This window comes from Pseudoalteromonas sp. AOP31-A2-14, from assembly GCF_052378035.1.
Lineage (GTDB): Bacteria > Pseudomonadota > Gammaproteobacteria > Enterobacterales > Alteromonadaceae > Pseudoalteromonas.
The window spans coordinates 2958700-3016370 of the sequence record NZ_JBQSXI010000001.1; the positions used below are offsets into that span (position 1 = coordinate 2958700).

The following is a 57671-nucleotide window of genomic DNA, read 5'->3' on the forward strand; positions in this document are numbered from 1 at the left end:
CAATGATGCAGTACTACGACAATTTTGCATACCTAGAAAATGATCGCGCTGTCATCCTAATGCCAAATCAACAAACCAGCTATTGGCGCTATAACAAACAAACCAAAATACAAGAAAAAAATGAACAGCTAAACGTTGATCAAACGTTGGCTGAAAAAGCACTAGCTCATGTGTTATTTAGCAACTTAGCTTACACCGAGCAGCTTTATCGTTTAGCTGATAAAAGTAGTGATAAGGAATAACTATGAAAATTGCTTTTAAAAGATTTTGTATTTCGTCTTGGCAAGTAAGTTACAGCCAATTTGTTTGCTTAGTTTCAATGTATATCGTTATCGCATTTAATGGCTTGTTTTTATACAATACTTTTATGGCTGCAACACAGTCAGGGCATATAAATTGGCTTTTTATCGCGTCGGTCCCTTTATTGCTTTTCTCATTGACTGTTTTAGTTTTAAGTTGGTTGTCCTTAATTACTTTTGTTAAAGCTATACTTCTATTTAGTGTTTTAGTTTGCTCATTGTTGTTTTATTCAACACTTAATTATGGCGTTATTTTTGACAAGAGCATGTTACAAAATATTGTTGAAACAAATTCAGGTGAAGCATTTTCATACTTGAACTTTCAGCTTGTGTTATTTATTTTTTTATTGGGGATTGTACCTACTTACTTATTTTCCAAGTTCACAATTATTGGGAGTTTTAGAGTTCGTTTAAAAAGTTTTACGAAGCTAAATCTATCAGCTTTGCTCTGTTGTGCCTTAATCGCTGTACCCTTTTATAAAGAGTACGCTTCTGTTGGCCGCAACAACCGACAGCTAACAAGTTATATCACCCCGTTTGCATTCTATACAGCAAGTTATAAATACCTGAGGGATAATTACTTTTATCCACCACTACCTTTCAAGGTACTCGATAACTTGCCCACTTTAAAAAATAAAACGAGCACCTCGCTAACTGTAATGGTTGTCGGGGAAACAGCTCGGGCGGCTAACTTTTCACTACAAGGCTATAGTAGAGCAACGAATACTTATACTCCCAAGTTAGGCGTAAAGTATTTTAGTGATGTTTCATCGTGTGGAACGGCAACGGCTATTTCAGTCCCCTGTATGTTTTCACGACTGAACCGCAAAGAATATGATTCTCGGCTTGCTAGTAGTCAAGAAAATGCTCTAGACATTATTCAGCGTAGTGGTGTTGAAGTAACATGGATTGATAATAACAGCAGCTGTAAAGGAGTGTGTGCTCGCATCAAATCAGACAACATTGAGCCGAATAAAGAACATCCGTTATGTGATGGTCATTACTGTTTTGATGAAATATTAGTTACGAAACTAGCAGACAAGATAGCGACTAGTAACGCTAAACATAAATTGGTTGTTCTACATATGATAGGTTCACATGGACCAACTTATTATCGTCGTTATCCTGAACACGAAAGTTTGTTTAAACCTGATTGCTCTCGAAGCGATATTCAGAACTGTAGTACAACTGAACTAACAAACACATATGATAATACTATCGCATACACAGATAAGGTGTTAAGCCAGTTGATAAAAGTATTACAAGCAAGTAACGAAACAAAGAAGTCACTCCTATATGTGTCAGATCACGGTGAGTCACTTGGTGAGAAAGGTTTATACCTTCACGGGTTTCCATATGCATTAGCACCAAGCGAGCAAACCCATATTCCAATGATTTTTTGGAGTAATAAACTCGCTAACTCTAAATTTAATCATTGTATTGAGTTACAACGCTCAAAAGTATTTTCACACGACAATATTTTTGACACTTTACTTGGCTTAACTCAAGTAAGCAGCAGTCAATACCAACCTGAATACGATATTTTTAACGCCTGTAAGGCCCTAAGTCTATAAAGAGAGTTTCCAATGCAATTTGATAGTGCAAATAAGCCGTCAGGTATTAATCGAGTAGTTTTAGCTTTTAAAAATTCACAGCGTGCATTTAAATGGCTTGCTAAAAATGAAGCTGCTTTTAAACAAGAGCTTTTTTTACTCGCTTTATCGCTAATTATTATTTCGATTTGGCAGATAGGTATTTACGAAAAGGTCATGCTACTAATCTCTGTTTTATTTGTGATATTCGCAGAGGTTGTTAATACAGCAATAGAAGCAACAATAGACAGAGTTGGCTTAGAGATTCATCCATTGTCAGGTCTCGCTAAAGATTTAGGCTCCGCAGCAGTATTAATTGCGCTATTGATAAGTTCATTCGTCTGGATTTCTGTATTTATAAGCTATATTGGTTATTTTTAAAATTTATCCAATCTCAATGATCGCTTATCGCTCATTTGCGACCGTCGCCTAAACTCGTTTTGGGGCAGAAACGAGTTTGGATTTCCCAGCTTTCACTAGACACCGGCTTATAATCTTAAAGTACAAAACGGAAGTAGACTTCCGATTTCAAACCTACATTGCCATATTTCGGAAGTAAACTTCCGCTTCTAGGGCTTCAAAGGTAGCTATCGGAAATATACTTCTGTTTTTTGATAGCGTTGTTAACCTAGATAGCTATATGAGCTACTTTTCAGGGTCTTACTTGAGCGATAACCAGTCATTGAGATTAGCTAAATATAAGAGTTAACTAATTCGTCAAACTACTCTTTGCGCATATATTCATGAAAATGAGCGACGCGCGCAAATTGGTTCATTTAACTTTACCTAAAAATTTTAGAAAACTTAGTGATAGTAATGCTTTAGGTTATTTGTTAAAACTATATAAAGTAGATAATGAGCGTTCAGTCGGAAGAAATATGCGCGATGAGCGCACTATTAAATTATTAAGCGGTAATCGATCAACGAGGTTCTGATCATTGAAACGAGAGGCATTGGAAAAATATCAGGTATTTATCTACCTGACCGGAATCCTTATAGGATTACTGGTCGGGGTGAAATTTCCTGAACAGTCAGAGATTCTAGAGTGGGCTTTGTGGCCTTTGCTAGGCATGCTTCTGTATACGACTTTTACTCAGGTTCCTCTAGGGCATCTGCGAGAAGCATTCTCTGACTCCCGCTTTATGCTGGCAGCGGTGATTGGTAATTTCGTTGTTCTCCCGTTAATTGTGTGGGGGTTAATGTCCGTTGGGCCTAACTTGCCTGCGGTCAAGTTAGGCATACTCTTGGTGTTATTGGTCCCGTGTACTGACTGGTTTATCACCTTCACACACTTGGGTGGGGGGGATACAAAGCGGGCCATTGCCTTTTCGCCAGTTAGTCTTTTGCTTCAGCTAATTCTCCTGCCAGTTTATATATGGCTTTTCCTTGGTTCGGAAATAACAACCAGCGTGATGCAGCGAGAGCTAGTTCTGGCCTTCTTCGGACTTATCGTCCTCCCCTTGGCGGCGGCATTTGCAACCGAAAAATGGGCTGAAAAACGAGAGGGCAGAGAAACTATTCTGAATGCTTTTGGCTGGCTTCCCGTTCCGCTACTGGCATTGGTTGTGTTTTCTATAGCAGCGGCACAAGTCAATGTAGTCATTGATTCATTGGGCATACTCCCAAGCTTGTTTGCAGTGTTTTCTGCATTTCTTCTGATAGCTGGGGTTTTATCTTTAGTGCTTTCAAAAATATTTTCATTGCCAACAAATCAAGGCAGAGTTCTTGCCTTCAGTTTAGGTAGCAGGAATTCATTTGTGGTTCTTCCCCTAGCACTCTCTCTGCCTTCATCCTTTGAGCTTACGGTTGTAGTTATCGTATTTCAGTCATTGGTTGAGCTATTTGGGATGGCCGCTTACATATGGTGGGTTCCAAAAAAATTATATCCTTCAGTGTAATGGTCTAATGAAACTGGACAGGTTTATAGCGTAAAATGAGCTAAACCCAAAAGGTATCACTATGACCAGAAAATCAAAAGTAACACTCAGTGCACAACAAAAACTTGAATATGCCAAATTAATGGTAGAAGAAGGTTATACCAATAAGCAAATTGAAGAGATGTCTGGCGCAGGAAAGTCAGCAGTATCACGTTGGAAGCAACAATATCTATCTGAGCTAGATGGTAAGAGCCCGGGAAATGTACAAGCACTCACACCAGAACAGCAACGTATTCAATTGCTAGAGAAGCAGCTACAGCGAGCTTTAAGGGATAATGATATATTAAAAAAAGCCACCGCTTTCTTCATTCGCGACAATCAAAATTTAAAGTAATTAAAGCGTTGAAGAAAGCGACCCCAAGCTATACGGTATCTGAGTTGTGTCGTGCTTTAGAAGTCAGTACAAGTAGTTATTACTATGCGCCCGTCGCGCCAAATAAGTCAGAGCAGGCACTGCTGGAGTTAATTAAATCTATCGCTGACGATTCTGGTTATACGTATGGTAGACGCAGAGTGAACGTTGAACTGAATGCGTTAAATCATACGATTGGAATATATAAAACAGCGGCACTGATGAAAAAGTTGAATATAAAAGCCATCAGGCCGAAGAAAAAACATTACTACCCTAACTCAGGTGATGAACATAAGTACGCACAGAACCTCTTAAAACGAGAGTTTAACCCTGATTCACATAACACGCATTGGGTCGGTGATATTACCTATATCAGGAACCATCAAGGGTGGAGCTACTTGGCCTGTGTGTTAGACTTATCAACGAGGGAAGTTGTAGGGTATGCCTTATCAACAAGCCCAAATGCTGAATTGGCTATAGCAGCATTGAATAATGCTATTAAGCGTCAACAGCCGGTTCTTAATCAACTGATGTTTCATTCCGATCAGGGGTGTCAGTATTCTGCGGCCTCGTTTAGAGCTCGGTTATCACAACTAACTATAACGCAAAGTATGAGTCGTCGAGGTAATTGTTGGGATAATGCAGTAATGGAGCGATTTTTTAGAAGTTTAAAAACAGAGCGACTGAATCGCCTGTCATTTATAAATCATCATTCAGTTATAAGTGAGGTGGACAATTATATTCAGTTTTACAATTACAAACGTAGGCATTCTACGCTTAATTATATGACGCCACATCAGAAATATAATGAATTAAAAAATGCCGCTTAGAATCTCTACAGAATTTGTTGACCATTACAAAGCTATATGAATGCGGTGGCGCTTAACAAAGCCAAGCACAGCGACAGCTTTTCCGTTGCGGCTTCGCCTCCACTACAAAGCTGCGCGTGTTGGCGGCGTTAAATTCCAAAGGAAAATCAGGTGCAGCACGATACTGAGAAATATAGACGGATTTTTGAAGGGATGTCTCCCGAAGAAATTGAGGAGATGAATCGCCTGAATGATGAGGAACATCAAAGGCAAGCTGAGGCGTTCAGAACCGGCTATGAAAAAGATATTTGCTATCTCTGTAACAAACCTTTTAAGACCATTAGCAAAAGCAACCCTTGCTTACACTGGCTATTACGGCAATGTAAATTTAAGAAAAAAGACTTTCCAAAAGTTTACGAAAAATACGGCTATGGGAATATAGCTGCGTATATTCGATGGTGTGCGAACCAAGATCGTTTTCTTTCGAATATCAATGACCTTGAAGGCGAGAAGTCAGATAGAAAAGTTTTATCCTATACAGTTAAATGGAAAAATGTTGAATGGACGTTTGACTGCTCCAAAAATGACTTTCAAGGTCATCAAGGAACATCCATTGATTATCCTCATTACCACTTTCAAATGAGAATTGATGGTAGACAATTCATCAACTTCAACGATTTTCATGTTCCATTCACTGATCACGACCTTTTTATATTGAAAAATAGTATGGAGCAAGGTGACTGGTTCAAACAGAATTTCGGGGCAATTGGTTCAGGTATGCAGGATGCTGTAAGTGTCGAGCTAGAAGATATACTTGAGCATACTATTCGTTCAGATAATGAAGACGAGGCTACTTATCATTTTTCAACAATGATTGATGCAAGTGAAAACCCTATTTCTGGTGAAGAAATATACGAAATACAAAAAGAAGCTGAACGAACAGGTAAATCTTTCGCTTTTGTAGCGCAGAAGCGGTTAAAGGAGCGAGCAAAGGTACAAACGGTTATCAGCCCTGCAGATTCGATTCCGGACATTGCCTCTAGAACCGAGCACAAGAGAAGATGAAATTTAACAAACGCATGTTGTCGGATTGCTTTTCCGCTGCGCAACAAACCAGCCGCAAATGCGGGCGTTATCAATGTCCGCATCACGCCCTGAGGCACTCAACAAGCTTTTTCTACCACTAAAAGAGGAGAACCTTTCTCTTTTAGTGCTTTTAAATATTTTGATTCATCATAAGCTTTTCCTGTTTTCCAGCACCTTAATAGACCTTAGGCTAGTACAGCTTACTTTAGTATTGCGAATTTACGACCTGTGAGCATATGTTCAGGATCTAATGCATTAGGGTTGTAAGATGAGCTTTTAATTACTTCATAAATAACAATATCTTTAGCATCTTGTTCAAAAGGGTTTTTTAACTCCAGTGACTCTTTGTCATTAAAAAAGTCGAACTTTTCATAAGCAGTAATAAAATGTTTATTTTCAAGATACTCGTTACAACTCAATGCTAATTTTAAAGCCTCCAACAGTAGATGTTTAAGAGCTCGATTCTCACCTCGACATGCAGCAAACAACGCTATTGTGGTATTTTTACTTTCAAGCTTAGGAGGCTCATCAAATGGCATTTTCTTCGCTAGGCCCATTAAATATTGGCGAAAGTACTTAATGTCGTTCTTTAAGCTAAAGTATTCAAGTTTTCTTTTTCTAACTAAGCGAGAAGCCCATTGAGGTTCTTCAGCTATTTTTGCAGCCCAAGGCATACCAACCAGTACTATTGGCACTTTGGATTCTTCACTAATAAACTTTAACCCATTTGCGATTTGCTGGCGTTCTTGTACGCTTTTAAACTCTATTAACTCCTGAAACTCATTAATGATGAGTAACTCAACTTGAGCTTTAATTAAGCTTTCTACAAGTTTTTTAGTTAGGTCTGTTTTGTAGCCTCGCTTTTTAATTTGGCTACTTCCAAATAGCTCCAGATCTGCCAGCATTTGGATTAAAGTTGCATCTAAGCCTTTCCCCCTAGATATACGACTTATTAAGACTGGCATAGTATTTCGGCTATAATTCTGTGTAGCTAGAACTCTTTTTTTGTAGTGATTAATGGTATGGCTTTTTCCTACGCCTGTATCACCAATTAATAGCATACACTGCTGGTCTGACTGAAATATACGGTTTAATCTCAGCTCATCAAAGTCATTAAAAATTGTTTTGATTTGAGAGTGCATAACAATGCAATCGCTAAAGTTGCGCAACTGTTCGATCTGCAATTCTGTTAAGGCATTCATTCAAATGCCTCTAAGTCATCATCCCAATCATCAAAAATATCGTTACTTATATTTTTTTGTACAGGGGCTGCACTTTCTTCAGAAACCTTAATAGTGCCCGTTCCTGTATTGCTTACATCAGCTATTTGAGCTTGCTTTTTGACAGTTGTAATTTTTGCTTTAGTTTTTGATTCAATGAAAGCTTCTTGCTCTTGTCTTACTCGCTCATGAATAGCCATGCGTGCTTTAGCTAAACCCAAACTATCTTTAGACTCCCGAATGATTTCCCTGTTAATTTTTTTTATTGTTTTATGTTCATAGATACTTAACCCGTCCGTATAGCCGGTAGGGTCTGTACACGGTACTTCAAGGTAACTTTCCAGCTCTTCTAAATAAACATAAATTTTTGAAATGTCATCTGGATCTACTTTAATGATTTTTTTTACGCTTTCTTTTGTTTGCGGGTAATGCTTACGGTAATCAGCTAAGGCCGTAGAGTCATACATTAGTTCTTGATATTTGATACCATTTCTCGATAATGTTCTTGAGTCTGATATTCGCATTAACATTGAAAAACGCGTTTCCTCCTCTTCATTCATAGTCAATGGGGGATAAACATCAAATCCTTGTTGCCATCGCTTAATTGGGATACGAGTTTCACGTGAATTACTATCTTGATGGTATACATCTACAATCCAGCGGTGAAACTCTTCTACAAAAGTTGAAAAGCGCATAATTGCATCTTTTTCGGGTTTATATTCTTCTTTTTCTAATATGTTTGAAAATGTTTTACCTGGAACTTCAGGTAAGAAATATTGATTCATCACTCCAAAAAAGCGCTCTATAAATGGTTTGAGCCAAGGCTTGCGTACAGGGTTATATTGAATATTTATTCCTGTTGATTGACAAGCATGCTCTAAATTTTTAGACCAAAACTCAGCACCATTATCTACTACTAAGTTTTCAAACTTACCAAAGCAAGGCCAATTATTTTGTAGTTGTATATTCAGAGCATCAAGTGATTTTGGATTAATTGCGTGAGTAATAGCCTTCGCTGCAGATACATACGAAGGAGATTTATAACTTAGATGAAAACCAAGAACACAGCCACTAAATACATCAATAAGTAATGTTAGATAAGGCCTTCCTATGGGGATAAGTAACTCATCATCAAGTAGAATTAAATCAAGTGGTGTATGATCAATCTCTACACGCTCTAATATTCTTGTAGGAGGTACATGAGCAGCACAGTAAGCAAACCATTGGTCTGCCTTAAACTTTCCGTGTCTGGCTACAGCGACCGCGTATGGGGGGATTGCTTTGATTCTTTTATTAAAAGCAGTGTAAGACATAATTGGAATCTTGCCTTCAACAATATTCTCATTTTCAATAATAATTAGGTCTTTATAGTACTGGTATGCTGTTGCAATAGTAGGTCTTTTAGCATCTAAAAATCGTTCTAAAGCTTTATCAAAAAACTTATCATCCCCTTCGATACGCTTGGTTCTGTTTCCCATTTTATGATTTTTATCAGCTAGAGAGGCAATATTCCCGTTACTGTCGATGTATTTTTTACGCCAACGAGCAACAGTCCGCCAATTTGGCCGAATTTCCTCACTCCCTTTAAAAAGTTCATCTAAAATAGGATCTAAATTTCTTTGGGTCCAGCCACGTGAAAGTTTTTTATCTATAGAGCTTATTAGCTTATACCTTTCTAGCGCTTGGCTTTTCAAATCATCTGTAAAGGTATCCAGATCACGCCTGATTAAGTTAGCATCATCTAATTTAACATATTGTGTAGGTGTTTGTGGTTTGAGTGGCGCTACTGATTCATCAAATTCATCGAAAAAATCTGTCATGGTGTAACCCATAATGTTGGGTTATTAGTTAAATCATCACAGCCTAGGTCAGCTTCAATCAACCCTTTATGCATGAGCCCAAATAAAAAGGATCGTGTTTCACCTATTGGTAAACCGACCTGAGAGCTTATATCATTTAGCTTGATTGCTCCAGATTTATGAATAAAACTAAGTAGCTCGTTTTGAATACCACTAACACCATAAATACCGGAATAACGGTGTAATAGTTTTAAGTTACTTAATATTGGATCTACCCTAATTTGCCTATCAGTTACTAGAACAAGGTCAATTCCCATTTTTAATGATGCATCTCGTCTAGCAGCAAATTTTGCTCTAAATAGTGGGGAAGCAATTTTAGAATAAGGTTTATATTCGTGGTATTTTTGGGTTTTATTCGTATACGAAATCAGTGCATCAGGTGTGTAAGGTAAGCTTTTACCCATAAACTCATATTTAAAGCCTTCAGGCTGACTCCCAAAACTCTCTATCAAGTCGTTATATTCATGATGAAAACATGCATCAAACTCTAATGTACTTTCACACATGATTACACTACAGACTTTAGTGCTTGCAAATTTGAATACATTTTTATTAGGAGAAGGCTTTCTTAAGTTGCGTATATACATGAGTAATATAACTATTTTTTATTTGCATTGTACACATACCATACAAATAAAAAACAGTTATGTCACACTATGATTTAAAATAAAAATAACCAATTGATATTAAAGAGGTTAATTTTTTATCTCTATTTACATAAGAGATTTTATGTCAAAGTATGGTTTAATTATGTCAAGCTATGGTTGTATTATGTCAAACTATGGTTTCAGCGACAACATTAAGCTAATTCAAGACACGACTAAAAAGTTATTTTTAGACCATCGCCGCTTTAACATACACATCAAAACGGTTCTTTTTGGTTTTAATTTGCATGCTGGGGGCTTGCTCATTTAAAAATGGTGCATAATCAGGACGCTTTACGACTACGCGCTTACTAGCAAGAGGATATGCAAAGGCCAGTAAATCATCGGCATCACTGTCACCACCCACCAAGTCTTGAAACACACGCATTTCTTTTTTAACCAGTGCCGATTTTTCGCGATGAGGGAACATCGGGTCTAGGTAAACTACCTCAGGCATACTTTCGCACTGGGCAAGTAAGGTATGGCTTGAACCAAATACTAGGCTCATAGATTCTTTCATCCAAGAGCCAATTTCAGCGTCGCTATAAGCACGCTGTAAACCATCGTAAAGTAACGCAGCAACGACTGGGTGGCGCTCATGCAGAATCACTTTACAGCCTAACGATGCAAGTACAAAACCATCCCTACCCAGCCCAGCTGTGGCATCAAGTACTACCGGCGTTGCGCCTTTATTTAAACCTACAGCTTTAGCTATCGATTGCCCTTTACCACCACCAAACTTACGCCTGTGAGCAGCAGCCCCGGTTACAAAATCAACGGTAATAGCGCCCAACTTTGGCTCGTCGCTTTTGCGTAAACTTAAGCCTAGGTCGTCATAATGAAGTGAAAAGCCAGATGTTTTTTCCGCCCACTGTTCAAGCCCAAAACGTTTTTCTATTTCGTTAAGATAAGGACGTATTTCTTTAAAAGGACTATGAATAACCAAAATAAACTCCGACGATAAACACTCATCGAGTATATCAAGATCACGATGACACTAAAATAACTCAATGCCGGTTTGCAAAGTAATATCGTAGGTGTGTTCTAGTTAGCTGTTTCACACTTACCTACTAAATTGCCAAAAATTAGTGGGCTCTGATTTGTATAACAGAAAGTTGGCCTCTAGGTGAAAACCAAAACGGTATACATAAACGGCAACGATTAGTCGTTGCTGTATCTTTAACTTTTTATAACTAATTTTAGCCTATTCAAATTTGCTAGTTTCACCAATCAAATAAAAAAGCGCCAATTTGGCGCTTTTAATGTAATCATTAACTTTAATTACGCGGCAATACCGCTGTGTTTTAGTAAGGCATCCACTTTCGGTTCACGACCTCGGAAGTTTTTAAACAGTTCCATGGGCTCTTCGCTGCCACCTTTTTCTAAAATGTGTTGCATAAAAGCTTTGCCTGTTTCTGGATTGAAAATACCCTCTTCTTCAAACTTAGAGAACGCATCTGCCGAAAGCACTTCAGCCCATTTATACGAATAATAACCAGCGCTATATCCACCGGCAAAAATATGGCTAAAACCATGCTGAAAGCGGTTAAAGTCAGGTGTTTTAACAACCGATGTTTTAGTGCGTACCGCATCTAATGTCGCTTGAATTTGGCATGCTTCATCTTTTTTATATTCGCTATGAATTTTAAAATCAAACAGTGAAAACTCAAGCTGACGCAGCATTTGCATGCCTGAGTTATAATTTTTAGCCGCCAATAACTTATCAAGTAATTCCTTCGGTAATGGTTCACCCGTTTCAAAGTGCCCAGAAATAAAGCTCAACGCCTCTTCTTCATAACACCAGTTTTCTAAAAACTGACTTGGTAGCTCTACTGCATCCCACGCAACACCATTAATACCGGCAACAGGCGCTGCATCTACTTGGGTAAGCATGTGATGAATACCATGGCCAAACTCATGGAATAACGTCGTTACTTCGTTATGTGTAAACAGTGCTGGTTTATCGCCCACGGCTTTATTAAAGTTACAAACAAGGTAAGCAACCGGCGTTTGTAACTCACCGCTGGCACGCACTTTACGGCCCATGCAATCATCCATCCAAGCTCCACCACGTTTATGATCGCGAGCATATAAGTCTAAATAAAAGCGACCACGTAAGGTGTTGTTATTATCGTAAATTTCAAAAAAGCGCACGTCCTTATGATAAGTATCAATATTGCTTTGCTCTTTTACGTTGATACCAAATAAGCGGCTAACCGTTTCAAATAAACCGCTTAGTACTTTATCTGCGGGGAAATAAGGGCGTAGCACTTCGTCTGAAATAGCATACTTTTCTTGCTTAAGTTTTTCGCCATAATAAGCATAATCCCACGCAGCAAGTTCATCCATGTTGTGCTTATCTTTAGCATAAGCTTGAAGTTCGGCCAACTCTTGCTCAGCCTGTGGCTTAGATTTAGCGGCTAAATCTTCTAAAAATGAGAATACTTGCTGAGGTGATTCAGCCATTTTTGTCGCTAACGACTTTTCTGCATAGCTTGAAAAACCGAGTAACTCGGCAATTTCATGACGCAGCGCTAGCTCTTCGCTCATAATCTCTGAGTTATCAAACTCACCGGCGTTAGGGCCTTTATCAGAAGCGCGCGTAACAAATGCTGTGTAGGTTTGCTCGCGTAGTTCGCGATTATCGGCATACATCATTATCGGTAGGTAAGACGGAAAATCTAAAGTAAATACAAAGCCATCTAACTCTTTACTTTTAGCTGTATCAGCAGCTAGTGCTTTAGCTGATTCAGGTAAGCCTGCCAATTCACTTTCATCGGTAATATGCTTGTGCCAAGCAAGCGTGGCATCCATTACGTTATTACCAAATTTTGAAGCAAGCTCAGATAAACGAGCGCTTATCTCACCATAACGCTTTTGCTGCGTAGGCTCTAGGGCAATACCCGATAATTCAAAGTCGCGCAGCGCATTAGTAATGCTTTTTTGTTGTACGGTGGTTAACGTTTTAAATTCATCACTTTTATAAAGTGTATTGTAAGCGTCGTATAAACCTTGGTGCTGACCAACAAATGTTGAGTATTCAGAGATAAGCGGTAAGCACTGCTCATAGGCTTCACGTAGCTCGTCGCTATTTACCACTGAGTTCATGTGTGAAACCGGTGAAAATAATCGCGATAATTTATCGTCAACTTCTTCAAGTGGTAACACAAGGTCTTGCCAAGTGTAAGATTGCTTAGCAAGTACTTCGTCAATTTTTGTACGGCAATCAGCAATGCCCGCTTTTAACGCTGGTACTACATGCTCAGGCTTTATTTTTGAAAACGGCGGCAAGCCTTCTAAACCAATTAATGGGTTATTTACTGAGTCGGTCATTATTGCTCTCAAATTTATGCGAATATGATTTTAAAGTTGGGGCGAATTGATGAAATACAAGGGGCTTCTCAGCGGTCTTGCTTATGTTATTATCAAGAAAATACCTTTAAATAAACTTAAGGACAGAAAATGGCTCAGCATTTTGATTATATTGCAATTGGCGGTGGTAGTGGCGGTATAGGTTCAGCTAATCGTGCTGCAATGCGTGGCGCTAACGTTGCACTTATTGAAGCAAAGCATATGGGCGGCACCTGCGTTAATGTTGGTTGCGTACCAAAAAAAGTTATGTGGCATGGCGCCCAAGTAGCTGAAGCAATTAATCTTTACGCTCCTGATTACGGTTTTAACGTTGAGGTTAAAGACTTTAATTGGGGCAAACTTGTCGAAAGTCGTGAAGCGTATATCAGCCGTATTCATAAAGGCTATGACAATGGCCTTGCTAAAAATGGCGTGACGGTTATTAAAGGCTTTGCAAAGTTTATTGACAGCAAAACAGTCGAAGTTGACGGCGAACAATACACCGCCGATCATATTTTAGTCGCTGTAGGTGGTCGCCCGACTATTCCAAACTTACCAGGTGCAGAGCACGGTATTGATTCAAATGGTTTCTTTGAGTTAAAAGAGCAACCGAAGCGGGTTGCAGTTGTTGGCGCAGGTTATATTGCGGTTGAGATTGCCGGTGTACTACATAGCCTTGGCACAGAAACACATTTATTTGTTCGAAAAAATAAACCTCTGCGTACTTTTGACCCATACATTATCGACTCCCTTGTCGATATAATGGCTAAAGAAGGCCCAACTCTGCATACCGAGTGCTCACCTAAAGAAGTAATTAAAGAAAGTGATGGCAGTTTAACCATTCACTTTGAAAACGGTTATAGCCAAAACGTTGACCAAGTTATTTGGGCAATTGGCCGCACACCAACCACTGATAAAATTAATCTTGCTGCAGCAGGCGTTGAAGTTAACGAGGCAGGTTATGTCAAAGTTGATGAATATCAAAACACCACGGCTAAAAACGTTTATGCAGTGGGTGATATTATCGAAGACGGTATTGAGCTAACCCCAGTTGCGATTAAAGCGGGTCGTACTTTATCAGAGCGCTTATTTAATAAAGACTTACCTGATAATTTAAAAATGGATTATAACCTGGTGCCTACCGTGGTATTTAGTCACCCGCCTATTGGTACAATTGGCTTAACCGAACAAGAAGCAATTTCGCAGTACGGTAAAGAGAACGTCAAGGTGTATAAATCAAGCTTTGCAGCTATGTACACTGCCGTTACACAGCATCGCCAAGCATGTAACATGATGCTCGTGTGTACAGGTGATGAGGAAAAAGTGGTGGGCTTACACGGCCTTGGTTTTACTGTTGATGAAATGATTCAGGGTTTTGCTGTTGCCATGAGAATGGGCGCGACTAAAGCTGATTTTGACTCAACTGTTGCCTTGCACCCAACAGGCGCAGAAGAATTTGTTACCATGACATAATAACGTTATTTCTTGATCGTCATAAAACCTTGTTGCGTAAGCCTCAAGGTTTTTTATTTTCTGCACTCACTTTCTGCGATGCGCCTTTAAAACCTTTCTGTTATCTGCTGCGAGATTTTGTGGATCCGCGGTGCAAATATGAATGAAATAATCCCAGCAGCTGGCCATGCTAATAACCAAGCTGATAGCCAGTGCCCAGTAAAGTTTTTCACCAAGCCAATATTTATATAAGTAACCCATGCTGACATAAATAGGGTAAGAATAAATGACATTAAAATGGCAAAAATAATACGATGCTTCATAAAAATATAACCTTAAAAATAAAATAAGATCTGCAGCTTAATGCGTTTCATTTTTGGCTTATATAGGTATTATAAAGAATCCTATTTGCATATATGTAAACCCAATGCTTGATAATTTAAAATTATTTGTTTGCGCCGCACAGCAACTTAGTTTAAGTAAAGCGGCACTAAAACTTAATATGACTATTGCCACGGTTTCAAGGCGTATTCATGAACTAGAACGACAGCTTGGTTGTGAACTATTTCATCGTTCAAATAAGGGGCTTACACTCACCCCATACGGGGTTTCTTATTACGAACAGTGTGCGCCTTATATTCATGAACTTGAGTTACGATTAGAAAATTTAGACTGCTCGTTAAATAGCTTATCCGGAAAATTAAAAGTAACCGCCCCAATTAATATTGGCAATGGCCCTCTTGATTCTTTCTGGAAAAACTTTACAAGCCGCTATCCAGACATTCAGCTCACTATTGAGTTACAAGATCCTTTGCATAATACTATTCCCTATGATGCTGATATCGCTATTTGTTCAGGCTCACAGCCTAATTCATCATTACTTCAAAAGAAGTTAGGATCAATTACTCCAATTCTAGTTACCTCATCAGAAGCACGCTTTCCTGCTCCTCAATCAATTAAAGAGCTGATGACTTCAGCAAGTATTGCAGCTCAGTTATTCAGTGAGTGGCAATTAACAAATAACGTAAACACTCACACGTTACGTAAAGAACATATTCATACCAGTAACGATATGCATACCATAGTGAATCTTGTTAAAGCCGGTGCTGGAGTAGCACTTCTACCAAAAAGTATGGTTTATAAAGAGCTTGCTACTGGTGAGTTGATTAATATATTACCTGACTATCGAGGCGTTGAGCGGGAGCTATTTTTAGTTTGGCCTTATCAGCGAACTTTGTCTCTTAGGGCTCAATGCTTTAAAGATAAATTATGTCAATTTTTGGCAGCACAAAGCTGGTTTAATCATCTTTAATAACACAGTATTTTTAGCCTCACGAATTAATTAGCCCTATTTAAGTTTTTCATTTCAGGTTAAAAACGTTGCCATATACAAAAAATAGATTTCTTAGTGCATACAAATGATATATTATATCATTTTAATACAATAACAGCTGAGCAGTTTATGCGTTACTTTAAACAACCACTTTTTGATCAACTATCAATGGGGGCCTCTGTCATTTGTGCCATTCACTGTGCAGTCTTACCCATCATGTTAGCGCTGTTTCCAGCCTTATCGTCACTCCCTAATAACAATCATGATTTTCATCTTGCTTTAATAGTTTTAATTGTACCAGCCAGTCTATTAGCAGCTTATTTAGGTTGTGCGAAACATAAAGATAAATGGGTGCTAATAGGCATTGCTACTGGACTGCTAACTTTAACGATTACTGCTTTGCTTGGTCATGATCTGGTAGGTGAGGTAGGCGAAAAAACATTAACAATGTGTGCTTCAATCGTATTGATTGCTGCTCATTGGCGAAACTATAGATTATGTAGAAGTAAAAAGTGCAGCCATTAAAAACCAATAAAATAAGGTCTGCGCAGAACAGTTTCCCACCTATAGATACAAGGTAAGGCATACCATAGTATTTAAAGTGTAGGCGCAGTTATATACTGCGCCAGACCCTTTGGGGAATCTTATACTGTGCCACCCACGGTTAATTTATCTACCTTCAGGCTTGGCTGACCAACCCCAACAGGTAAGCTTTGGCCGTCTTTACCACATACGCCAACGCCTTTATCAAGCGCCAGGTCGTTACCTACCATTGATATTTGCTGCATTACTTCAGGGCCATTACCGATTAATGTTGCGCCTTTAATTGGCTGGGTAATTTTACCATTTTCGATTAGATAAGCCTCTGATGCACTAAATACAAACTTACCTGAAGTAATATCAACCTGACCACCACCAAAGTTAGGTGCATACACGCCTTTTTTTACGGTGCTGATAATGTCCGCTTGACTGTGTTCACCACCAAGCATATAAGTATTAGTCATACGTGGCATAGGTAAATGTGCATAAGACTCACGACGCGCGTTACCTGTTGGGTTAACCCCCATCAAACGGGCGTTCATTTTATCCTGCATGTAGCCTTTTAGAATTCCTTTTTCGATAAGCACGTTGTAGGCAGCTGGTGTACCTTCGTCATCAACGTTAAGCGAGCCACGGCGATCGGCAATAGTGCCATCGTCAACCACTGTACAAAGCTCTGACGCGACTTTTTGGCCCAATTTGCCACTAAAAGCCGAAGCCGCTTTTCTGTTAAAGTCGCCTTCTAAACCATGGCCAACAGCCTCATGTAGTAATACACCAGGCCAACCTGCGCCCAGCACTACTTCCATAGTACCGGCTGGCGCATCGATTGCTTCTAAATTCACTTTAGCTTGGCGCACCGCTTCTTCTGCGTATTCCATCCAACGCGGCTTCCCATCTACTAACTCTTTAAAATAGCCGTAGTCGAGACGTGCTCCACCGCCTGCGCCACCTCGTTCACGACGGCCATTTTTTTCAAGTAGCACCGAGCAGTTTAAACGAATAAGCGGGCGAATATCGGTGGCAAAGGTGCCATCACTGGCAGCAATTAAAACTTCTTCATAAACCGCTGACATTGAACTAATCACTTGCTCTGCATCGGGAGCAAGTTCACGAATATAATTTTCAAGCTCTCTTAGTAAACTCACTTTATCGTCATTAGTCATACTTTGGATCGGTTGCAAAGGGGCAAACTGCTGCTTAGCCGTTACATCGCTAAATACTTGAATAGACTTATTTTCACCAGCATTAGCAATACTGCGCGCCGCCGTAGCTGCTTTATTTAAAGCTTCGAGGTTAATTGCATCAGAATATGAAAAGCCCGTTTTTTCGCCACTAACAGCACGTACACCGACACCGCGCTCAACATTGTATGAGCCTTCTTTTACTAAACCGTCTTCAAGCACCCACGATTCATGATGACTTGATTGAAAATAAAGATCTGCGTAATCAACTTGATGCTGATGAATATGACCAAGCGTTTTTTCGAGCTCTTCTCGATTTAGCTGGCTGTCGTGTAATAAATGCTGTTCAACCGTGTTCATAATAAATGCTCTCTAAATCGTTGCTGAGATAATATCGGCATATCTCGGCGAATTTTATTCAATCGGTTTAAATCCAGATCATGGCTAATAAACCCTGTGCCAGTGGGAAGTTCAGCTAAGGTTTCTCCCCAAGGCGAAATAATAATGCTATGACCAAACGTTTCGCGGCCATTTTCATGCTGACCGACTTGCGCAGCCGCAATCACATAGCTTTGTGTTTCAATGGCGCGCGCTTTCAGTAACACATGCCAATGCGCGGCACCGGTAACGATAGTAAAAGCGCTTGGAACCAGTATAAGCTCCGCACCTAAATGCTGCATTGCAGTATATAAACCACTAAAGCGCAGATCATAACATACTGAGAGGCCAATTTTACCAAAGGGTGAGTCAACCACGACCACTTCATTACCAGCTTCGGTGGCAGCTGACTCGTGATAGCTCTGAGTTTTATCCGCGACATTGACATCAAATAGGTGGATTTTGTTATATTGCGCCACCACTTTACCGCAACTATTAAATAGCAAAGAGGCGGCTAAATATTTACCGTTTTCTTTCGATATCGGCAACGTGCCTGCGGCTAACCAAATATCAAATTTTCGGCAAAGTGCGCTTAGTTGCTGTTGGTAATCCGTACTTTTTTGACCAACTAAATAGCTGGCATGACTGTCTTTACTAAACACTAAAAAGCTTTCAGGTAAACAAGCAACGGTCTTACCGCGGGCAAGTTTATAAGTTGCTCGCCAAGCCAAATCAGGTTTTGCAAAGGATTAGTTGATGAGCACATTTGTAGTGCCACCACATTCGGTGGAAAAGTATTAGCCATTATCTGTAGCCGTTACTGCGGCATCTTTTAATTTAAGATCAACCTTTTCTTGTGGCTGATTTTTCGCCGCTTGTGGAATAGTCACTTCTTTACTCTTACGGTCAACTTCTTTCACCACTGGGTCACTCATGCTGCCACTCACTTTAAAGTTAATCTCTGAAATAACCCGCGCAGAGTGAATTACTTTATCAATTGCCAATGCAGCAAGCCCTGTTACGGGGTTGACCATCCAAGCAACAATCACCGGAATACTCGACGTGACCTGCGGTGCAACCGCCAAATCATAATCAATTTCGAAGGTGTTTAAGTTAGCATAACCTGCAATTCTTAAATCAGCAGGTACCCCATCCATTTTTGTATCTTGGGTATACGCAATGCCTTTATCAAGCTGCATACTACCTTGCATACTGTTGTAAAAAAAACCTTTTGAGAACACATCACGAAAATCGAGTTTTAATTTACGCACTAATGAATCTAGGCTCAGTAATGAAAATACTCGCGCTCCGCCATCACTTACTTCTGCTAAATTACCATCGCCTAAACGCCAGTTAACATTACCCGACAAGCTTGCTACATCAAACTGATAGGGTGCATCTTGCCAGTTTAAGTTAAATGTAATGTCGGCATCGGAATCTTTGACCGTTGAAGTTATATCAAACTCATCAAATAGCTCGCCAATATCATCACTTTGCATAGCACCATTAAAATTTGTAATACCGTTTTTCCATTGCCCTTTGGCACGTAAAATATGCTCTTTTTTATCAACCACTAACTCAGAAATAGTCAGTTTTTGTCCATCGCCATATAATGATGCACTGACTTTATCTAGCTGATAAGTAGCAACTTTGCAGTCTACACATTCAAACTCAATAGCAGGTAATGATGGTAACCATGTTAAATCTTGTTCTTTATCACTAGGCTGCGCTGCGACATAAGCACCATCGTCTATAAAGTTAAGCCTTAAATAATCACTAAAAATATGAATAGGTCGACTTGATTGACTAAGCGGTATTGTTACTTTTGATCGTAGTTCTTTGGCACTGAGCTTTACATTAAGCTCATCTACGCCAGGTGTAAGGCGCATTTCAAAATCGTTAAAAGCAATTTTTTCAAGGTTTAATTTATTTACTTTAGCGGTAACATTATTCAGCGGCGGGAATAAGCCAGGCTTATCTGAGTCACCATTGCTGACATTGATGATCTGATCAATTAAGTTAACCCATGGCAAAGTAGGTGTTTGGTTAAGAGCTATTGTAACGGCTAAATCTTGCTGGGTAAGCCCTAAGTCTTTATCACCTAAAATAAAGTGCGCATTATTAAAACGCTTTTTTTGGTTAGATAAAATGCCATTAAAAAACAGGTTATTGTTAACATTGGCGGTGATCAAGTTGGATATACTATCGCCTTGTACTATGGCGCTAAAAGGCCAAACCTGATCAGCACTTTTATTGAACGGTGCAGGCAGTTTGCTGGCTAAGCCAGTTAAATTCGAACGTACTTGAGCGCGATAATCAAAGCCATCGTCTAAAAAGTTTAACGCAAGATCAATATCAAACTCGCTATCGCCTTGTAAATAGCCAGCCATTATTCCCTGAGCATTTGCAATTAAAGTTTGCGCTTCAAGTTGCGCTTTAATCGCCACATCTGCTCGATAATTATTAGCAATATTTTTACCGGTAAAATCAATTTCTAATGGCATACCTAGCCAATTTGCTGTGGCTGTTTTTAGGTTAATTATATCGTCTTGAAAAGTTAGCTTACCCGTGACATTTTCAAGAGTGATCCCTGGTTGAGCTAGATAAATGGGTAAATTGTTTAAGTAAACATCACCTTTGGCAGCTACTTTAAGCGCTCTTAAGTCAATCAATAATTCGATATTTGCCTCTGCTTTACCGCGTCCTTGAATAACTTCAAACACGTTAGCAAGCGGATCAGCAATGGGAGTAGCTTTAAAAAAAGATAGTAACTTTTGCGCCTCAGCCGTTTTATCTATTTTTACGCTCAATACATCTGCACTTGATAAATCATCAATACTCACATGTACTGCATCACCTAAATCTAAATTAACCAACTGACCTTGGCGGCTATAAATATCCATCCGCTGGTTTTCAAAGTGTAAAATAACTTGTGCATTTTTTATCGTTGGCCAATCAGGCGAAAAAGCATAATCGGCGTCATCAACCGTTGCCAATACTTCAAATTGCCCTGAATTATCTGCAAACGGAAAACCACTCAAAGGGCCTGAAAATAGTACCTGAGCTTGGTTGACCTCTCCGCCTTGAATCGCACCCGTTAAATAATCAACTAGGTTTTCGCTCATAACCGGCAGCGGGAAGTAATGGCTAGCAACACTGGCATCATGTGCACTTACCTCGGCATATAAATCAAGGCGGGGCTGCTCACTTAGGTTAAGTTGCATTTCAGCAGCAAATACAATTTCGTCGTTATCTAACCAAATATTATCACTACTTAATTGCCAGCCACTTGCTAGATGCTCTAAATTTATATCTAAATTAAGCTGCTTATACGTTATAGGATGGCTAAATGATTCATCTGTTAGTAGTTGGTTATTTACGCCAGCGAGTTTAATTTTCCCGCGCTGTTGATTGAGTAAGCCATTGACTCGTAAATCTTGCACACCAGGGACCCCCTCGTCTGCTGACCATGCGAGTTGCTGGCCTTCAAACCACAATTGCCAGTCATTATTTTCTTTTATTTGAATATACGCATTATCAATTTGACCATCGGGGTTACGACTAGTAAATGGAGTAAGTACTTCAAAGTTACTTAACTGAGCTAACTTAGAAACAAGCTCAAAATCAACCTGTTGCATCCAAAACTGCTGCTGTTTTGCGTCAATCTGCGCTTCAAATTGCAAATTTGGCCAGCTTTGTTCGTCGCTATTAATGGTTAAGCCGGTACTTTTTAAGCGCCAACCACTTTGCCACGGATATAGTTTAAAACCACCTTGATTAATACTAAATTGATGATCTTGTTCTGCTTGCTGCCAGCGTATAAAGCTTGGTTGCCACTGCACGCTGATATCCTTAATTAAACCGGATTCCAGCCTTAACCAACTCTGTAAGTTGATATCAGAATGTAGCTGTTGCTTCTCGGCGTTAATGTATTGTGCCAACCAGTTAGACACATCAACTTTATCTGCTTGCACAAATACATCGCCTGCCATACTTTCTAGGGTCGAACCACTGAGAGACAAACGCGCATCAAAAGTACCTACCGATATTCCCGGTAAAGCAACTTTACCACTGCCTAAATGTTGCTCATTTTGATTTTGCCAAACCATGTCTTCTAAGATTAATTTGCGAGCTTTACCATCACCAAAAAGTAAATTTAAACTGCTGTTTTGCACAGAAAAATGGCCGGTATCGCCTAAAAATAATCCTTCGACCAGCTCTTTTTGCTCAAACGAAACCGCCCCAGAGTTATTATCAAGCAAGCTGGGCAAGTTTACATTGGCATGAAAGCCATTAATAATAAAATAGTTAGATTTAAGCTGACGTGTTTTTATAGTCTCCCATAAATTCAGCTCTAAACTTGCTTTTGCAATGGTTAAGGCAATTGGCGAGGACTTATTATTCTCAAAAGATATTTCTTCAAACACAATAGTGGGGCTCTGCCCTTGCCAATTGGCAGAAATAGACCCTATAGCAAGATCAATGGAAAACTTATCATACAGGTAACTTTCAATATCACCTTTGTAATCATCAGCATAAGGCAAGGTATATTTTAAAACAGAAACAATAACGGCCAGAAGTACCAATGTTACAGCAAAAACTTGCCACAACTTGCGGATACAAAAAAAACAGACCGTTTTCAATTTCATTACATCATTACCACATCAAACTGCTCTTGGGAATATAAACTCTCAGTTTGGATGGTCACGTGTTTACCAATAAATAGCTCAAGCTCTGCAAGGTTGTGGTATTCATCATTAAGTAGCGCTTCACTAACCGCAGGTGCAGCATAAACCATAAATTTATCAGCTTCATAAGCGCGATTAACCCGCACTATTTCACGTAAAATTTCATAACATACGGTTTCAACAGTTTTTTGCGAGCCACGCCCAGAACATGCAGGGCACACATCACATAAAATATGCTCAAGACTTTCACGAGTGCGTTTGCGAGTCATTTCAACCAGGCCTAAAGCCGATAAACCATTAATATTTGATTTAACTCGATCTTTTGCCAACGCTGACTCCAAAGAGTGCAACACTCTTCGCTTATGCTCCTCGCTTACCATATCAATAAAATCGATAATGATAATGCCACCTAAATTACGCAACCTAAGCTGGCGACCAATTGCGGATGTAGCTTCAACATTAGTATTAAAAATAGTTTCTTCAAGGTTACGATGGCCTACAAAAGCGCCTGTATTGACATCAACTGTAGTCATGGCTTCGGTTTGATCGATAATCAAATACCCGCCTGATTTTAATTCAACCTTACGGTGCAGTGCTTTTTGAATTTCATTTTCAACATCAAACAAATCAAAAATAGGTCGCTCACCCGGATAATATTCCAGCACCTGTGATAAAATAGGCACAAACTCTTTAGTGAACTCTTTAAGTTCTTGGTAAGTTAGCTTTGAATCAACTCGTATGCGCTCCATATCTTCACCGACATAATCACGCAAAGTACGAAAAGCCAAGGTTAAGTCTTCATGAAGAATACTTGCTTTGCTGGTTTTTTTACGTTTAGCGGTGATTTTACCCCACAATTTTTTTAAAAACTCAGCATCATGACGAAGCTCAGCTTCGTTAGCGCCTTCCGCAGCGGTGCGTACAATAAAGCTGCCTTCTTCATCGCCATATTCAGCAACAATACTTTTTAATCTTGCGCGTTCTTCTTCAGTTTCAATACGCTGACTAACCCCAACATGAGTTGCATCAGGCATAAACACTAAATAACGTGAAGGAATGGTAATATCGGTAGTTAAACGCGCGCCTTTAGTGCCTAACGGGTCTTTCACTACTTGCACCATAATATATTGCCCTTGGCGCACTAACTCACGGATATCTTGTACTTTTTTAATCGGTTGCTCGTCAACACCTTCAACTATAGAGGCACTATTAACAATATCAGAGGCATGTAGAAAAGCGGCTTTATCCAAACCAATATCAACAAAGGCTGCTTGCATACCGGGCAGCACACGGCTAATTTTACCTAGGTAAATATTGCCGACGATCCCCAAGTTACCAATACGCTCTAATTGTATTTCTTTTAATACCCCATTCTCAATTAGGGCAACACGACTTTCACTCGGCGTGACGTTAATCAGTAATTCTGTACTCATGTTACCTACTTAAAAATTCGCGTAATAATTCTTCGCATTCATATAAAGGTAAGCCGACAACGGCAAAATAGCTACCTGAAATATGCGTAACAAATCGTCCACCCAAACCTTGGATACCATAACCACCAGCTTTATCATGTGGCTCACCACTTTGCCAATAGCTCTCAAGCTCTTCGTCGCTAATGTTTTTAAAGGTGACGTCGGTGATCACAACCCTGCTTTCAACGCGCTCATTATTGGCAAAAGCAATAGCGGTCATCACTTGGTGGGTTTGCCCTGATAGGCGCCGAAGAGTAGCCATAAAGTCGGTTTTATCTCTAGGTTTAACCAGTGACTGATTATCTATAACGACCACTGTATCAGAACCAAGCACGGGGCGGTCAATATAGTCCATTGCCACGCCACTTTGAGCTTTCAGGCGTGCCATACGTTCAACATATTTAATTGGAGACTCTTTACTTAACTGGCTTTCATCAGCATCAACGCTAAATTGTGAAAATTCAATATCAAGCTGTGAAAGCAGCTCTTTACGCCTTGGTGAAGCTGACGCTAAATAAATTGCGGTTTGCATTATCTGATCCTAAAATGACGACGGTACTTACGTAATAAGAGGAAAATCCACGGCCAACTTAATGTACCAGTAAGCACAGGCCACAAGTACTGAGGACTAAAATAAACATCCATTAAAAAGTGATTTAACCAAAACTGCATTAAATGATAGAGCGTTAAAAATAGCCCTACCAAAATTGATTGCTGCCATAAGGAAAAATTTCGAATTTTTTGATAGTTGCTGGCAGTAATGAAAATACACACTGAAAAAGTCAACGAGTTAACCCCAAGCGCAGAGCCCGACGCTAAGTCAAGTAGTAACCCAACCACCCACGCTGTACCTATATTCAAACGGTGTGGCACCGCTAGTGCCCAATACATTAATACCAGTAAAACCCAATCAGGACGAAATGGCTCAAACGAAAATGGCAACGGCATTAACGCCATAATTAAGGAGAAAAAGATGCTGACAGCAATAAGTAATGAGTAACGGCTATTCATTGGTAATGCTTTCCTGCTGATTGCGCCATAAAACAACTAACAATCGAATACGATCAAGTAATGCTATGGGTTCTGCATATACTTGAGCAAAAGGACGCCCTTCGTCACGGTTTATTTCTGTAACAACGGCCACAGGGTAACCTTCAGGGAAAGTATTGCCAAGACCGGAGGTGACAAGTACATCACCTATTCTGACATCTAAACTATGCGGGACATGCGAAAGCCTAACCACATTAATTTTGCCAATACCTTCTACAACCGTTCGCACATCGTTACGTAAGATACGCACCGGTGTAGCATGAGTGGTATCTGTCATAAGCAAAACCCGTGACGTGGTTGAACCGACTTTTGTTAGTTGCCCTACAACGCCCATTTCATCAATAACAGCTTGGCCTTCACTCAAGCCATCAGTCGCACCACGATTAATAACCACCTGGTGGCTATATGGGTTTGAGTGCACAGATAAAATTTGCGCTATGATTTTTCGGTTCGGTTGTCTTGCTGATGAACCTAATAAGGCGCGCATTTTTTGATTTTCTTTTGCTAAAAACTGATACTGTTGAAGCTGCTCACTTTGTAATAATTGTTTTTTCTTAAGCGCTTCATTTTCAGTAAGAAGCTGGTCGCGAGTGTGTAAACTTTTAGCGCCAAAGCTAAATAATTCATAAGGTAAGTTCGCAAGATATATTAAGGGACTTACCAAGGTATTCAAGCTGGTTCTGGCTGTGTTGCCACCTTGCGTATAGCGGTCGCCCACAATCAATACGATACTCAAAAGCACTGCGACAAAAAGCCGCAGTTGCAATGAAACGGTACGCCTAAACATTGACTTCATTAATCGTAACTAAATACGTCACCACCGTGCATATCTATCATTTCGAGTGCCTTACCACCACCATGCGCTACACACGTTAATGGATCATCTGCAACCACCACCGGAATACCAGTTTCTTCCATTAATAGACGGTCAAGGTCTTTCAATAGTGCACCACCGCCAGTTAATACCATGCCGTGAGCAGAAATATCTGAGGCAAGCTCAGGTGGAGATTGCTCAAGAGCGACCATCACTGCACTTACAATACCCATTAGCGGCTCTTGTAATGCATCTAAAATCTCGTGTGAGTTAAGCATAAATGAACGCGGCACACCTTCAGCTAAATTACGACCACGTACTTCAATTTCAATTGGCTCATCACTTTTAAACGCCGAACCAATTTGATGCTTAATGTTTTCTGCAGTCGCTTCACCAATTAAGCTACCAAAATTACGGCGCACATAGTTAATAATAGCTTCATCAAACTTATCACCACCAATACGGACCGATGAAGAATAAACCACACCATTAAGTGAGATGATTGCAACTTCAGTAGTACCACCACCAATATCAACCACCATTGAACCCGTTGCTTCTGATACCGGCAAACCGGCACCAATTGCAGCAGCCATTGGCTCTTCGATTAAATAAACCTCACGTGCACCAGCGCCCATTGCTGATTCACGGATCGCGCGCTTTTCAACTTGGGTTGCACCACAAGGTACACAAATAAGTACCCGCGGACTTGGACGCATAAAGTTATTATTATGCACCTGTTTGATAAAGTGTTGCAGCATTTTTTCAGTAACATAAAAATCAGCAATTACACCATCTTTCATCGGCCTGATAGCTTTAATGTTACCCGGCGTTCGGCCCAGCATTTGCTTTGCTTCGGTGCCTACTGAGGCAACACTTTTTGGACCGCCAGCACGCTCTTGGCGAATGGCGACAACTGATGGCTCGTTTAATACGATACCTTCTTCTTTTACATAAATTAGGGTGTTGGCTGTACCCAAGTCGATCGATAGATCGTTTGAAAAAATACCACGGAGTTTCTTAAACATGGGGTTGGATGACCTTTGAAAAACGTTCATATAGTAGCTGCAATCACTTTACCATGCTGACGGTATTGAGCAATATAAAGCATTACAGCTTTTGAATATTTACAAAACAGGAAGCGTTGCTTCCTGTTTTACTAATTTATCGCTCGCGTACTAAACGAAAGCCAATATAGTTAGCGCGAAAATCTGGCGCTAAAATTAAACGTGTTGACGCACGTGCCAAGCTTGACGCAAAATTCCACGCTCCACCACGCACTGTAACATCTGACTGCTGGGCTGCTTTGTGCGTCCATTCCCATACATTGCCAACTGTGTCGTATACACCAAACGCGTTAGGTGCAAAGCTACCTACTGGCGCAGCACTGTGATTCGAATACTCACTGCCACACCAACCGCAATTGGCTAAGTTTTTACCGATTTCGTTACCCCATGGGTATTCTGTTTTACTTCCTGCACGAGCGGCGTATTCCCACTCAACTTCATTAGGTAAACGAAATTTTTTGCCAGTCTGTCCTGACAACCAATCTGCATATGCTTTTGCATCATTATAGGTTAAGCACACTGCTGGAAAATCATTAGCTTGCTTAAAGCCAGGGTTACGCCAATTTAAACTGGCTTCCCATACTGGCTCACCATTTAAGTAATAAGCACAACCACGATTTTTTTCAGCTTCAGTTTTATAGTTAGTGTTACTCACAAACTGCTGGTAAGCCCCTACTGAGACCTCTTTACTTTGCATCGCAAACGAACTATCAATCGTTTTTTCAACGACAGGACGCTCATTAGCAAGTCCATTGCCTTGGATATCGCCCATTTCAAACTTACCTGCAGGAATAACGACAACTGCAGCATTAGTCGCATTTCCTACAGTGCTTGTTTCGGTATTCGTTATACTTTGCTCGCTAGTGTTAGTCGGTGCAGCAATCGACTCAGGCTTTTTTAGCAATGTGGCGTGAATAGTTTCCGATTTTCGCAAATTAACACGCTTTTGATAGCTTTTATAACCTTGTTTACGTATTTCTACGCTGTACACTCCACGAGGTAACGTAGTCGCTAAACGAGTTGAACCAAAGTTAACCCCATCAATAAATACTTCATCATCGTAAACATTTGAGCGTAATGTCAGTTCAATCATTTGCTCCTGATCATTGCTGCTTAACGGACTAACGGCTGCTATAGGTTTAGCTGAATAATCACGAACTGGCGGATTACTCACACGCGACACAGCAACGGCGTTAATATTATCCTTATTATCACTGAATGCTAACTGACTATCAGAAAAAGTAGTTTTATAACTCGCTTGATTTTTCTCTTTATCTAATTCTGTTGAGCGTGTACGTAATAAATTGAGTTGGCTTTCTTCTTTTAATTGTGTTGAATTACCAAATCCAGCTTGTTTAGTGTTGGTCTCCGATTTAATTCCAGTAACCGTTACAGTATCTTGCGCTAATGCACTCGACGCTAACAAGCTAGCTGAAATTAAAAGAGATAAAGGGGCAATTCGCATATATTCCATTCTCAAAAAGCGGCAATTCTTTGGTCAGTATTTATTTTTATAATTAAACTCTTATGCTATGTACTTGCAAGGCAAAACACAAGCTTTGTTCAAGAATTATCTGAGTTTACAACTATTCACGCACTTCACGCCAGTAAATAACCCGATCATTTTCTCTAAAAGGACTAAATTGTAAAACTCCCTCTGTTCAAGGTTATCATCAGCACTATTAATTACGAATAATCAAAATACGCGGCTCGTGATCGACATACTCCACAATGAGCATATGAGCATCGGGTTCCTCTCTTTTGATGTCTTAGAGCGTAGCACTGCATCGGTTTCTGAAAAGCTATTAATGAATGGAGCTAACTGCAATTTGTCAGCAATAAACATTCATTTTGCAACTTTGCATAGCTTGGGTAATCGGGTAATCGATAAAATCAGCAACAATATTTTCGGGGGGCTATAGTAACTAAACTTTTTGTAGTCCAAAGTAATGATTGAGCGATTTCCTAGTCAGTTAATGTGGGTTTATCCATTTGTAATACTTTATATAAAAAGTGTGGTAAAACTAAATTAATAGCATATGTTTCTCAACTAACCTGGTTTGTGCAAGATGCTATAGCATTTGTATAATCACTTTGCTCAACCACATCCATGCTGTAAAATTTATCAATATGCCATTGCTCTCGCTGTTTATTTAACGATACCCCAGTGACTACATTTGTATATGCCGCAAAACCCACTACGACATTAAGGTTAATACCACGGCTTAGCCAAGGTTTAGTCAAGGGAATAATGAAAAAAGCTTTTTTATCATGGAGCTACTTTTTGTCTTTTATACGCATATTTAAGCTTCGTACAAACTTGTTGGCTTGCAAGTTAAAAATATAATTATTTAGGTATGTGATGCGATTAAATTTAGATATTGACGAAAATACACCTATACAACAAATATATAGTGACTCATTTAAAAAACGTAATTTATTTATCAGCATAAAACGCGATGATCAACTACACCCCCTATTAAGCGGTAATAAATGGCGAAAACTTAAATATAACCTACTAGAAATGCAGAGATTAGGTAAAACAGAGTTAGTTACTTTTGGAGGTGCGTTCTCAAACCATATTCATGCCTGTGCAGCAGCAGGGAAATTATTTAATATTCAAACTCACGGCATTATTCGTGGCCCACATTTAGATAGTAATAATCCAAGCCTACAATTTGCAGCGCAATGCGGTATGCAGCTTAAAGCAGTTACTCGTTTAGAATATAAAAAAAGACATGATCATGACTACTTAACAAAACTACAACAACGCTTTCCTAATGCTTATATATTGCCAGAAGGGGGAACTAATCAAGCAGCGATACCAGGCTGCAAAGAACTAGCTGAAAGCTTGCCAGATCATGACTATTTAATTTGCCCTACTGGCAGTGGGGGCACCTTAGCGGGACTTATCGAAGGCAGAAAAACCTCAACTGAAATACTTGGTATCGCGGTTTTGAAACAAGCCGAGTATCTTATGAATGAGATAAAAGCACTTAGCCCAAAGGCTTGCCAGCAAACGAATTGGCAATTATTGACTCAGTTTCATGATGGTGGTTATGGCAAGTTTAGTGCTCAATTGTGGCAGTTTTGTAAGCAGATGCAAAGCGAGTATCAACTGCCACTAGAACCCATTTATAGTGGCAAAATGATGTATGCCTTATGGCAATTGATTGAGCAAGATTACTTTCCATCAGGCAGTAAAATAATTGCAGTGCATACCGGTGGATTACAAGGGCTATCAGGGCTTGAGTATCTTAAACGTATCTAGGTGGTGTTTATTAAATACGAATATATGAGTAAGTTATTGTAGTAGCTTAAAAAAATAAAAATGTGCGACTAAAACACCTAGTTTTAACGGGTTTTAGCTCTTACTGAGTTTCCACCCCTACACTATATACTGGCAAGTTAATCATTTTTTCTTGATGAACCATTTACTGTACTATTTTTTGCAGCTTTAATTGACCATCAATATGATAAATGAGCTCAAAGCTTAGCTTTAACCCTGTCACTTCTTTAAATAAACGCAGCATATCAATACAAGACTGGATAACGATTAAAAGAGGTTTACAGGCATTCAAGTTGAGTAAATCGCGCTAAGCCATTTAAAATTATAAAATTAAGCGAGCGATGATTACTGTGACGATTAAATAATTATTTTTTATCGCATAGTGAAAAGCCCAGCATATAGCTGGGCTCTTAATGATCTTTATCTTTAAACTATTATTTTAACTGTGTCCTAGAACGGGATATCGTCATCAAAGTCGATTGGTGGTTCCATCGGGTTTGATGCGCCGCCTTGCGGGGCGTTTTGTGGTTTCGGTGCAAAACCACCTTGCTGCTGTGGAGCGTTGCCGCTGCCTTGCTGCTGGTTGTTGTAATCACCTGATTGGTGGTTGCTATGTTGCTGTTGTGGAGCTGCTGCAGGTGCGCTTGGGCGTGATTGTGGCTGCTGACCGCCTTGGTAGTTACCGCTTTGACCTTGGTTATTTTGTTGTGAATAACCTTGCTGCTGTGCGCCACCTTGTGATTGTTGGCCACCTTGATAGCCACCACCTTGTTGTTGAGCACCTTGAGACTGTTGGCCACCTTGGTAATTGCTATTTTGTTGGTCGCCACCACGGCCACCTAGCATTTGCATTTGACCGGTAAAGCCGTCGACCACGATTTCTGTAGTGTATTTTTCTTGGCCTTGTTGGTCAGTCCATTTACGGGTTTGTAATTTACCTTCAATGTAAATTTGTGAACCTTTACGGCAATACTCGCCAACAATCTCAGCTAATTTACCAAAAAATACCACGCGGTGCCATTCGGTTTTATCAACCATTTGGCCGGTGTTTTTATCTTTATAGCTATCAGAAGTTGCTAAAGTGATATTTGCTACTCCGTTACCGTTAGGCATGTAGCGCACTTCTGGATCTTGGCCTAAGTTACCAACTAAAATAACTTTATTAATACCGCGTGCCATGGGTCTTTCTCCTATTTAGGTTAGCTCAAACCAGCCATTTTTCGTGCTTGGTCTAGGTCAAATTCTTTATCGTTAATCTTTAAATAGCTGCGATTTTCATCGCGTACTACCGTTGCCTCAAGTACACCTGGTAAAGCAACAAGTCGAGAAGCGAGCGTTTGAGCTTGCTGCTCTGAACTTAATTGTGTCATTAAGCTAATAATTTTACTTTTAGGTGGGACTTGCATCTTCCACGCAAGGATAAGCCATATTAACCCAACTAGTGCTGCAGCAGCAAACACTGCTTGTGCACTCATCACTTGGGCAACGTAACCTCCTAATATACCACCTAAAAACGCACCAAAAAATTGACTCGATGAGTACACGCCCATCGCAGAGCCCTTTTGGCTTGCTGGCGCTAAGCGCGATACCAATGCCGGCATTGTTGCTTCTAAAAAATTAAAGGCAACAAAGTAAAGCAACATACATATACCTAAGCCAATAATTGAATCAACCCAAATAGCCATAGCAAGCAGGCTCACCATTAACAAAGCTATTGAACCTAAAAAAGCTTGTTTTTCTTTTTCTTTGCGAATGGCGATAATCATTATCGGTACCATTAAAACAAACGCTAAAACTAAAACGGGGATATATAAGTGCCAATGATGATCAGCAATCAAACCGTCGCTAATTAACTGCCCGGGTAAAGCAACAAAGATAGTCGTTAAGCTTAAATGCAGTAATAAAATACCAATATCTAGTCGAGCAAGTTGTGGGTGTTTAATTAATTTTTTAATGTCGGCCATGGTGGCCAATGTATCGCCTTTAGGCGCTTTATTAATAGCTTTAGGTACCAATAATAACACGATAAAAATACCCACAACGGCGAGTATTGAGGTTAGCCAAAACACTCCCGACACTCCCCACGAGGCGGCAACCATAGGACCGAGTAGCATTGCTGCGGCAAAGCTCATACCGATGCTCATACCAATTACGGCCATGACTTTAGGTCGCTGTTCGTCACGGCTTAAATCTGAAGCAAACGCTAATAACGCGCTAGCAATTGCCCCCATACCTTGTAATGCGCGCCCTAATGTCAGCACCTGCATAGATTCTGCCATAGCAGCAATCACAGAGCCTAAAGCAAATACAATAAGCCCACCGACAATTACTTTTTTACGGCCAATTTTATCTGACAGCCAGCCCATAGGTATTTGTAATACAGCTTGAGTTAAGCCATATGCGCCAATGGCAATACCAATCCATAACGGCGAAAACCCATCTAATTCTTGACCATAAATTGCCAATACCGGCATAAGCATAAAAAGGCCAAGCATGCGAAATGCAAATACGCTCGCTAATGTAACTGCAGCGCGTTTTTCTCTAGAATTGAGTGAAGAAGCTGTCATCTGTTGCCATACTTGCCATCTATTTAAATTTGAGCTGGGATTCTACCACAAGCTATTTAATAAATAATCGCCTTAAACGGATGATTTTTTATCTGATCAAGGATTAATCTTCTTGCGTATTGTGAGATACTAAAAAAAGATTCTGGTAATAAAACGAGATAGCATGGAAAACATTGAAGTCCGAGGCGCACGCACGCACAATTTAAAAGACATCAGCCTAACTATTCCCCGTGATAAATTAATTGTTATCACCGGTCTATCTGGTTCAGGGAAGTCGTCTTTAGCGTTTGATACTTTATATGCTGAAGGGCAGCGTCGGTATGTTGAGTCATTGTCGGCGTATGCAAGGCAGTTTTTATCGTTAATGGAAAAGCCCGATGTTGACCATATTGAAGGCTTATCGCCGGCTATCTCCATCGAGCAAAAATCGACTTCTCATAACCCACGCTCAACAGTAGGCACAATTACCGAAATTTACGACTACTTACGCTTAATGTTTGCTCGTGTTGGTGAGCCTCGTTGCCCTACTCATGATTTACCTCTTGCTGCGCAAACCATCAGCCAAATGGTTGATAGCGTTTTAGCACTCCCTGATGGCAGCAAACTTATGCTACTTGCGCCGGTAGTTAAAGAGCGCAAAGGCGAGCACGTAAAATTATTAGAACAACTTGCTAGCCAAGGCTTTATTCGTGCTCGTATTGATGGCGAAGTGTGTGACTTATCAGATCCTCCAACCTTAGAGCTTCATAAAAAACATACAATTGAAGTCGTTGTAGATCGCTTTAAAGTAAAAGAAGGTCAACAGCAGCGCCTTGCCGAATCATTCGAAACAGCTCTTGATCTATCAAACGGTGTCGCCAATATTGCCGCCATGGATGACTCGCTTGATGAAGAAATGCTGTTTTCGGCTAACTTTGCCTGTCCGACTTGTGGCTATGCTATGACTGAACTAGAGCCACGGTTATTTTCGTTTAATAACCCAGCGGGTGCTTGTCAAAGCTGTGATGGTTTAGGGGTACGCCAATATTTTGATCCTAACCGCGTTGTACAAAACCCAGAGATCAGTTTATCGGGCGGAGCAATTAAAGGCTGGGATAAACGTAGCTTTTATTACTTTCAAATGCTGCAAGCGGTTGCCGACCATTATGAGTTTGACTTAGAGGCACCGTTTCAGTCGCTATCTAAAGAAATACAAAATATCGTACTCGAAGGTTCAGGTAAAACTAAAATAGCCTTTAATTACCGCAACGACCGTGGCGATTTGATTACTCGCAATCATGAGTTTGAAGGCGTACTTAATAATATGCATCGCCGCTACCGCGAAACAGAGTCTAACTCAGTTCGTGAGGAGCTGGCTAAGTATCAAACGAGTCAATCATGTCCTAGTTGTCACGGCTCACGCTTGCGCCAAGAAGCGCGTCACGTATTTATTGGCCAAACCAACTTACCAGCGATTACCACGATGAGTATTGGTGAAAGCATGGACTTTTTTGCAAAGCTTAATTTAACTGGGCAAAAAGGCCAAATAGCCGACAAAATATTAAAAGAAATTCGTGATCGTTTGTCTTTTTTAATTAATGTTGGCTTAAACTACCTGTCACTTGAGCGCAGCGCCGATACCCTTTCGGGCGGTGAGGCACAGCGTATTCGTCTAGCCAGCCAAATAGGTGCGGGTTTAGTGGGTGTTATGTATGTGTTGGATGAGCCATCGATTGGTCTGCATCAGCGCGACAACGACCGCTTATTACAAACCTTGGTGCATTTACGTGATTTAGGCAATACCGTGATAGTCGTCGAGCACGACGAAGATGCAATTCGCGCCGCTGACCATATTATTGATATTGGACCTGGCGCAGGCGTACACGGTGGGTATGTTATTGCAGAAGGTACCCGCGATGATATTTTAGCCAGTGAAAAATCTGTTACGGGCCAGTTTTTATCCGGTAAACGCAAAATTGAAGTGCCGCAACAACGCCATGAAGTTAACGACAAATGGCTAGAATTATTTGGCGCAACGGGTAATAACTTAAAAAATGTTGATTTGAAAATCCCATTTGGCCTCATGACTTGTATTACTGGAGTTTCTGGCTCGGGTAAATCAACATTAATTAACGACACTTTATTTAAGCTTGCTCATACTGAACTTAATGGCGCAACCACCGCAGAAGCAGCACCGTATCAGTCTATAACAGGTCTTGAGCATTTTGATAAAGTAATCGATATTGATCAAAGCCCAATTGGTCGTACGCCACGCTCAAACCCTGCTACCTATACCGGTATTTTTACTGGCATTCGTGAACTATTTGCAGGCACTCAAGAAGCGCGTTCAAGAGGATATAAAGTAGGTCGCTTTAGCTTTAATGTGAAAGGCGGTCGCTGTGAAGCCTGCCAAGGTGATGGCGTAATTAAAGTCGAAATGCATTTTTTACCCGACGTATATGTACCTTGCGATGTGTGTAAAGGTAAGCGCTACAATCGTGAAACTCTAGAAGTGCAATATAAAGGGAAAAATATTCACGAAGTATTAGAGATGACCGTCCAAGACGCTCACGACTACTTTGATAAAATCCCTGCTATTGCCCGTAAGCTAAAAACGCTAATGGATGTAGGGCTATCTTATATTCGTTTAGGCCAAGCCGCCACGACCCTTTCAGGTGGTGAAGCGCAGCGCGTTAAGCTTGCTCGTGAGTTGTCAAAACGTGATACCGGTAAAACGCTGTATATTTTAGATGAGCCAACTACCGGCTTACACTTTGCAGATATTGAGCAATTGTTAGTCGTACTGCATCGCTTACGTGACCACGGCAATACTATTGTGGTAATTGAGCATAATTTAGATGTGATAAAAACGGCTGATTGGGTTATCGATTTAGGCCCGGAAGGCGGTGCTGGCGGCGGCGAAATACTTGTTTCGGGTACACCTGAAACGGTTTCAGAATGTGAGCGTTCACACACGGGTCACTACTTAAAAACGCTACTGTAATTAATACAGCGCACTGAAATGCGGTGTTAAGATGGCTAAGAATAGTAAATTGGCGTACCAACAAGAACCTAAAACAAGAGCACTTGACTTGGCAGCCTCATAAACACGCTTATATGGACCTGTTAACGCTATATAGTTTAATCTTAATACCGCACAAAAACTGTATTTATTACCACAGCCAGCATTACTATTGCTGCCTTGATCGTAGATTTTGGCCCAAGTTTAATTAATTATGGAACTCACTGCGGGTAAGTCGTTAATTCTTATCTTCTACGCTAGCATCGCTAATTTTGTGCTCGCCGGCCGGTGGTATTGTTAATGGTGTCACCCATGTTTCAGCTACCCACTTTAACGACATTCACAACTTTGCCACTTTACTTACCGGCTTGAGCTATAGATATTACGCTGACTACATTATTATTATTGCAACTTATTTTACCGTTTTATATTTTTATTTTACTGATCATAAAACCATTCGGCTCAGAGCAAATTTAAGTTTATTACCCAAAGTTACTCGCCGCTGCTTACTGCTGTAATACGATTCTTCTTAGCTGCAATTGTATTTACGTCGATTATTTCCTTTGTCGATGACAAAGAGCCCACTGAAGTGATTGATGATATAACCTCAGCATTATGAATAGCCATGCTTTGTCGCAGCAATCAAGTAGTAAACAAGAGCAAAAAGAAGCGGTGAGTGTTGAAGTTGAAGGCGGTGACGAAACCGCTGAATCAGTACGTATATTTTTTGACACCAACGGCTATTTTGAGCGCAGTAAGCAATTCATTGCTATGTTTGCTTATACCTTTGAAACCGATGAGTTCTCGCGCCGCGATTAAAATGTCTTAATAATTACATAAAATTAGTTAGAGAAATTTAAAGAATCGAGTAGGGTGAGGCTTATGCCTCATCCCTCTCACAGAACCGTACGTACGGACCTCGTATACGGCTCCTGTACCCTTCACATTTTATCAACTTATTTCCTAAACGCCGATAAAGCAAGCCATCCCGTATTCACTTTTTCTATTGGATATAAACCAAGCTCCTCAAACCATTGGTTTGGCATCGATACACAAGATAAAGGGCTTAGTGAGTTACGCCACGAGTTCATCTTAATGAACTTAAACGGTGGCTTTTTTCCTAACTGCTTTAGTCGTCGATGTAGCCTTGATGGCTTCTTCCACAACCTCAGCTGTATTGCCCTTAGTCTTCGTCTGATCCAACCTGCCAAGGCTTTTAGCTCTCGTTTACAATTGGCTATACTAAAATAATTTACAAAACCGCGCACAACTGGATTTAGCCGTTTTATTACTTCTGCTAAATTTATGCCGCCGTTACGTTTTGTTAATTGCTTCACTTTTTGTTTAAACCCGATGAGTTTTGATGCTTGTATCCGTGTCCACTGGCTACCTATCTCTACTCCCAAAAACTTCACTCCTTTGCTGCTATGAGCAATATGGGTTTTATTTTGGTTCACGGTTAATTTCAAGTCTCGCTCTAGTATCTGGGTGGATGCCTTAAGTGCTTCTTGCGCTGCTTTTTCTGTGCTGCACAAAATCAAGATATCATCTGCATACCTCACTATTCGGTGATTACGCTTTTTCATTTCTTGATCGAAAGCATCTAGGTAGATATTGGCCAATAACGGGCTAATTACGCCACCTTGTGGGCTTCCTATCGTACTAGCCTCCCAGTGTTCACCTATCATTACTCCGCTTTTTAAGAACTGATTAATCAGTTTTAAAATACTACCGTCCGTCACTTTGCGTCTAACACTCCTAATTATCAAAGCATGATCAAGCAGGTCAAAACACTTCGACAAATCCATGTCTACGACCCAGTCGCGATGGTATTTACGGATAAATACACTTGCTTTACTGATAGCGTCATGACAGCTTCGTTTCGGCCTATACCCATAACTCGATGGGTGAAAGTCGATGTCGAATATCGGTTGGAGTATGTTCAATAGTGTTTGTTGCACTATTCGGTCTCGAACTGCGGGGATACCTAGCATTCTGACACCGCCATCATCTTTGGGTATTTCCACCCGTTTGACAGGTTGTGCCCTATATTGCTTGGTTTGCAGCTCAAGTTGCAGTTGTTTTAAGTTTGCTTCTAAATTCAGGGCGAATGCGCCTACGGTCTGCCTATCTATTCCGGCCGCTCCTTTAGCTGCTTTCACTTTTTTGAATCCCTTGTACAGGTTATTAATGTCTAATAATTGTCCGTACAAGCTGTAGTAAACTGTCATTTTCTGCCTTTGCTTGCGGTATGTCTGCTCGTGTCACTCTACTTATCGCTGATTCTTCATGATGACATTAGGTGTGCTAGCCTTTTTTGGCAATCTGCCTAAGTGGTCAGTCATTACTCCATTGCTCGCCCTTCAATTCTCAGCGTCTACATTCCTGTTTGGCCGTCATATTTTGGCTATTTCCGTCGAAATACTTGTGAGCCGATAAACAAAAGTTCCCGTCTTTCATACGCTTAAAGAATACTTCCCCCCTTCGCAATCAATTAAAGCTTTTGGCTAAAGTTGACCCCATCAAACATAATGTTGATGGTCGGCTTGGTTTTCCCCTCCACACCATTACTGGCTTTCATCGGCCTAGCCTTACTCACTACTACGGGTTCATCTGCCACCTCACACCGACACTAAATCTTGGCTTTCACCTTGAATTTAGGCCACTTACTCTCATTAAGTTTAGATGCCAGGCTTCCCCAGTTACTGCACTGGCTCCCTGTTAGAAATCCCACCCTCAAGCACAGTATTGGTCTGACTAAGTATAGGGCGTTGCGCTATTTTGCACGCTGACCCACCAATACTGCCGAAACAGGTTACGGTTAGTTGTGTACCTCTAACTTCTTATGGCTTCCTTCAGACCCCACCGTTGGCCAGTGACGCCCTTGCCATTCAGATTATCTTCCCCTTAGTCAGGGTGATAAGGCATCTTTCAGCCTATCGGGTTTGCCAGCTTCGCTGGGCAAACATCGAGTAGGGTGAGGCTTATGCCTCATCCCTCTCACAGAACCGTACGTACGGACCTCGTATACGGCTCCTGTACCCTTCACATTTTATCAACTTATTTCCTAAACGCCGATAAAGCAAGCCATCCCGTATTCACTTTTTCTATTGGATATAAACCAAGCTCCTCAAACCATTGGTTTGGCATCGATACACAAGATAAAGGGCTTAGTGAGTTACGCCACGAGTTCATCTTAATGAACTTAAACGGTGGCTTTTTTCCTAACTGTTTTAGTCGTCGATGTAGCCTTGATGGCTTCTTCCACAACCTCAGCTGTATTGCCCTTAGTCTTCGTCTGATCCAACCTGCCAAGGCTTTTAGCTCTCGTTTACAATTGGCTATACTAAAATAATTTACAAAACCGCGCACAACTGGATTTAGCCGTTTTATTACTTCTGCTAAATTTATGCCGCCGTTACGTTTTGTTAATTGCTTCACTTTTTGTTTAAACCCGATGAGTTTTGATGCTTGTATCCGTGTCCACTGGCTACCTATCTCTACTCCCAAAAACTTCACTCCTTTGCTGCTATGAGCAATATGGGTTTTATTTTGGTTCACGGTTAATTTCAAGTCTCGCTCTAGTATCTGGGTGGATGCCTTAAGTGCTTCTTGCGCTGCTTTTTCTGTGCTGCACAAAATCAAGATATCATCTGCATACCTCACTATTCGGTGATTACGCTTTTTCATTTCTTGATCGAAAGCATCTAGGTAGATATTGGCCAATAACGGGCTAATTACGCCACCTTGTGGGCTTCCTATCGTACTAGCCTCCCAGTGTTCACCTATCATTACTCCGCTTTTTAAGAACTGATTAATCAGTTTTAAAATACTACCGTCCGTCACTTTGCGTCTAACACTCCTAATTATCAAAGCATGATCAAGCAGGTCAAAACACTTCGACAAATCCATGTCTACGACCCAGTCGCGATGGTATTTACGGATAAATACACTTGCTTTACTGATAGCGTCATGACAGCTTCGTTTCGGCCTATACCCATAACTCGATGGGTGAAAGTCGATGTCGAATATCGGTTGGAGTATGTTCAATAGTGTTTGTTGCACTATTCGGTCTCGAACTGCGGGGATACCTAGCATTCTGACACCGCCATCATCTTTGGGTATTTCCACCCGTTTGACAGGTTGTGCCCTATATTGCTTGGTTTGCAGCTCAAGTTGCAGTTGTTTTAAGTTTGCTTCTAAATTCAGGGCGAATGCGCCTACGGTCTGCCTATCTATTCCGGCCGCTCCTTTAGCTGCTTTCACTTTTTTGAATCCCTTGTACAGGTTATTAATGTCTAATAATTGTCCGTACAAGCTGTAGTAAACTGTCATTTTCTGCCTTTGCTTGCGGTATGTCTGCTCGTGTCACTCTACTTATCGCTGATTCTTCATGATGACATTAGGTGTGCTAGCCTTTTTTGGCAATCTGCCTAAGTGGTCAGTCATTACTCCATTGCTCGCCCTTCAATTCTCAGCGTCTACATTCCTGTTTGGCCGTCATATTTTGGCTATTTCCGTCGAAATACTTGTGAGCCGATAAACAAAAGTTCCCGTCTTTCATACGCTTAAAGAATACTTCCCCCCTTCGCAATCAATTAAAGCTTTTGGCTAAAGTTGACCCCATCAAACATAATGTTGATGGTCGGCTTGGTTTTCCCCTCCACACCATTACTGGCTTTCATCGGCCTAGCCTTACTCACTACTACGGGTTCATCTGCCACCTCACACCGACACTAAATCTTGGCTTTCACCTTGAATTTAGGCCACTTACTCTCATTAAGTTTAGATGCCAGGCTTCCCCAGTTACTGCACTGGCTCCCTGTTAGAAATCCCACCCTCAAGCACAGTATTGGTCTGACTAAGTATAGGGCGTTGCGCTATTTTGCACGCTGACCCACCAATACTGCCGAAACAGGTTACGGTTAGTTGTGTACCTCTAACTTCTTATGGCTTCCTTCAGACCCCACCGTTGGCCAGTGACGCCCTTGCCATTCAGATTATCTTCCCCTTAGTCAGGGTGATAAGGCATCTTTCAGCCTATCGGGTTTGCCAGCTTCGCTGGGCAAACAAAAAACCAAAGCTGCGGCTTTGGTTTTTTATGGATTCAAATCAGGCTTCAATTGCATTCATGGGCGAGGAATGAAGCCTAACGCATCATAAACTGATTTAAGTGTTTTTTCTGCGCGGATACTGGCTTTTTCAGCACCGGCTTTCATAATGCTGTTAAGCATGGTTTGATCTTCGCGAATTTCTTTAAAGCGAGCTTGAATTGGCTCAATCATACTTACCACTGCTGCGGCGGTATCTTTTTTCAAGTGGCCGTACATTTTGTCTTCATACTCTGGCACAAGCTCTTCGATAGAGCGTTTAGTGGCAACCGACATAAGTGTTAGTAAGTTCGACACACCAGGCTTTTCTGTACGGTCAAAATAAATACGTGCTTGTTCATCTGAATCAGTCACTGCTTTTTTCAGCTTTTTCTCAATCTTTTTTGGCTCATCTAACATCATGATAAATCCATTTGGATTTTCATCTGATTTAGACATTTTCTTCAGCGGATCTTGTAAGCTCATTACGCGCGCGCCAAACTCTGGAATGTAAGGTTCTGGAATTGTGAAAACCTCACCATATAAGTTATTAAAACGTGTAGCGATATCACGTGTTAACTCTAAATGTTGCTTTTGATCATCCCCCACAGGAACTTGATCAGCTTGATACAGTAAAATATCAGCCGCTTGCAGTACTGGGTAAGCAAACAAGCCCACGTTTACATTATTTTCATGCTTAGATGACTTGTCTTTAAACTGTGTCATACGGTTAAGCTCGCCCATTTGCGCATAACAATTTAATGCCCAGCCTAACTGTGCATGCTCTGGCACTTGTGATTGTACAAATAGCGCGGCTTTTTTAGGATCGATACCACAGGCTACATAAAGCGCGATGCCATCAAGCACTCGCGATCGTAACAATTCAGGGTCTTGGCGTACGGTAATAGCATGCAAATTAGCTAACATAAAGTGACTATCGTACTCTTCCTGTAGCTTAACCCACTGGTTAATAGCACCAACATAGTTGCCTATTGTCATTCCACCGGTTGGCTGCATGCCGCTTAAAACTACTGGTTTTGTCATGATGTTCCTTTGTATTGCTAAAATTAAAAACACTGAAATTAAAATTGCTAAAATAACAACTTACCGCTTAGTAAGTATGGGTATTATATCTAAGAATTGCTCACAGAGGTACTGTGGATTATAGTCGCTGAGGTTTTCACCTTGGTTATAACCATAGTTTAATGCAATTACGTCTATGTTTGCCGCCTGCGCAGCTAAAATATCACTTTTAGAATCGCCAATCATAATAGCTTGGCTAACATCAACGTTTAGTTGCTGACAAGCAAACAACAATGGTTCTGGTGAGGGCTTTTTAGTCATATCATCGCCACACACTGTCAGCTCAAAATGACTCGTTAATGCCAGTTTATCGAGCAGTTTTTCAGTGAATTGACGCGCTTTATTAGTAATTACTGCTTTGGGCATGCCACTAAGTGCGGCTAAACCTGTTTCAACATGCTGATATAACACACTGTACTCGCCCACTTGCTCAGAGTAATGATCGTAAAACAGTGTAGTTGCTTTATCGGCAAGTTCAGTATCTAAATGTTCGCTGATCTGCATATCGCCACTGAGCGCGCGTTTAACGAGTACTTCAATACCATTGCCAACCCAACTTTCAACTAAGCGCTGAGTTACAATAGGAAAGGCTAAGTCACTCAGTGTTAGGTTCATGGCTATGTATAAATCATAAACACTATCAACTAAAGTGCCGTCTAAATCAAATAAGGCAACTTCATACTTCATTATTTAACAGCCTTTAATTGTTCGCGCATTTGTTCAATCACCACTTGGTAATCGCTGTGATTAAAAATGGCCGAGCCTGCGACAAACATATCCGCACCCGCCTCTGCGGCGGCTGCGATGTTATCAACTTTAACCCCGCCATCAACTTCTAAACGTATGTCACGTCCTGAGTCATTAATAATTTTACGTGCTTGGCGTAGCTTTTCGAGAGTATGAGGAATAAAGCTTTGCCCACCAAACCCAGGGTTAACCGACATTATTAAAACCACATCAATCTTATCAAGCACATGTTCAAGGTAGCTTAAGCTAGTAGCCGGATTAAACACCAGCCCAGCTTGGCAACCACTGTCTTTAATAAGTTCCAAGGTACGGTCTATATGCTCGCTAGCCTCTGGATGAAAAGTAATAATTGAAGCACCTGCATCTACAAACTGTGGAATTAAACTATCAACCGGTTTCACCATTAAATGCACATCAATTGGTGCTGTAACTCCGTAATCACGCAGTGCCTTACAAACCATTGGGCCTATTGTTAGGTTAGGCACATAATGATTATCCATCACATCAAAATGCACTACATCAGCACCGCTGGCGAGCACCTTATCGACCTCTTCACCGAGGCGGGCAAAATCAGCCGACAAAATAGACGGAGCGATAAGATATTTTTGCATTGTTTCTAACATTAGCAACCCTTATTAAATTCGAAAATGCCAACCCGCAGCACAGTTAACTGCACTTAATAGCCTTAATGTAACTCAATTCAAGTTATTGCCCAAGTTCAAGCATATATTAATGCTTGAACTCTATAATAACGAACCTAATGATTAATTCTTAAACAGTTAATTTGAAACAAAAATTTCACCTTAAGCTTTTAATTCTACACTATTTTATTTCTATGAAAGGTAAATTAAGTTTGTTATTTAACCGTTTTTTAGCTATGCTCTGGCTAATATAGCGAATTCAGGTTAACGAAATATGCGTGCTTTTAAAATTGGGATCTTAATTGCGACTGTATTAACTATTTGTTCTTTAAGTTTTTTTTCAAAAACGGATGATGCAGTGTTAGCATCAGAACAATGTCAAAGTAATACACTAAATACCGCCACACACACCACATCGTGTCAAATACCGATACATGAAACACGCTCTAGCTGGTTTTCATGGTTAGCGGGTGATAGTCGTAGTGCTCAATTTCATTACTTAGATTTATTAGAGTTACTAAGCAGTAGTCCAGATGAGCAGAAATCTCGCTCAGTCACTCCGAGCTTTTAAATTATGATGCGGTTTTTTAGTGCATTACAAAGTGTACTAGCCGCATTTTTTGGTGTTCAGTCAGAACATAAACGCCAAGCCGACTTTCAACAACACTCTCCTATCGTCATTATTGCTATCGCGCTTATTCTGTTTATATTTTTTGTCGCCTCTATTTATTCGTTAGTGGTTTGGGTGCTAAGTACATAGCCATCAACTCACTGACCTTGTTACGGCCTCCTCCTTTAGGACTGATAGTGCGCTTGACTTGAATTTGATCAAGCATGGCTTGACTGTATATTTTTCGCGTCCAAACGGTATCATGATTTGAAATTAGCACTGGCGTATTATTTTCAAATGCCGCTTGCTCAGCTAAATTAGCAAGGTTAGCTTGGTCATCTAAATTAAAACCTCCTTTAGCATAAGAAGTAAAAGACGCAGTTTTACTCAGTGGCACGTAAGGCGGATCGCAATACACTACAGCATTATCTACTGGTACCAACTTAAATACATCAGCGTAATCTAAACAAGTAAACGTCGCTTGTTGGGCTTTTTCAGCAAAAAAGTACATTTCTTTTTCAGGAAAGTATGGTCGTTTATATTTACCAAATGGAACGTTAAAAATACCTTTTAGGTTATAACGGCATAACCCATTATAACCATGACGATTCATGTATAAAAATAACATGGCTCGCTCGCTAATATCACGGCTTTGATTAAACTGCACACGGTATTCATAATACGCTTCAGGATGATTATTTAGCTCCACAAATAATTTTTTTGCGTCACTAATAAACTCATCGGGTGAGCGCTTAAGTTCATTGTAAAGATTAATCAGATCAACATTGATGTCATTTAGAATATAATGTTTGAATTGAGTATTAAGAAATACAGAGCCCGCCCCAACAAAAGGTTCTACTAAAGTATCTGCATGCTGACTTGCTCGCATCAAACGTGCACGAATATCATCAACTAAGCTGTATTTTCCGCCGGCCCACTTTAAAAAGGCTCTACTCTTTTGCTGCATTTGCTCTTTACTTCAATTTGGTGTTGCATGATTTTACACTAAAGCACTTTGGTTTACTGATCTAGTAATACTATTTTTTGTTTTATTTTATTTATTTGCTTATAAAACGGCTTATTTTTAGGCACCTTAGCTGATAGGGTTACAAGCGCTACTTATGCATCACTAAGCGAGGAATAGCTACCGTAAGTGACAATCCACCATCTACGACTATTACGCTTAGCTTGATAAGTTTTAGCTTGCTGGCTTAATTTATTATTGCTACTTGAGTCAATTAGCGCATCACCAAGGGAGCTGTTATCTTTAATATTTATATCGCTGATATTGTTTTTACTATTTGGCTCTAGTTGCTTATTTTCAGCACTTTTAATTGTTTCTGTTTGTATATCAGATTGAGTCTTATTAGCTTGAGTTACAGTTTCGACAGCTAACGCAGTAGCTATAGATGAGCTTGGCTCTGCTTGATAGTAATCCTGCCACAATTCGGTCATATCTGACTTATATAAAAAGCCAATTATTAGCAGCGTAATAAACAGTAATGCAGTTAAATGAACACGCCATGAGCTTTGTTGCTTGTGCACCACTTTGTTGCTGTGTTCAACAGACTGCCAAGCAAGTAACAAACGAGGATTGCTGTGGTCTTCAGTCAAAAAGGTTTCGAGAAGGTAACTTTTGCCAATCCCTAAGGGAGCTAATAATGCGATGAGATTTTGCCCATATTCAAACTGCAGCGCGATTCTATCAACCAATGCCGCACGGCCAGGTAAGATTTGCGACTGCATTATTGCTCGATTAAGTCTCGAACATGTTGATCACTAACATCATCAACCAGCGCGCATTGACCAAACTTAGTCGGTAAAATAAAACGAATAGTGCCTTTTTTATTTTTTTTGTCTTTACGCATGTGGTGCAAAAACTGCTCACTGGTCATGTTTTCTGGAATATTAGTAGCTAGGTCATAGCGCGTGATTAAATCACAAATACGCGTAACTTGTTGAGCCGTTAAATCGCCGCGGGTATGTGCAAGCTTTGCCGCAAGCACCATACCTGTAGCAACGGCTTCGCCATGTAACCATTTGCCATAACCCATTTGCGCTTCAATTGCATGCGCAAAAGTATGCCCAAGGTTAAGCAATGCCCGTAAACCCGCTTCTTTTTCATCTTCGGCAACAATTAATGCTTTAATTTCGCAGCAGCGATAAATAACATGTTGCAAGGTTTCTTCATCAAGTGCTTTTAATTGCTTTAAGTTATTCTCTAAAAAGCTAAATAATTCAGTATCGTAAATTAAGCCATACTTGATTACTTCTGCCATTCCCGCTGCAAACTCACGAGTGGGAAGTGTATGCAAAGATTCGGTATCAATAAACACAGCTTGTGGCTGATAGAATGCCCCAATCATGTTTTTACCCAAAGGATGATTCACCGCTGTTTTGCCACCCACAGACGAATCAACTTGCGATAGCAAGGTAGTTGGCACTTGAATAAAAGGCACACCGCGTTGATAACACGCAGCGACAAAGCCTGTTAAATCGCCTACAACCCCACCACCTAAAGCAATTAAGCAAGTATCACGACCACAGTTATTCTCTAGCAGGAAGGCAGATATCTTCTCAAACCATTCGAGCGACTTAAATTGCTCACCGTCTGGAATAATAAATGAAAGTGGATTTACCTCAGCTAACAACGCCATTACATTATCTAAATATAAAGGTGCAATGGTGTCGTTAGTGATGATAATAGGTCGACAGTCGCCGATGTGCTCAAGCAACAGGCCTGTCTGTTGAAGTATAGATGGACCAATATAAATAGGATAACTTCGCTCGTCTAAATTAACAGTTAATTCAAGCATCGCTTAGCTTCCTTGATTATTGTTCTTTAAAAATCTAACTTCTCAATGATTTGATTAGCAACAACTTTAGCGCTTTGCTCATCAGTGCGTACAACAAAATCAGCCACATCTTTATATAATGGCTCGCGCTCCTCCGCTAGACGTTCTAACACGTCACGAGGTGCTTCTGCTGTTTGCAGTAATGGGCGACGCTTGTCGCGCTGCGTACGTGCAACCTGTTTCTCGATTGGTGTCTCAAGGTATACAACGATACCGCGAGCCGAAAGTTTGTTTCGAACTTCTTTGCTCATCACTGAACCACCACCAGTAGCAAGTACAATACCTTGCATTTCGGTTAAGTCTCCAATGACGCCTTCTTCACGAAGTCGAAAGCCTTCTTCACCTTCAAGATCGAACACCCAGGCAATATCTGCACCTGTACGACGCTCGATTTCTTGATCAGAATCGACAAATTCAAGGTGTAATTGGTCAGCAATGTGACGACCAATTGTGCTTTTGCCAGCCCCCATAGGACCAACTAGAAATATATTACGTTTCTCAGCCATATCTTTTAGTACAAACGAACTCTAAAATTTGAAATAAAAACCCCGCCTAACGACCTGGCCCCAAAATTAAGGAGGGGATTATCTCAGTAATTGCCGGGGTATTTCAAGTCAATTAGAACAAAAAACCATATAAGAGCTAATAAAGTAACTTTATTAGCTCTTGATTAAGAAAAAACCAGTGTAAATTAGGGCCTGTTGATCTTTGCGGATTAAAATTTGTTCAAACTCGGGGCGGTTTAATCGCGGCGCGAGGTTTGTAACCTAGTGGGCTAAGTAAAAACCGAGCAAAACTTCCGCGTCCTGCTCACGCCCCTTACCTACATCCATGTAGGCAACAAAGAGTTAATCGCCCCTAGGCAGAACCCTTTGGACAGCGCCTGTTTGGCATTAATGCTGCGTTACCGCCTATTTATGGGGAATAACCACACCACATAGGCGCTGCCTTGCCTAAATACCAAACAGACTGCTGCAAATTTAACCTTGAAAGGTCAACAGGCCCTAGTCTATTTGTATTTTTGGAGTAACAAAAATCAATAGCTCTTTCTTTTCATTAAACTCACTCGTGCTTCTAAACAACACTCCAAGGTATGGAATATCGCCTAATAAAGGCACCTTTTTCGTTGAGTTAATAATTTGCTGTTGGAATATACCACCTAGTACCACTGTTTGACCATTCTCAACTAACACCTGTGTTTGAATTTGCTGAGTGTCAATTGCAACCGCAGGACCTGTTGGTGTTTGCACTGTATCACCGCGAGTATCTTGGGTAATCACTAAATCCAAAATAACTTTGTTATCGGGAGTAATATGCGGGGTTACTTCCAAACTTAAAACTGCTTTTTTAAAGCTAACCGTCGTTGCCCCACTTGAAGCTGCTTCAACGTAAGGAATTTCTGTACCTTGTTCAATGCGCGCTTTTTGTTGATTCGCTGTCGTAATACGTGGGCTTGCGATAATTTCACCGCGGTTTTCTTCCTCTAAAGCCGTCAGCTCTAAATCAATTAATGTGCCATTGGCAAGCTTGGCTACATGCATACCAATACTGCCCGCCGGGTTAGAAATAGGCAAATTAACATTTAAACGATCAGAAATACTTGGGATCGTGCCATTTGAGATAGTATCAGCCCCTTCTAAGGTGCCAGAAATACCGTCACTGCCTTGCTGGTCGCTAAATCCCCAGCGCACACCTAAGTCTTCTTGTACGTTATCGCGCACTGTTACCATTCGTGACTCAATAACGACTTGTCTAACTGAAATATCGAGAGTTTCAACCATACGGCGAACGCTTTCAATACTCTTTGCGGTGTCTTTAATTAATAAGGTATTAGTGCGCTTATCAACCGACACACTGCCACGTTGACTAATAATACTGTTGGTATCGGTTTTTAAAAGATCGGCAAATTCTTCGGCTTTAGAGTAATTTAAGCGAATATATTCACTATAAAGTGGCTCTAAATCTTCAACTTGTTGCTTAGCCTTTAATTCTTTAGCTTCTCGGGCGGCAAGCTCTTCAGCAGGAGCAACCATTAAAATAGAGCCATCCATGCGCTTATCAAGACCTTTAACTTTCAGTACTACATCTAAGGCTTGATCCCATGGCACTCCATCTAGTCGTAAAGTAATATTACCGGTTACAGAGTCACTAGTTACTAAGTTAAAATCGTTATAACCGGCAATAATTTGTAGTACCGCACGTACCGAAATATCTTGAAAGTTTAACGTCATTGGACGCCCTAAATACTCTTTACCACCTTCTAAAAATGAACGCTGGGTATCATCTTTTTCTACCGTTAAGGTAAAGATATTTTCAAGTTGCTGGAAGTTATATTTAAATGCCGAATTAGGCTCAATTACAATGCGGGTTTTATTCTCTTCTTTGAATGTTTCAATAGTACTAACCACAGTGCCAAAATCGAGTACATCGAGTTCGTACAGTAGATCATCTAAGATATCGGTATGATGAAATTCAGCATAAATTTTGCCTCCACTTTCGTGAACATCAACGACGGCTTGTGTATCTTGTAAAAAAACTAAAACACGCGCTTCGCCTTTCTCACCACGGCGAAAATCCAGTGATTGAATGGTATTTATATAATCCCCCGCAGCATTAGCAGCCGTATTGCTGTTCTGCTTTTCACCTATCGGATTATCGGAAACATGCAATGAAACAAGGTTATTATTAACCCTTGTTTGGTATATTTTTAGTTTGTCTAAATGCACCGTGACTTTAATACCATCATCACGCGCACTCGTGCTTACCTTTTGAATGCCAGCTTGATTAACTGCAACTTCACTAAGCCCTTCTTCAAAAGAAACCGTTTTAAAATACATTTCGATACGTGCAGGACTATTAAACACTTGCACTTTTGGCTTTTCTTTTAGCTCTTCATCAAATACCAACTGTAGCTCAGTTTCACCGGCTAAAAGTGGATTGTAGCGAACATCATACAGCAGTGGCTCAGCAAGCGCTGACTGCGTCATTACGAGGGCAACAGCAGCAAATATGAAGTGTTTAATATGGCTGTTCAAGGATACTCCCTTATGCATTTTATTCTTACCTTTTATTTTTTTAACTTGCGCCATTTGATCCAGCCTCTAACATTTCAAGCTTAGTCAGACGCTCTTTCCAACAACCAGACCCGTCGGGAATTAATTCCAGCAACTGTATGTAATCACTTTTTACCTCTTTTATTTCACCATGCTGAAGCCCTAAATAATCACCAACACTAACGCGATGCAAGGTATTGTCAGCAGCTTTTATCAGTGCCCATGCTTTGCTATTGCTGCCTAGCGTGCCTTTCATCGCTAAGTTATCCAGCGGGTACTTCTCAAGTGGCTCTCGGGGACGTTCAGGATCAGGGTGTAAGCAGTTTTTTACCTGCACTAAATTGCTTTGAATAATTTCAGGTTGTGGTGCCACAAATGGACTGCGCATTTTTCCAGCATTGTACTCAAAATGCTCAAATTGAGTTAATTCCAAAATAGGCTCTACTTTAGGTGTCGTACTGGCCTTAACTTGGTCAATAAACTCTTTTTGTTTTGTCGTATCATCGTTACAAGCAGATAATATAAAGGCAACTGAGAGCACCAGTATTAATTTTTTCACTTTTTAATACCCTCTTCATAACGATAAGTTTTTGCAACCACACTAAAAGTTAACTCACTGTCGCCGGAGGTATTAATTGAAAAGTCATGCAAACTAACAATACGCGGTAGCTGCGCCACCTTATCTACAAAATCACCAAATTCATGGTAAGTGCCGACCACTTCAATTTTAATTGGTAACTCGGTATAAAACTCTTTTTTGATTTCAGGAAGCCAGCCTATTTTTAAAAAGGTTAAACCACTGGTCGTCCCCACATAGGACAAGTCATCTAATAAGCCTGGGGTTTCATTTGAGGTTGGTAAGCGCTTTAACAACTGCGAAAACTTTTCTTCCATCTCAACCATTTGTTGCACGGCAAGATCATTATAAATTGAACTTATAGAGCAAGTAGTGATCAGATCAAGGCATAATAATTACTTGGTCGCATAAATATGAGCACTACTTTTCTGAAACATTTTAATTCAATTACAGATCCTCGCATTGAACGTTGTAAAAAGCATGAACTTATCGATATTCTTCTCCTTGCTATTAGCGCTGTACTCTCTGGTGCAGAAGGATGGGAAGATATTGAAGACTTTGGGCACCTAAAGCTTGATTGGTTAAAAAGATACGGCACGTTCAACGCAGGAATTCCAAAACATGACACGATTGCTCGCGTCATGTGTCGGTTAAAAGCAAATGAAATAGAAAGGGCATTTCAATCTTGGATATCATCACTGATTGAAACTACAGGTGCAGATATCATCGCTATCGATGGCAAAACCGCACGGCGTTCATTTACCACAAAAGACAGAAAAAGTGCCTTACACACGGTCAGTGCATGGAGTTGCCAACACCAGTTAGTGCTTGGGCAGACGGCTGTTGATAATAAAACAAATGAAATCACCGCAATACCAGAATTACTCACCCTGCTCGATATTGAAAACAGTATCATTACGTTAGATGCGATGGGATGCCAACAAGAAATAGCAAAACAAATCATCCAACAAAAAGCAGATTATATTCTTGCACTTAAAGGTAATCATTCAGGCATGCAAAAGGAACTAGAAGCGTGGTGGCACAAGTGCGAGCGTGAAAGGTTAACTAAGCATAATTGTGATGAACATACCGAAATAAGCTCAGGACATGGGCGTGTTGAAACACGTACATGCCAGCAGTTACTTATAGATAAAAGCTGGCTAGGCAAGGATTATCGTTGGCCTGGCTTAACGAGTATTATTAAGGTCAGGGCTGAAGTTCATGATAAGTCGGCAGGGTCGGATACCACTGAAACACGCTGGTATATAAGTTCATTAGACTTAAATGCAGCGCAAGCACTCAATGCAGTACGCAGTCACTGGCAGGTTGAAAGCATGCATTGGATGCTTGATATGAACTTCAGAGAAGATGAATCGAGAATACGCAAACTTCAAGGGCCATTAATGTTTAATGTAATGCGAAAGATAGCCATGGCGCTTTTTAAACAAGATGCATCTAAGTCAGCAAGTATGGCGAGGAAAAAGAAAATGGCAGGGCTAGACGATGATTACCGCTCAACCCTGCTAGAGTCTGGGATTAAAATGCGCTAGCCGTGCCATTTGTTGGCGATAAATATCCAAATTGATTGCGACCGCATATTTTATTTGGTAGGTAGAGCGCAGCTCTGATTCTTTTTCGACTGCACTGTGGTAGCTATCTATTTCATCTGATACTAAGAGGCTATAGCTAAAAAACAATACCAATGCAGCAACAAAAGTACAGCAAATTATTTTTACAATAACAGGCCAATCACCAACATTCTCAAGCTCGATTTCGCTCCACTCAATCTCTGTTAACGCTTTGATATCAAGGCTCATTATTTTTCTCACCTATTTTACCAAAGGGTTTAACATAAAACTCCATATTAAAATCACTTAATAAACGAGAAGATTTTTCTCCGGCAACAATCCCTTGCATAGATGGACGCTCTAATAAGTACGAGCCTTGCACTTGGCGCAGCATAGTTGATAAACGATTATTAGACTCACTACGACCCACCACATGAATAGCACTACCGCGGCGTTCCAGCTTTGTTAAATAGACACCTGCGGGGACAATGCTTGCGACTTCATCCATTATTTGCGTACCTAGATTACGGCTACTTTGCAGCTCTTCAATAAGGCGCATACGTTGCTGAAGGTTTTCTTTTTTCTTATCAAGTTCGCGGATTTCGCGAATTTTCATATCAAGCTGACTGATTCTCGTACTCAAAAAGTTGTTTTTTACATTTTGACCATCACGCAAATTACCGTAAAAAGTGCTCAACAAATACATACTTAAAAAGCTTAGTATCACAACAGCACACACGATAGTGACAAACTTAGTTTGCGATTGCTTACGTCGCTGCTCACGCCAAGGCAGTAAGTTTATATATGGCATGATGAAAAGCTCCTAAGTGCTAAGCCGGTTGCAATAGCAAACTGCGTACGGTAACGCTGCAAGATATTACGGTCAACTTTTGCAGATATATCCATACCCGCAAAAGGTTCAGCAACGACAGTATGAATACCTAACTCTTCAATTAACAAACGATCTAAGCCATCAATCATGGCTGTTCCACCAGTCAGTACAATATAATCTATTTTGTCTTTACCACTGGTGGTTAAAAACATTTGTACAGCACGGCGCACTTGTTGTAGTAATGAGGTTTGAAAAGGTGCAAGCACTTCAAATGTATAATTAGGAGGAAGATCACCGGTGGTTTTGCCTATTTCAGCTTCATCAAAACCCTTATTGTAATAATTAACAATGCTGTTGGTGTATTGGTCGCCACCAAATACTTGATCACGGGTATAAATTGTTTCACCCGCCTGAACCACACTCACTAAGGTCAATACTGCGCCAATATCAACTACAGCAACGCATTTATTAAACGCATCACTAGGCAACTGTTGATAATACACATCCATGGCTCGGCTTAATGCGTAGCTTTCTACATCGACTACTTTAGCATTTAAACCGGCAGTTTCTAGTGCCCCTACTCGCGCTTCTACACTTTCAGTTCGTGCAGCAGACAGTAGTACATTCATTTTACTCAGATCAGCTTCGTTGGTCCCCAGCTTTTCAAAATCGAGACTAACTTCATCAAGTGGATAAGGAATTAAACTATCGGCTTCGATTTCAATTTGTGATTCTAATTCAACATCACTTAGCGTGACATCCATAAAAATAACTTTAGTGATCACTGTTTGGCCAGAAACAGCCACCGCTGCTGAGCGCACTGTTTTAGGTAGGCGACGCTTTAATTTGATAATAATATTTCCAACCGCTTCAATATCTTGTATTGAACGCTCTGATATAGCACCTTTTGGCATTGGCTCAACAGCGAGCGCCTCTAGACGGTAGCCGCCGTCTTCGGTTTTATTCAACAAAACCGCCTTTATGGTGTGTGAACCAATATCTATTCCTACCATCATCGATGAAGGCTTGTTAAGTAGTTGACTTAGCATTTTTGTAACTTGGCCTTTGTTTTAATAATAAACAAGTTATAATTTTTAGTCTAAAAAAATATTATTCATTTTTTAATCAATATATACTAGCAGCCTCCGTTTATAATTGGGAGTCCATTCAGGGAAATATAAGTGATTTTATTAAAACGAACTTTACAATTTTTTATCATTTGCACATTCTTAGGGCTGATTACCCTAGTCAGTCTTTATTACTATGTTAAATCTGATATCCCCAGCGTACAAGTTTTAAAAGACGTACAATTGCAAACTCCAATGCAAGTCTTCTCTCGTGATGGTCAACTGATCAATCAGTTTGGTGAGAAACGCCGGATACCTGTGACCATAGAGGAAATTCCAAAACCATTACTCGATGCATTTTTAGCAACCGAAGATAATCGTTTTTATCAACATATAGGTATCGATCCTATCGGTATTGTCCGTTCAGCTATGGTGCTCATTTCTACAGGTGAGAAGAAACAAGGCGCAAGTACCATCACCATGCAGCTTGCTCGTAATTTCTTCTTAACTCGCGAAAAAGCCTACATTCGTAAAGTTAAAGAAATCTTCATCGCATTGCATATAGAAAACGTTCTTTCTAAAGATGAGATCTTAGCCTTGTATTTGAATAAAATCGAGCTAGGTAATCGTGCATTTGGTATTGGCGCTGCCGCTCAAGTTTATTACGGTAAAACGCTAAATGAGCTTAACTTAGCGCAAATGGCAATGATTGCAGGTTTACCTAAAGCCCCTTCGGCATTAAACCCCATTCGTAACCCCGTACGTGCAAAGGCTCGTCGCAACGTAGTGCTAGGGCGCATGCTTGCTGAAGGCTATATAACAAAAGCCGTTTATGATGAAACTAAAGTAGAGCCAATTACAGCGTTTTTTCATGGCGCTGAAATAGATTTATACGCTCCTTATATATCTGAAATGGTGCGCGCCGAAATGGTTGCTCGTTATGGTTATGAACGAGCTTACAACTCCGGTTTTAATGTATATACCAGTGTTGATTCTAAGGTACAAAAGGCAGCCCAAACAGCGTTAGTTGATAACTTACATGCTTACGATATGCGTCATGGCTTTCGCGGCCCCGAAGCGATTTTATGGAATGTTGAAAACCAGCAGGCCCCCTCGGAAAGTGATATTTTAGAAAAGCTAAAAAGTGCTAACGAAATTGGCCCACTTTTGGCTGCTGCCGTTATGAAGGTAGAAGAAAAAAGCGCTCAAGTACTTTTGAAAAATGGAGAGCACGCCACTCTTGATTGGGAAAATTTAAAGTGGGCACGTAAATATATTACCCGTTACCGTCAAAGCTATGCTCCGAAGGCGGCTACAGATATTTTAAATCCGGGTGAACAAATTTGGTTACGTAAAAAAGACGATGGCAGTTATATATTAAGCCAGCTACCAGAACCGGCGAGCGCTCTGGTTTCGCTTGATCCAAACGATGGCCGTATTAAAGCCATTGTTGGCGGTTATAGTTTTGAGCAAAGCCAGTATAACCGTGCTGTACAAGCTAAACGCCAAGTAGGCTCAAATATCAAACCCTTTATTTACTCTGCGGCTATTGAACGTGGTTATACATTGGCTTCAATTTTAAATGACGCCCCAATAAATCAATGGGATAAAAGCCAAGGGGTAGCATGGCGGCCAAAAAACAGTCCTGCTGTTTATAATGGCCCAATTCGTATCCGTCGCGCATTAGCGCAATCTAAAAACGTGATATCAGTACGTTTACTACGTGGTGTTGGCTTACAACGAACTGCCGATCACCTGCTAAAATTTGGCTTTGCCAACAGCGACATTAACCGCAGTGAGTCACTGGCTTTAGGTAGTGCTTCAATTACACCGCTTGAGCTGGCCCGTGGTATGAGCACTTTTGCTAATGGCGGTCACTTAATCACTCCTTATTTCATTACTGAAGTTCAGGACTTCGCAGGTAACGTGCTATTTAAAACTGAGCCTGAATTAGCGTGTGATAATGAAACGATAGAGCCTAGCAAGCAACCTCCTTCTGTTACTTGCGCGCCGCGTATTATTTCAAAGCAAAATGCGTTTTTAATAGCTGATGCGATGAATAGCGCAATTTGGGGCGGCGGCAGCTGGGCTCATAAAACCGGTTGGAGTGGCACAGGTTGGCGAGCACAATCTTTAGAACGTCGTGACTTATCGGGTAAAACAGGGACCACCAATGACTCTATCGATACTTGGTTTAGTGGCTTTAACCGCGACATAATGACCACTGTTTGGGTGGGCTTTGATAACCCCGGTAATCCATTAGGACGCTCAACATATAACAGCAACCTTGATAGCGGACAAATATCAGGTGCAGAGTCTGGCGCTAAAACTGCCCAGCCTGCGTGGATTGATTATATGAAGTTTGCCCTTAAAGATAAACCTGAAGCGCCAATAGAGCCGCCTGAAGGCCTTGTATCAGTGCGTATCGACTTAGCTACTGGATTGTTAAGCCACAAAAACGATTACACCAGTCGATTTGAGTACTTTACTAAAGGCACCTCGCCTACCAAGTATGTATTGCAGCAACCGGTCAATGTTTTTGAAGAAGAAACCAAAACAGAAGAAGAACTGTTTTAATTCAACGGCAAAACTTAAGTTAACAAACAAAAATGCCAGCATATTGCTGGCATTTTTATTAGGATAATTATGTTGCTTATTGAAGATTTTGTACAAGCCAATATAAATCAGAGTGAACACCTGCTGCAGTCACTTCTTTACCCGCACCGGGGCCTTGTATTACTAACGCGTTATCGCTGTACCACTGACTATTAATAACAAAGATGTTATCGCCGGGAGTTAAGTTCGCAAGTGCATCGCTTTTTTGCACACTGACTAAGCCCACTTCTGCCGCGACTTTACCATTAATTAAACTTAGTGCGCCGGTGTAACGTAGCACTTCATTTTTAGCTTTTGCAGCAGCAGCTTTTTCAGCCACAAAAGTATCGAGTAGGTCTTTATTATCTAAAAATGACTGCCAGTCACCACCCGCTAATTGCTCAGGCATTAGTGGCGTTAGCGCGATATCATCAAGCTCTAAGGTTAAGCCAACCTCACGAGCAAGTATTAATAACTTACGCTGCATGTCGCGGCCAGATAAGTCTTCACGTGGATCTGGCTCAGTAAAGCCCATTTTTTGCGCTTCCAATACTAACTCTGAAAATGGCTGACTGCCATCATAGCTGCTACATAGCCATGAGAGCGTGCCTGAAAAAACCCCTTCAATATGAGTGATTTTATCGCCACTATTTTGTAAATCAGCTAAGGTAAAATTAATCGGTAAGCCCGCACCAACACTCGTGTTATAGCGCCATAGTAAATTACGCTCAGTTAAGTTATTTCGAAGTGCTTGATACCAGCTGTTATCTGCAGTACCTGCATATTTATTAGCACTTATTAAGTGGCAATCTAAATCAACAAAAGCTGGATAAAGTAGGCTAAAACCTTCACTGGCGGTGATATCAATCACCACTTTATGTTCGTAATCAAGCTCGCTAATATGCGCGAGCAATTCATCTTGCTGATAGTTAACCGCTTCATTTTGCCATTGTGTTTTCCAGCTCGTTAAAT

At 40.5% G+C, this 57671-nt stretch carries 46 protein-coding genes and 4 pseudogenes (2 of these 50 only partly in view); 16 read left to right on the forward strand and 34 right to left on the reverse strand.

The window, feature by feature from the left end:
• The 6 genes from ACT3S9_RS13715 to ACT3S9_RS13740 all read left to right on the forward strand — a co-directional run.
• Nucleotides 1–242 carry the final stretch of an LTA synthase family protein gene (locus ACT3S9_RS13715; protein ID WP_441836388.1) on the forward strand. It extends 1714 nt beyond the left edge of the window, so 242 of the gene's 1956 nt are visible here — the last part of the coding sequence; the start codon falls outside the window, past its left edge; it ends in the stop codon at nucleotides 240–242.
• Between the two features lie 2 nt (nucleotides 243–244).
• On the forward strand, nucleotides 245–1873 hold the full coding sequence (locus ACT3S9_RS13720; protein WP_024599462.1) for a phosphoethanolamine transferase: 1629 nt from the start codon (nucleotides 245–247) through the stop codon (nucleotides 1871–1873).
• 12 nt (nucleotides 1874–1885) lie between these two features.
• The gene (locus ACT3S9_RS13725) at nucleotides 1886–2272 is read left to right on the forward strand and encodes a diacylglycerol kinase (RefSeq protein WP_024599461.1); all 387 of its coding nucleotides are present in this window, start codon (nucleotides 1886–1888) and stop codon (nucleotides 2270–2272) included.
• Nucleotides 2273–2829: 557 nt separating this feature from the next.
• Nucleotides 2830–3789, forward strand: a complete 960-nt coding sequence (locus ACT3S9_RS13730; RefSeq protein WP_444750993.1) for an arsenic resistance protein — start codon at nucleotides 2830–2832, stop codon at nucleotides 3787–3789.
• Between the two features lie 61 nt (nucleotides 3790–3850).
• A protein-coding gene (locus tag ACT3S9_RS13735; protein ID WP_086962489.1) for an IS3 family transposase occupies nucleotides 3851–5010 on the forward strand; the annotation gives its coding sequence in 2 pieces (ribosomal slippage) (nucleotides 3851–4124 and nucleotides 4124–5010; 1161 coding nt in all).
• A gap of 150 nt (nucleotides 5011–5160) precedes the next feature.
• Entirely contained in the window at nucleotides 5161–6054 is an 894-nt protein-coding gene (locus ACT3S9_RS13740; protein WP_444750994.1) for a hypothetical protein, read from the forward strand.
• Between the two features lie 221 nt (nucleotides 6055–6275).
• On the opposite strand, the gene ACT3S9_RS13745 is transcribed toward ACT3S9_RS13740, so the two are convergent.
• The 5 genes from ACT3S9_RS13745 to prlC form a co-directional block, all read right to left on the reverse strand.
• The gene (locus tag ACT3S9_RS13745; RefSeq protein WP_444750995.1) at nucleotides 6276–7217 is read right to left on the reverse strand and encodes a TniB family NTP-binding protein; all 942 of its coding nucleotides are present in this window, start codon (nucleotides 7215–7217) and stop codon (nucleotides 6276–6278) included.
• 56 nt (nucleotides 7218–7273) lie between these two features.
• Nucleotides 7274–9115, reverse strand: a complete 1842-nt coding sequence (locus tag ACT3S9_RS13750; RefSeq protein ID WP_441996494.1) for a Mu transposase C-terminal domain-containing protein — start codon at nucleotides 9113–9115, stop codon at nucleotides 7274–7276.
• The gene (locus ACT3S9_RS13755; protein WP_441994636.1) at nucleotides 9112–9660 is read right to left on the reverse strand and encodes a TnsA endonuclease N-terminal domain-containing protein; all 549 of its coding nucleotides are present in this window, start codon (nucleotides 9658–9660) and stop codon (nucleotides 9112–9114) included. The genes ACT3S9_RS13750 and ACT3S9_RS13755 overlap by 4 nt, the downstream gene beginning before the upstream one ends.
• Nucleotides 9661–9988: 328 nt before the next feature.
• Nucleotides 9989–10744, reverse strand: coding sequence for a class I SAM-dependent methyltransferase (locus tag ACT3S9_RS13760; RefSeq protein ID WP_441994635.1), 756 nt, complete (start codon nucleotides 10742–10744; stop codon nucleotides 9989–9991).
• Nucleotides 10745–11079: 335 nt separating this feature from the next.
• Nucleotides 11080–13131, reverse strand: coding sequence for an oligopeptidase A (prlC, locus tag ACT3S9_RS13765; RefSeq protein WP_444750996.1), 2052 nt, complete (start codon nucleotides 13129–13131; stop codon nucleotides 11080–11082).
• 129 nt (nucleotides 13132–13260) lie between these two features.
• Here prlC and gorA point away from each other — a divergent pair, with 129 nt between their 5' ends.
• A complete protein-coding gene (gene gorA, locus ACT3S9_RS13770; RefSeq protein WP_441993232.1) occupies nucleotides 13261–14622 on the forward strand; it encodes a glutathione-disulfide reductase in 1362 nt (453 codons plus the stop codon).
• Nucleotides 14623–14708: 86 nt separating this feature from the next.
• Here the strand turns inward: gorA and ACT3S9_RS13775 are convergent, their stop codons facing one another.
• Entirely contained in the window at nucleotides 14709–14924 is a 216-nt protein-coding gene (locus ACT3S9_RS13775; protein WP_441836098.1) for a DUF2798 domain-containing protein, read from the reverse strand.
• A 104-nt stretch (nucleotides 14925–15028) separates the two neighbouring features.
• On the opposite strand from ACT3S9_RS13775, the gene ACT3S9_RS13780 reads away from it, so the two are divergent.
• Nucleotides 15029–15913 (forward strand): LysR family transcriptional regulator, encoded by an 885-nt coding sequence (locus ACT3S9_RS13780; RefSeq protein ID WP_441994951.1) that lies wholly within the window; start codon nucleotides 15029–15031, stop codon nucleotides 15911–15913.
• A gap of 96 nt (nucleotides 15914–16009) precedes the next feature.
• Nucleotides 16010–16459: a MerC domain-containing protein gene (locus ACT3S9_RS13785; protein WP_441993236.1), complete on the forward strand. Its 450-nt coding sequence runs from the start codon at nucleotides 16010–16012 to the stop codon at nucleotides 16457–16459.
• 119 nt (nucleotides 16460–16578) lie between these two features.
• Here ACT3S9_RS13785 and tldD read toward each other — a convergent pair whose 3' ends face one another.
• The 10 genes and pseudogenes from tldD to ACT3S9_RS13835 form a co-directional block, all read right to left on the reverse strand.
• Nucleotides 16579–18018 carry a metalloprotease TldD gene (tldD, locus tag ACT3S9_RS13790; protein ID WP_441993237.1) on the reverse strand — a complete coding sequence of 480 codons (1440 nt, stop codon included), beginning with the start codon at nucleotides 18016–18018 and terminating at the stop codon, nucleotides 16579–16581.
• Nucleotides 18015–18841 (reverse strand): annotated as a pseudogene (locus ACT3S9_RS13795) (carbon-nitrogen hydrolase family protein). The gene tldD and the pseudogene ACT3S9_RS13795 overlap by 4 nt, the downstream one beginning before the upstream one ends.
• Nucleotides 18834–22685 (reverse strand): YhdP family protein, encoded by a 3852-nt coding sequence (locus ACT3S9_RS13800; RefSeq protein ID WP_441994953.1) that lies wholly within the window; start codon nucleotides 22683–22685, stop codon nucleotides 18834–18836. The pseudogene ACT3S9_RS13795 and the gene ACT3S9_RS13800 overlap by 8 nt, the downstream one beginning before the upstream one ends.
• Nucleotides 22685–24157 (reverse strand): ribonuclease G, encoded by a 1473-nt coding sequence (gene rng, locus ACT3S9_RS13805; protein WP_441992793.1) that lies wholly within the window; start codon nucleotides 24155–24157, stop codon nucleotides 22685–22687. Before rng ends, ACT3S9_RS13800 begins: the two co-directional genes overlap by 1 nt.
• A 1-nt stretch (nucleotide 24158) precedes the next feature.
• Nucleotides 24159–24728, reverse strand: coding sequence for a Maf family protein (locus ACT3S9_RS13810; RefSeq protein WP_441992794.1), 570 nt, complete (start codon nucleotides 24726–24728; stop codon nucleotides 24159–24161).
• Nucleotides 24728–25207, reverse strand: coding sequence for a rod shape-determining protein MreD (gene mreD / locus ACT3S9_RS13815; protein ID WP_441992795.1), 480 nt, complete (start codon nucleotides 25205–25207; stop codon nucleotides 24728–24730). Before mreD ends, ACT3S9_RS13810 begins: the two co-directional genes overlap by 1 nt.
• Nucleotides 25200–26042: a rod shape-determining protein MreC gene (gene mreC, locus ACT3S9_RS13820; protein WP_441992796.1), complete on the reverse strand. Its 843-nt coding sequence runs from the start codon at nucleotides 26040–26042 to the stop codon at nucleotides 25200–25202. The genes mreD and mreC overlap by 8 nt, the downstream gene beginning before the upstream one ends.
• The gene (locus ACT3S9_RS13825; protein WP_441835596.1) at nucleotides 26042–27085 is read right to left on the reverse strand and encodes a rod shape-determining protein; all 1044 of its coding nucleotides are present in this window, start codon (nucleotides 27083–27085) and stop codon (nucleotides 26042–26044) included. Before ACT3S9_RS13825 ends, mreC begins: the two co-directional genes overlap by 1 nt.
• A gap of 136 nt (nucleotides 27086–27221) precedes the next feature.
• A pseudogene (locus ACT3S9_RS13830) lies at nucleotides 27222–28385 on the reverse strand (SUMF1/EgtB/PvdO family nonheme iron enzyme); the annotation flags it as partial.
• Between the two features lie 785 nt (nucleotides 28386–29170).
• Nucleotides 29171–29368: a hypothetical protein gene (locus ACT3S9_RS13835; protein ID WP_444750997.1), complete on the reverse strand. Its 198-nt coding sequence runs from the start codon at nucleotides 29366–29368 to the stop codon at nucleotides 29171–29173.
• Between the two features lie 118 nt (nucleotides 29369–29486).
• Here ACT3S9_RS13835 and ACT3S9_RS13840 point away from each other — a divergent pair, with 118 nt between their 5' ends.
• Complete coding sequence (locus tag ACT3S9_RS13840; RefSeq protein ID WP_441992797.1) at nucleotides 29487–30395, forward strand: 1-aminocyclopropane-1-carboxylate deaminase/D-cysteine desulfhydrase; 909 nt, start codon at nucleotides 29487–29489, stop codon at nucleotides 30393–30395.
• 468 nt (nucleotides 30396–30863) lie between these two features.
• Here ACT3S9_RS13840 and ssb read toward each other — a convergent pair whose 3' ends face one another.
• A complete protein-coding gene (gene ssb / locus ACT3S9_RS13845; RefSeq protein ID WP_441834104.1) occupies nucleotides 30864–31592 on the reverse strand; it encodes a single-stranded DNA-binding protein in 729 nt (242 codons plus the stop codon).
• Nucleotides 31593–31612: 20 nt separating this feature from the next.
• Nucleotides 31613–32980, reverse strand: coding sequence for an MFS transporter (locus tag ACT3S9_RS13850; RefSeq protein ID WP_441992798.1), 1368 nt, complete (start codon nucleotides 32978–32980; stop codon nucleotides 31613–31615).
• A 163-nt stretch (nucleotides 32981–33143) separates the two neighbouring features.
• On the opposite strand from ACT3S9_RS13850, the gene uvrA reads away from it, so the two are divergent.
• Together uvrA and ACT3S9_RS13860 are read left to right on the forward strand one after the other, a co-directional pair.
• Nucleotides 33144–35963, forward strand: a complete 2820-nt coding sequence (uvrA, locus tag ACT3S9_RS13855) for an excinuclease ABC subunit UvrA (protein WP_444750998.1) — start codon at nucleotides 33144–33146, stop codon at nucleotides 35961–35963.
• Between the two features lie 633 nt (nucleotides 35964–36596).
• Entirely contained in the window at nucleotides 36597–36800 is a 204-nt protein-coding gene (locus ACT3S9_RS13860) for a hypothetical protein (RefSeq protein ID WP_441992800.1), read from the forward strand.
• Nucleotides 36801–36937: 137 nt separating this feature from the next.
• Here the strand turns inward: ACT3S9_RS13860 and ltrA (ACT3S9_RS13865) are convergent, their stop codons facing one another.
• From ltrA (ACT3S9_RS13865) to rpe, 5 genes are all read right to left on the reverse strand, one after another.
• Entirely contained in the window at nucleotides 36938–38212 is a 1275-nt protein-coding gene (gene ltrA / locus ACT3S9_RS13865) for a group II intron reverse transcriptase/maturase (RefSeq protein ID WP_086960535.1), read from the reverse strand.
• Between the two features lie 829 nt (nucleotides 38213–39041).
• Entirely contained in the window at nucleotides 39042–40316 is a 1275-nt protein-coding gene (gene ltrA, locus ACT3S9_RS13870; RefSeq protein ID WP_086960535.1) for a group II intron reverse transcriptase/maturase, read from the reverse strand.
• A gap of 794 nt (nucleotides 40317–41110) precedes the next feature.
• The gene (gene trpS / locus ACT3S9_RS13875; protein ID WP_441992801.1) at nucleotides 41111–42115 is read right to left on the reverse strand and encodes a tryptophan--tRNA ligase; all 1005 of its coding nucleotides are present in this window, start codon (nucleotides 42113–42115) and stop codon (nucleotides 41111–41113) included.
• A 60-nt stretch (nucleotides 42116–42175) separates the two neighbouring features.
• Complete coding sequence (locus ACT3S9_RS13880; protein WP_441992802.1) at nucleotides 42176–42841, reverse strand: phosphoglycolate phosphatase; 666 nt, start codon at nucleotides 42839–42841, stop codon at nucleotides 42176–42178.
• Nucleotides 42841–43524: a ribulose-phosphate 3-epimerase gene (gene rpe, locus ACT3S9_RS13885; RefSeq protein WP_441992803.1), complete on the reverse strand. Its 684-nt coding sequence runs from the start codon at nucleotides 43522–43524 to the stop codon at nucleotides 42841–42843. Before rpe ends, ACT3S9_RS13880 begins: the two co-directional genes overlap by 1 nt.
• A gap of 292 nt (nucleotides 43525–43816) precedes the next feature.
• Between rpe and ACT3S9_RS13890 the strand changes: the two genes are divergently transcribed.
• Nucleotides 43817–44113, forward strand: a complete 297-nt coding sequence (locus ACT3S9_RS13890; RefSeq protein WP_441992804.1) for a hypothetical protein — start codon at nucleotides 43817–43819, stop codon at nucleotides 44111–44113.
• Between the two features lie 3 nt (nucleotides 44114–44116).
• Nucleotides 44117–44302 (forward strand): DUF2970 domain-containing protein, encoded by a 186-nt coding sequence (locus tag ACT3S9_RS13895; RefSeq protein WP_441834096.1) that lies wholly within the window; start codon nucleotides 44117–44119, stop codon nucleotides 44300–44302.
• Here ACT3S9_RS13895 and ACT3S9_RS13900 read toward each other — a convergent pair.
• The 7 genes and pseudogenes from ACT3S9_RS13900 to ACT3S9_RS13930 all read right to left on the reverse strand — a co-directional run.
• Nucleotides 44265–45119, reverse strand: a complete 855-nt coding sequence (locus ACT3S9_RS13900; RefSeq protein ID WP_441834095.1) for a Dam family site-specific DNA-(adenine-N6)-methyltransferase — start codon at nucleotides 45117–45119, stop codon at nucleotides 44265–44267. The two genes, ACT3S9_RS13895 and ACT3S9_RS13900, sit on opposite strands and share 38 nt — an antisense overlap.
• 152 nt (nucleotides 45120–45271) lie before the next feature.
• Entirely contained in the window at nucleotides 45272–45898 is a 627-nt protein-coding gene (locus ACT3S9_RS13905) for a hypothetical protein (RefSeq protein ID WP_441994664.1), read from the reverse strand.
• A complete protein-coding gene (gene aroB / locus ACT3S9_RS13910) occupies nucleotides 45898–46968 on the reverse strand; it encodes a 3-dehydroquinate synthase (RefSeq protein ID WP_441992805.1) in 1071 nt (356 codons plus the stop codon). Before aroB ends, ACT3S9_RS13905 begins: the two co-directional genes overlap by 1 nt.
• A 26-nt stretch (nucleotides 46969–46994) precedes the next feature.
• Nucleotides 46995–47513 (reverse strand): shikimate kinase AroK, encoded by a 519-nt coding sequence (gene aroK, locus ACT3S9_RS13915; protein ID WP_441992806.1) that lies wholly within the window; start codon nucleotides 47511–47513, stop codon nucleotides 46995–46997.
• 498 nt (nucleotides 47514–48011) lie between these two features.
• The gene (locus tag ACT3S9_RS13920) at nucleotides 48012–50096 is read right to left on the reverse strand and encodes a type IV pilus secretin PilQ (RefSeq protein ID WP_441992807.1); all 2085 of its coding nucleotides are present in this window, start codon (nucleotides 50094–50096) and stop codon (nucleotides 48012–48014) included.
• Entirely contained in the window at nucleotides 50083–50619 is a 537-nt protein-coding gene (locus ACT3S9_RS13925) for a pilus assembly protein PilP (RefSeq protein WP_441992808.1), read from the reverse strand. Before ACT3S9_RS13925 ends, ACT3S9_RS13920 begins: the two co-directional genes overlap by 14 nt.
• A pseudogene (locus ACT3S9_RS13930) lies at nucleotides 50616–50981 on the reverse strand (type 4a pilus biogenesis protein PilO); the annotation flags it as partial. The gene ACT3S9_RS13925 and the pseudogene ACT3S9_RS13930, both read right to left, overlap by 4 nt.
• Nucleotides 50982–51050: 69 nt before the next feature.
• Between ACT3S9_RS13930 and ACT3S9_RS13935 the strand changes: the two are divergent.
• The gene (locus ACT3S9_RS13935) at nucleotides 51051–52187 is read left to right on the forward strand and encodes an ISAs1 family transposase (protein ID WP_444750999.1); all 1137 of its coding nucleotides are present in this window, start codon (nucleotides 51051–51053) and stop codon (nucleotides 52185–52187) included.
• Here the strand turns inward: ACT3S9_RS13935 and ACT3S9_RS13940 are convergent.
• The 3 genes and pseudogenes from ACT3S9_RS13940 to ACT3S9_RS13950 all read right to left on the reverse strand — a co-directional run.
• Nucleotides 52185–52454 (reverse strand): annotated as a pseudogene (locus ACT3S9_RS13940) (pilus assembly protein PilP); the annotation flags it as partial. The gene ACT3S9_RS13935 and the pseudogene ACT3S9_RS13940 sit on opposite strands and share 3 nt — an antisense overlap.
• Complete coding sequence (locus tag ACT3S9_RS13945) at nucleotides 52444–53016, reverse strand: PilN domain-containing protein (RefSeq protein WP_441993101.1); 573 nt, start codon at nucleotides 53014–53016, stop codon at nucleotides 52444–52446. The pseudogene ACT3S9_RS13940 and the gene ACT3S9_RS13945, both read right to left, overlap by 11 nt.
• A complete protein-coding gene (locus ACT3S9_RS13950) occupies nucleotides 53004–54086 on the reverse strand; it encodes a pilus assembly protein PilM (RefSeq protein WP_441993102.1) in 1083 nt (360 codons plus the stop codon). The genes ACT3S9_RS13945 and ACT3S9_RS13950 overlap by 13 nt, the downstream gene beginning before the upstream one ends.
• Before the next feature lie 132 nt (nucleotides 54087–54218).
• Between ACT3S9_RS13950 and ACT3S9_RS13955 the strand changes: the two genes are divergently transcribed.
• A complete protein-coding gene (locus tag ACT3S9_RS13955) occupies nucleotides 54219–56681 on the forward strand; it encodes a penicillin-binding protein 1A (protein ID WP_441994666.1) in 2463 nt (820 codons plus the stop codon).
• A gap of 76 nt (nucleotides 56682–56757) precedes the next feature.
• Here the strand turns inward: ACT3S9_RS13955 and metL are convergent, their stop codons facing one another.
• Nucleotides 56758–57671 carry the 3' portion of a bifunctional aspartate kinase/homoserine dehydrogenase II gene (metL, locus tag ACT3S9_RS13960; protein ID WP_441993104.1) on the reverse strand. Its footprint extends 1432 nt past the window's final position, so only the last 914 of its 2346 coding nucleotides appear in the window; its start codon lies off the right edge, out of view — the gene reads right to left on this strand; the stop codon is at nucleotides 56758–56760.

Coding starts and splice junctions, on each gene's coding strand:
- ACT3S9_RS13895 (WP_441834096.1), top strand. CDS start 44,117: ATGATGCGGTTTTTTAGTGCATTACAAAGTGTACTAGCCGCATTTTTT.
- uvrA (WP_444750998.1), top strand. CDS start 33,144: ATGGAAAACATTGAAGTCCGAGGCGCACGCACGCACAATTTAAAAGAC.
- ACT3S9_RS13945 (WP_441993101.1), bottom strand. CDS start 53,016: ATGCCATATATAAACTTACTGCCTTGGCGTGAGCAGCGACGTAAGCAA.
- ACT3S9_RS13725 (WP_024599461.1), top strand. CDS start 1,886: ATGCAATTTGATAGTGCAAATAAGCCGTCAGGTATTAATCGAGTAGTT.
- ACT3S9_RS13890 (WP_441992804.1), top strand. CDS start 43,817: ATGCGTGCTTTTAAAATTGGGATCTTAATTGCGACTGTATTAACTATT.
- ACT3S9_RS13775 (WP_441836098.1), bottom strand. CDS start 14,924: ATGAAGCATCGTATTATTTTTGCCATTTTAATGTCATTTATTCTTACC.
- ACT3S9_RS13755 (WP_441994636.1), bottom strand. CDS start 9,660: ATGTGTGAAAGTACATTAGAGTTTGATGCATGTTTTCATCATGAATAT.
- prlC (WP_444750996.1), bottom strand. CDS start 13,131: ATGACCGACTCAGTAAATAACCCATTAATTGGTTTAGAAGGCTTGCCG.
- ltrA (WP_086960535.1), bottom strand. CDS start 38,212: ATGACAGTTTACTACAGCTTGTACGGACAATTATTAGACATTAATAAC.
- ACT3S9_RS13920 (WP_441992807.1), bottom strand. CDS start 50,096: ATGGCGCAAGTTAAAAAAATAAAAGGTAAGAATAAAATGCATAAGGGA.
- ACT3S9_RS13860 (WP_441992800.1), top strand. CDS start 36,597: ATGAATAGCCATGCTTTGTCGCAGCAATCAAGTAGTAAACAAGAGCAA.
- aroB (WP_441992805.1), bottom strand. CDS start 46,968: ATGCTTGAATTAACTGTTAATTTAGACGAGCGAAGTTATCCTATTTAT.
- ACT3S9_RS13745 (WP_444750995.1), bottom strand. CDS start 7,217: ATGCACTCTCAAATCAAAACAATTTTTAATGACTTTGATGAGCTGAGA.
- ACT3S9_RS13850 (WP_441992798.1), bottom strand. CDS start 32,980: ATGACAGCTTCTTCACTCAATTCTAGAGAAAAACGCGCTGCAGTTACA.
- trpS (WP_441992801.1), bottom strand. CDS start 42,115: ATGACAAAACCAGTAGTTTTAAGCGGCATGCAGCCAACCGGTGGAATG.
- ACT3S9_RS13750 (WP_441996494.1), bottom strand. CDS start 9,115: ATGACAGATTTTTTCGATGAATTTGATGAATCAGTAGCGCCACTCAAA.
- ACT3S9_RS13900 (WP_441834095.1), bottom strand. CDS start 45,119: ATGCAGCAAAAGAGTAGAGCCTTTTTAAAGTGGGCCGGCGGAAAATAC.
- aroK (WP_441992806.1), bottom strand. CDS start 47,513: ATGGCTGAGAAACGTAATATATTTCTAGTTGGTCCTATGGGGGCTGGC.
- ltrA (WP_086960535.1), bottom strand. CDS start 40,316: ATGACAGTTTACTACAGCTTGTACGGACAATTATTAGACATTAATAAC.
- mreD (WP_441992795.1), bottom strand. CDS start 25,207: ATGAATAGCCGTTACTCATTACTTATTGCTGTCAGCATCTTTTTCTCC.
- ssb (WP_441834104.1), bottom strand. CDS start 31,592: ATGGCACGCGGTATTAATAAAGTTATTTTAGTTGGTAACTTAGGCCAA.
- tldD (WP_441993237.1), bottom strand. CDS start 18,018: ATGAACACGGTTGAACAGCATTTATTACACGACAGCCAGCTAAATCGA.
- ACT3S9_RS13950 (WP_441993102.1), bottom strand. CDS start 54,086: ATGCTAAGTCAACTACTTAACAAGCCTTCATCGATGATGGTAGGAATA.
- ACT3S9_RS13905 (WP_441994664.1), bottom strand. CDS start 45,898: ATGCAGTCGCAAATCTTACCTGGCCGTGCGGCATTGGTTGATAGAATC.
- ACT3S9_RS13720 (WP_024599462.1), top strand. CDS start 245: ATGAAAATTGCTTTTAAAAGATTTTGTATTTCGTCTTGGCAAGTAAGT.
- ACT3S9_RS13825 (WP_441835596.1), bottom strand. CDS start 27,085: ATGTTTAAGAAACTCCGTGGTATTTTTTCAAACGATCTATCGATCGAC.
- ACT3S9_RS13780 (WP_441994951.1), top strand. CDS start 15,029: ATGCTTGATAATTTAAAATTATTTGTTTGCGCCGCACAGCAACTTAGT.
- ACT3S9_RS13880 (WP_441992802.1), bottom strand. CDS start 42,841: ATGAAGTATGAAGTTGCCTTATTTGATTTAGACGGCACTTTAGTTGAT.
- gorA (WP_441993232.1), top strand. CDS start 13,261: ATGGCTCAGCATTTTGATTATATTGCAATTGGCGGTGGTAGTGGCGGT.
- mreC (WP_441992796.1), bottom strand. CDS start 26,042: ATGAAGTCAATGTTTAGGCGTACCGTTTCATTGCAACTGCGGCTTTTT.
- ACT3S9_RS13935 (WP_444750999.1), top strand. CDS start 51,051: ATGAGCACTACTTTTCTGAAACATTTTAATTCAATTACAGATCCTCGC.
- ACT3S9_RS13810 (WP_441992794.1), bottom strand. CDS start 24,728: ATGCAAACCGCAATTTATTTAGCGTCAGCTTCACCAAGGCGTAAAGAG.
- rpe (WP_441992803.1), bottom strand. CDS start 43,524: ATGTTAGAAACAATGCAAAAATATCTTATCGCTCCGTCTATTTTGTCG.
- rng (WP_441992793.1), bottom strand. CDS start 24,157: ATGAGTACAGAATTACTGATTAACGTCACGCCGAGTGAAAGTCGTGTT.
- ACT3S9_RS13800 (WP_441994953.1), bottom strand. CDS start 22,685: ATGAAATTGAAAACGGTCTGTTTTTTTTGTATCCGCAAGTTGTGGCAA.
- ACT3S9_RS13840 (WP_441992797.1), top strand. CDS start 29,487: ATGCGATTAAATTTAGATATTGACGAAAATACACCTATACAACAAATA.